The 56247-nt window shown below is 66.1% G+C and carries 50 protein-coding genes and 1 pseudogene (2 of these 51 only partly in view); 15 read left to right on the top strand and 36 right to left on the bottom strand.

Annotated elements, in window-relative coordinates; translation table 11 throughout:
* Nucleotides 1–262 carry the beginning of a DUF72 domain-containing protein gene (locus tag AC5P7R_RS00510; RefSeq protein WP_021203650.1) on the bottom strand. Its footprint begins 614 nt before the window's first position, so only the first 262 of its 876 coding nucleotides appear in the window; the start codon lies at nt 260–262; the stop codon falls past the left edge of the window.
* Complete coding sequence (locus AC5P7R_RS00505) at nt 259–702, bottom strand: VOC family protein (RefSeq protein ID WP_180832689.1); 444 nt, start codon at nt 700–702, stop codon at nt 259–261. The genes AC5P7R_RS00510 and AC5P7R_RS00505 overlap by 4 nt, the downstream gene beginning before the upstream one ends.
* Nucleotides 703–812: 110 nt before the next feature.
* Between AC5P7R_RS00505 and AC5P7R_RS00500 the strand changes: the two genes are divergently transcribed.
* A complete protein-coding gene (locus tag AC5P7R_RS00500; protein ID WP_021203652.1) occupies nt 813–2375 on the top strand; it encodes a serine hydrolase in 1563 nt (520 codons plus the stop codon).
* A gap of 155 nt (nt 2376–2530) precedes the next feature.
* On the top strand, nt 2531–4363 hold the full coding sequence (gene smrA / locus AC5P7R_RS00495; protein ID WP_111102003.1) for a multidrug efflux ABC transporter SmrA: 1833 nt from the start codon (nt 2531–2533) through the stop codon (nt 4361–4363).
* A 39-nt stretch (nt 4364–4402) separates the two neighbouring features.
* On the opposite strand, the gene AC5P7R_RS00490 is transcribed toward smrA, so the two are convergent.
* The 4 genes from AC5P7R_RS00490 to AC5P7R_RS00475 form a co-directional block, all read right to left on the bottom strand.
* Complete coding sequence (locus AC5P7R_RS00490) at nt 4403–5479, bottom strand: TraB/GumN family protein (RefSeq protein WP_288038001.1); 1077 nt, start codon at nt 5477–5479, stop codon at nt 4403–4405.
* Between the two features lie 2 nt (nt 5480–5481).
* Nucleotides 5482–6459 (bottom strand): LpxL/LpxP family acyltransferase, encoded by a 978-nt coding sequence (locus AC5P7R_RS00485; RefSeq protein WP_478436294.1) that lies wholly within the window; start codon nt 6457–6459, stop codon nt 5482–5484.
* Nucleotides 6437–7159, bottom strand: coding sequence for a hypothetical protein (locus tag AC5P7R_RS00480; protein ID WP_478436295.1), 723 nt, complete (start codon nt 7157–7159; stop codon nt 6437–6439). The genes AC5P7R_RS00485 and AC5P7R_RS00480 overlap by 23 nt, the downstream gene beginning before the upstream one ends.
* A gap of 68 nt (nt 7160–7227) precedes the next feature.
* Nucleotides 7228–7398: a hypothetical protein gene (locus AC5P7R_RS00475; RefSeq protein WP_157999904.1), complete on the bottom strand. Its 171-nt coding sequence runs from the start codon at nt 7396–7398 to the stop codon at nt 7228–7230.
* A gap of 601 nt (nt 7399–7999) precedes the next feature.
* On the opposite strand from AC5P7R_RS00475, the gene agp reads away from it, so the two are divergent.
* Nucleotides 8000–9169, top strand: a complete 1170-nt coding sequence (agp, locus tag AC5P7R_RS00470) for a bifunctional glucose-1-phosphatase/inositol phosphatase (protein ID WP_478436550.1) — start codon at nt 8000–8002, stop codon at nt 9167–9169.
* A 474-nt stretch (nt 9170–9643) separates the two neighbouring features.
* Here the strand turns inward: agp and AC5P7R_RS00465 are convergent, their stop codons facing one another.
* Nucleotides 9644–11452: a DUF885 domain-containing protein gene (locus tag AC5P7R_RS00465; RefSeq protein ID WP_134729416.1), complete on the bottom strand. Its 1809-nt coding sequence runs from the start codon at nt 11450–11452 to the stop codon at nt 9644–9646.
* A gap of 112 nt (nt 11453–11564) precedes the next feature.
* Between AC5P7R_RS00465 and AC5P7R_RS00460 the strand changes: the two genes are divergently transcribed.
* Complete coding sequence (locus AC5P7R_RS00460) at nt 11565–11921, top strand: GFA family protein (RefSeq protein WP_134729418.1); 357 nt, start codon at nt 11565–11567, stop codon at nt 11919–11921.
* A 32-nt stretch (nt 11922–11953) separates the two neighbouring features.
* Nucleotides 11954–12733, top strand: a complete 780-nt coding sequence (locus AC5P7R_RS00455) for a DUF4349 domain-containing protein (RefSeq protein ID WP_111099023.1) — start codon at nt 11954–11956, stop codon at nt 12731–12733.
* A 31-nt stretch (nt 12734–12764) separates the two neighbouring features.
* Here the strand turns inward: AC5P7R_RS00455 and AC5P7R_RS00450 are convergent, their stop codons facing one another.
* Together AC5P7R_RS00450 and AC5P7R_RS00445 are read right to left on the bottom strand one after the other, a co-directional pair.
* Nucleotides 12765–13058 carry a hypothetical protein gene (locus AC5P7R_RS00450; RefSeq protein ID WP_021203661.1) on the bottom strand — a complete coding sequence of 98 codons (294 nt, stop codon included), beginning with the start codon at nt 13056–13058 and terminating at the stop codon, nt 12765–12767.
* Nucleotides 13059–13126: 68 nt separating this feature from the next.
* Nucleotides 13127–14071 carry a LysR substrate-binding domain-containing protein gene (locus AC5P7R_RS00445; protein WP_478436298.1) on the bottom strand — a complete coding sequence of 315 codons (945 nt, stop codon included), beginning with the start codon at nt 14069–14071 and terminating at the stop codon, nt 13127–13129.
* Nucleotides 14072–14186: 115 nt separating this feature from the next.
* Here AC5P7R_RS00445 and AC5P7R_RS00440 point away from each other — a divergent pair, with 115 nt between their 5' ends.
* Nucleotides 14187–15059: a DMT family transporter gene (locus tag AC5P7R_RS00440; RefSeq protein WP_032128339.1), complete on the top strand. Its 873-nt coding sequence runs from the start codon at nt 14187–14189 to the stop codon at nt 15057–15059.
* 593 nt (nt 15060–15652) lie between these two features.
* Here the strand turns inward: AC5P7R_RS00440 and AC5P7R_RS00435 are convergent.
* Nucleotides 15653–16555, bottom strand: coding sequence for a peptidylprolyl isomerase (locus AC5P7R_RS00435; RefSeq protein ID WP_227854137.1), 903 nt, complete (start codon nt 16553–16555; stop codon nt 15653–15655).
* A gap of 136 nt (nt 16556–16691) precedes the next feature.
* On the opposite strand from AC5P7R_RS00435, the gene AC5P7R_RS00430 reads away from it, so the two are divergent.
* Both AC5P7R_RS00430 and AC5P7R_RS00425 read left to right on the top strand, forming a co-directional pair.
* Nucleotides 16692–17057, top strand: coding sequence for a PadR family transcriptional regulator (locus AC5P7R_RS00430; protein ID WP_069138000.1), 366 nt, complete (start codon nt 16692–16694; stop codon nt 17055–17057).
* Nucleotides 17054–18043, top strand: coding sequence for a sensor domain-containing protein (locus AC5P7R_RS00425; RefSeq protein ID WP_021203666.1), 990 nt, complete (start codon nt 17054–17056; stop codon nt 18041–18043). The genes AC5P7R_RS00430 and AC5P7R_RS00425 overlap by 4 nt, the downstream gene beginning before the upstream one ends.
* 183 nt (nt 18044–18226) lie before the next feature.
* On the opposite strand, the pseudogene AC5P7R_RS00420 reads toward AC5P7R_RS00425, so the two are convergent.
* Nucleotides 18227–19457: pseudogene (locus AC5P7R_RS00420) on the bottom strand (polyhydroxyalkanoate depolymerase); the annotation flags it as partial.
* Nucleotides 19458–19550: 93 nt separating this feature from the next.
* Nucleotides 19551–20141 (bottom strand): class I SAM-dependent DNA methyltransferase, encoded by a 591-nt coding sequence (locus tag AC5P7R_RS00415; RefSeq protein WP_019659136.1) that lies wholly within the window; start codon nt 20139–20141, stop codon nt 19551–19553.
* Nucleotides 20142–20290: 149 nt separating this feature from the next.
* Between AC5P7R_RS00415 and AC5P7R_RS00410 the strand changes: the two genes are divergently transcribed.
* Nucleotides 20291–20746 carry a CopD family protein gene (locus AC5P7R_RS00410; RefSeq protein WP_021203668.1) on the top strand — a complete coding sequence of 152 codons (456 nt, stop codon included), beginning with the start codon at nt 20291–20293 and terminating at the stop codon, nt 20744–20746.
* 284 nt (nt 20747–21030) lie between these two features.
* Here AC5P7R_RS00410 and AC5P7R_RS00405 read toward each other — a convergent pair whose 3' ends face one another.
* The 24 genes from AC5P7R_RS00405 to AC5P7R_RS00290 form a co-directional block, all read right to left on the bottom strand.
* Nucleotides 21031–21990: an acetyl-CoA carboxylase carboxyltransferase subunit alpha gene (locus AC5P7R_RS00405; protein ID WP_019659134.1), complete on the bottom strand. Its 960-nt coding sequence runs from the start codon at nt 21988–21990 to the stop codon at nt 21031–21033.
* Between the two features lie 113 nt (nt 21991–22103).
* Nucleotides 22104–22973, bottom strand: coding sequence for a hypothetical protein (locus AC5P7R_RS00400; protein ID WP_495213692.1), 870 nt, complete (start codon nt 22971–22973; stop codon nt 22104–22106).
* A 55-nt stretch (nt 22974–23028) separates the two neighbouring features.
* Nucleotides 23029–26619 carry a DNA polymerase III subunit alpha gene (gene dnaE / locus AC5P7R_RS00395; RefSeq protein ID WP_164145401.1) on the bottom strand — a complete coding sequence of 1197 codons (3591 nt, stop codon included), beginning with the start codon at nt 26617–26619 and terminating at the stop codon, nt 23029–23031.
* Between the two features lie 236 nt (nt 26620–26855).
* Complete coding sequence (rnhB, locus tag AC5P7R_RS00390; protein ID WP_021203671.1) at nt 26856–27515, bottom strand: ribonuclease HII; 660 nt, start codon at nt 27513–27515, stop codon at nt 26856–26858.
* Nucleotides 27512–28714 carry a lipid-A-disaccharide synthase gene (gene lpxB / locus AC5P7R_RS00385; protein WP_495213764.1) on the bottom strand — a complete coding sequence of 401 codons (1203 nt, stop codon included), beginning with the start codon at nt 28712–28714 and terminating at the stop codon, nt 27512–27514. Before lpxB ends, rnhB begins: the two co-directional genes overlap by 4 nt.
* A gap of 53 nt (nt 28715–28767) precedes the next feature.
* Entirely contained in the window at nt 28768–29559 is a 792-nt protein-coding gene (gene lpxA, locus AC5P7R_RS00380; protein WP_005415844.1) for an acyl-ACP--UDP-N-acetylglucosamine O-acyltransferase, read from the bottom strand.
* A gap of 16 nt (nt 29560–29575) precedes the next feature.
* A complete protein-coding gene (gene fabZ, locus AC5P7R_RS00375) occupies nt 29576–30034 on the bottom strand; it encodes a 3-hydroxyacyl-ACP dehydratase FabZ (RefSeq protein WP_005415845.1) in 459 nt (152 codons plus the stop codon).
* The gene (gene lpxD / locus AC5P7R_RS00370) at nt 30031–31053 is read right to left on the bottom strand and encodes a UDP-3-O-(3-hydroxymyristoyl)glucosamine N-acyltransferase (protein WP_021203673.1); all 1023 of its coding nucleotides are present in this window, start codon (nt 31051–31053) and stop codon (nt 30031–30033) included. The genes fabZ and lpxD overlap by 4 nt, the downstream gene beginning before the upstream one ends.
* A gap of 452 nt (nt 31054–31505) precedes the next feature.
* Nucleotides 31506–33869 (bottom strand): outer membrane protein assembly factor BamA, encoded by a 2364-nt coding sequence (gene bamA / locus AC5P7R_RS00365; protein WP_495213691.1) that lies wholly within the window; start codon nt 33867–33869, stop codon nt 31506–31508.
* Nucleotides 33870–33943: 74 nt separating this feature from the next.
* A complete protein-coding gene (rseP, locus tag AC5P7R_RS00360) occupies nt 33944–35302 on the bottom strand; it encodes an RIP metalloprotease RseP (protein ID WP_021204146.1) in 1359 nt (452 codons plus the stop codon).
* 55 nt (nt 35303–35357) lie between these two features.
* Nucleotides 35358–36548: a 1-deoxy-D-xylulose-5-phosphate reductoisomerase gene (locus AC5P7R_RS00355; RefSeq protein WP_021204145.1), complete on the bottom strand. Its 1191-nt coding sequence runs from the start codon at nt 36546–36548 to the stop codon at nt 35358–35360.
* A 2-nt stretch (nt 36549–36550) separates the two neighbouring features.
* Entirely contained in the window at nt 36551–37387 is an 837-nt protein-coding gene (locus AC5P7R_RS00350; protein ID WP_019659125.1) for a phosphatidate cytidylyltransferase, read from the bottom strand.
* Nucleotides 37384–38151 carry a polyprenyl diphosphate synthase gene (uppS, locus tag AC5P7R_RS00345; RefSeq protein WP_019659124.1) on the bottom strand — a complete coding sequence of 256 codons (768 nt, stop codon included), beginning with the start codon at nt 38149–38151 and terminating at the stop codon, nt 37384–37386. The genes AC5P7R_RS00350 and uppS overlap by 4 nt, the downstream gene beginning before the upstream one ends.
* A gap of 5 nt (nt 38152–38156) precedes the next feature.
* Complete coding sequence (gene frr / locus AC5P7R_RS00340) at nt 38157–38711, bottom strand: ribosome recycling factor (RefSeq protein ID WP_019659123.1); 555 nt, start codon at nt 38709–38711, stop codon at nt 38157–38159.
* Nucleotides 38712–38807: 96 nt separating this feature from the next.
* Nucleotides 38808–39536, bottom strand: coding sequence for a UMP kinase (gene pyrH, locus AC5P7R_RS00335; protein ID WP_019659122.1), 729 nt, complete (start codon nt 39534–39536; stop codon nt 38808–38810).
* Between the two features lie 121 nt (nt 39537–39657).
* Complete coding sequence (locus tag AC5P7R_RS00330) at nt 39658–41196, bottom strand: sensor domain-containing diguanylate cyclase (RefSeq protein ID WP_021204144.1); 1539 nt, start codon at nt 41194–41196, stop codon at nt 39658–39660.
* Nucleotides 41197–41457: 261 nt separating this feature from the next.
* Nucleotides 41458–42333, bottom strand: a complete 876-nt coding sequence (tsf, locus tag AC5P7R_RS00325; protein WP_019659120.1) for a translation elongation factor Ts — start codon at nt 42331–42333, stop codon at nt 41458–41460.
* A gap of 125 nt (nt 42334–42458) precedes the next feature.
* Nucleotides 42459–43265 carry a 30S ribosomal protein S2 gene (gene rpsB / locus AC5P7R_RS00320; protein ID WP_005408748.1) on the bottom strand — a complete coding sequence of 269 codons (807 nt, stop codon included), beginning with the start codon at nt 43263–43265 and terminating at the stop codon, nt 42459–42461.
* A 220-nt stretch (nt 43266–43485) separates the two neighbouring features.
* Complete coding sequence (locus tag AC5P7R_RS00315; protein WP_111097795.1) at nt 43486–44181, bottom strand: fimbrial biogenesis chaperone; 696 nt, start codon at nt 44179–44181, stop codon at nt 43486–43488.
* A complete protein-coding gene (locus tag AC5P7R_RS00310) occupies nt 44181–44423 on the bottom strand; it encodes a hypothetical protein (protein ID WP_478419398.1) in 243 nt (80 codons plus the stop codon). Before AC5P7R_RS00310 ends, AC5P7R_RS00315 begins: the two co-directional genes overlap by 1 nt.
* 125 nt (nt 44424–44548) lie before the next feature.
* A complete protein-coding gene (locus tag AC5P7R_RS00305) occupies nt 44549–45586 on the bottom strand; it encodes a Csu type fimbrial protein (RefSeq protein ID WP_227854340.1) in 1038 nt (345 codons plus the stop codon).
* Entirely contained in the window at nt 45583–47949 is a 2367-nt protein-coding gene (locus tag AC5P7R_RS00300; RefSeq protein WP_021204140.1) for a fimbria/pilus outer membrane usher protein, read from the bottom strand. The genes AC5P7R_RS00305 and AC5P7R_RS00300 overlap by 4 nt, the downstream gene beginning before the upstream one ends.
* Before the next feature lie 7 nt (nt 47950–47956).
* On the bottom strand, nt 47957–48706 hold the full coding sequence (locus AC5P7R_RS00295) for a fimbrial biogenesis chaperone (protein WP_188250076.1): 750 nt from the start codon (nt 48704–48706) through the stop codon (nt 47957–47959).
* Nucleotides 48706–49236, bottom strand: a complete 531-nt coding sequence (locus AC5P7R_RS00290; RefSeq protein WP_019659113.1) for a Csu type fimbrial protein — start codon at nt 49234–49236, stop codon at nt 48706–48708. Before AC5P7R_RS00290 ends, AC5P7R_RS00295 begins: the two co-directional genes overlap by 1 nt.
* A 242-nt stretch (nt 49237–49478) precedes the next feature.
* On the opposite strand from AC5P7R_RS00290, the gene map reads away from it, so the two are divergent.
* From map to asnB, 6 genes are all read left to right on the top strand, one after another.
* Nucleotides 49479–50264, top strand: coding sequence for a type I methionyl aminopeptidase (map, locus tag AC5P7R_RS00285; RefSeq protein WP_032955117.1), 786 nt, complete (start codon nt 49479–49481; stop codon nt 50262–50264).
* A gap of 20 nt (nt 50265–50284) precedes the next feature.
* On the top strand, nt 50285–52894 hold the full coding sequence (locus tag AC5P7R_RS00280; protein WP_026346923.1) for a [protein-PII] uridylyltransferase: 2610 nt from the start codon (nt 50285–50287) through the stop codon (nt 52892–52894).
* Nucleotides 52894–53955, top strand: a complete 1062-nt coding sequence (dapD, locus tag AC5P7R_RS00275) for a 2,3,4,5-tetrahydropyridine-2,6-dicarboxylate N-succinyltransferase (protein WP_019659110.1) — start codon at nt 52894–52896, stop codon at nt 53953–53955. The genes AC5P7R_RS00280 and dapD overlap by 1 nt, the downstream gene beginning before the upstream one ends.
* A gap of 191 nt (nt 53956–54146) precedes the next feature.
* On the top strand, nt 54147–54518 hold the full coding sequence (locus AC5P7R_RS00270; protein WP_021204138.1) for an arsenate reductase: 372 nt from the start codon (nt 54147–54149) through the stop codon (nt 54516–54518).
* On the top strand, nt 54515–55642 hold the full coding sequence (gene dapE / locus AC5P7R_RS00265; RefSeq protein ID WP_206621627.1) for a succinyl-diaminopimelate desuccinylase: 1128 nt from the start codon (nt 54515–54517) through the stop codon (nt 55640–55642). Before AC5P7R_RS00270 ends, dapE begins: the two co-directional genes overlap by 4 nt.
* A 379-nt stretch (nt 55643–56021) precedes the next feature.
* On the top strand, nt 56022–56247 hold the 5' end (the start) of the coding sequence (gene asnB, locus AC5P7R_RS00260; protein WP_478436302.1) for an asparagine synthase B. The gene runs 1466 nt beyond the window's last position; 226 of the gene's 1692 nt are visible here — the first part of the coding sequence; its start codon is at nt 56022–56024; its stop codon lies beyond the right edge, outside the window.

The raw sequence follows: 56247 nt of genomic DNA, 5'->3' as shown, positions 1-56247 counted from the left end.
GGCGCTGCACCAGGTAGCGTGGTGCCTTCATCGCAAAGCGGAAGCCTTCCGGCGTCTGCGCGGCCCACTGCGCACACTGTGCGGCGGTGGGCGTGCGGTAGAAGGTGCCGTTGATTTCGATGCAGCGCAGGGCGCGGCTGGCATGGGCCAGCTCTTCACGCTGCGGCAGGCCCACGGGGTAGAAAACGCCGCCGCGCCATTCGGGAAACACCCAGCCACCGATGCCGCAGCGGATCTCCGCCTGCCGGGCGGTCGCGGTCACTGGCCGTGGTCCGTGCGCCACGGGTCGTAGCTGCCGAACCACCACAGATAGCCTTCCGGGTCGGCGCAGGCATAGCCACGGCCGCCGTAGTCCTGGTCGGCGATGTCGATGACGATGCGGGCACCGGCGGCCTTGGCCCGGGCGTAGTGCGCGTCGGCATCGGTGACGATCACGCAGGCACTCTGCGTCTGGCGGCCGCCGACCTCATCAGGCAACGCCGCATGCTCGCTCCACGCGCTCTGGTTGCTGGCCGAGCCCAGCATGATCATGCCGGTGCCGAAGGTCAGCTGCGCATGGAACACCGTGTCGCCGTCGGCATACACGGCCTGGGCATGGAAGCCGAAGGCGCGCTGCAGCCAGTCGATGGCGCCCTGCGCGTCGCGATAGCGCAGGCACGGAATGATGGTGGAGCCGTTGCTCGGTTGGCCGTTTCCGCCCATGACACCCCTCCAATGGCACAGGGCAGGGTGCGCCGCAGACCGTTACCATCCCGCGAAACCCCGGTGACGGCCTGCACATGGCCGCTACCCCTGTTCGGAGATCGTGCTGGATGAAACCCTGGATTGGAGGAGCCGTGCTGCTGGCGTGCACGACCATGGCGAGCGCTGCCACCCCGGCGCAGCTGCAGGAGCTGGATGCGACCGTCGAGCGCGTGCGCGCGCAGTTCGACGTGCCCGGTATTGCGGTGGCGGTGGTCAAGGATGGCGAGGTGGTGCTGGAGCGCGGCTGGGGCGTGCGCGAGCAGGGCAAGCCGGAACCGGTGCAGGCCGATACGCTGTTTGCCATTGCGTCCAACACCAAGGCGTTCACCGCCACTTCGCTGAACCTGCTGGCCGAGGACGGCAAGCTGAAGATGGATGACAAGGTGATCGACCACCTGCCGTCGTTCCGCATGTCCGATCCGTTCGTGACCGGGCAGATGACGATCCGCGACCTGCTGTCGCACCGCAGCGGGCTGAGCCTGGGTGCCGGCGACCTGCTGTTCTGGCCGGCCACCTCCTACAGCAATGCCGAAGTAGTCGAACGGCTGGGCAGGGTGCCGCTGAAGGGCGGTTTCCGCGAGAGCTACGCGTACGACAACATCCTGTACGCGGTTGCCCAGCAGGTGATCGAGCATGTCTCGGGCATGAGTTACCAGCAGTTCCTGCAGACGCGCATCTTCGACAAGGTGGGCATGACCGGCACGCGCTACAACGCCGATCACCTGAAGCCGGGCGACAAGGCCGCGGTCGGCCACGCCAAGTACGATTTCAAGGACCTGCGCACCGTTGCGCCGCTGACCTGGTCGAACAATGCCGGCGCCGGCGGCATCTATTCCAGCGCGCACGACATGGCGCGCTGGATGCAGGTGCAGCTGGCCGAAGGCAAGCTGGCCGACGGCACGCCGTTGTTCAGCGAGAAGAGCCAGCAGCAGATGTGGCGGATGATCACGCCGCAGTCGATCCCGGCGCCGAGCGTGCCGGAGCTGGCACCTGCGCGGGCCAACTTCGCCGGCTATGGCGAAGGCTGGAGCCTGAGCGACTACCGTGGGCAGAAGCTGGTCTGGCATACCGGTGGCTGGCCGGGCATGGTTTCGCGGCTGACCCTGGTACCGGGCGAGAAACTGGGCGTGGTGGTGCTGACCAATCAGGAAGTGGGCGCGGCGTTCAATGCGATCACCCTGAGCGTGCTCGATGCCTACCTGGGCGGTGAAAAGCATGACTGGGTGGACGCCTATGCCAAGGCCGTGGCCAAGGGACAGGACAAGGCCGACGAGGCCTGGGCCAAGCACCAGAGCGCACGCGACAAGGGCAGCAGGCCATCGCTGGCGCTGGCCGGCTACACCGGCAGCTTCCGTGACCGCTGGTATGGCGACATGCAGATCAGCGCCGAAGGCAAGGGCCTGCGCCTGCGCTTCGCGAAGACCGCGCAGCTGAGCGGGCGCCTGGAGCACTGGCAGCACGACACCTTCATCGTGCGCTGGGACGACCGTTCGCTCAACGCCGACGCGTTCGTGAACTTCAGCCTGGACCCGGATGGCAAGGTGCGCGAGGTGCGCATGCAGCCGATTTCCGACCTGACCGATTTCAGTTTCGATTTCCAGGACCTGCTGTTCACCCCGGTCAAAGAATGAGGGTAGTGCCGGCCGCTGGCCGGCAACCTCATGATCTCTGGAAACGTAGCGAGGTTGCCGGCCAGCGGCCGGCACGACCGCAGCCGCAGCGATCGTCGGCCGGCGTACACATGCGGCGTGGGATACTCCGCCGGCTAAGATGGCGAGGGAATGCGATGTTCCGTTGGTTTGAATCCCTGATTCCGGTGTTCCCGCCCGTGGATGGGCGCATGCCACCGCGCAAGGTGCTGCCGTTCTACCTGCACTACCTGCGCCCGGTGTGGCCGGTGCTGCTGGCCACGCTGATCGCCGGCCTGCTCCTGGCGCTGGTGGAAGTGGCCATGTTCGATTACCTGGGCCGCATCGTCGACATGGTCGCCGAGCAACCCGGTGCCGATTTCTTCAAGCGCCATGCCAATGAACTGGGCTGGATGCTGTTCATCACGGTCATCGCGCGGCCGATCCTGGTCGGCCTGCACAACCTGCTGGTCAACCAGGCCATCGTGCCCGGCCTGAGCAACCGCTCGCGCTGGCTGATGCACAACTACGTGGTTCGGCAGAGCCTGAGCTTCTTCCAGAACGACTTCGCCGGCAGCGTTGCCAACCGGGTGATGCAGACCGGTACCTCGCTGCGCGAGTCAGCGGTGCAGATGGTCGACTCGCTCTGGTACATCGTGGTCTATACCGGCACCGCGCTGTACCTGTTCGCGCAGGCCGACTGGCGGCTGATGGTGCCGCTGATCCTGTGGCTGCTGGCCTACGTGGTGATCATGGTCTACTTCGTGCCGCGCGCGAAGGAGCGGGCCTGGATCGCCTCGGAAGCACGTTCGAAGGCAATGGGCCGCATCGTCGACGGCTACACCAACATTCCCACGCTGAAACTGTTCGCCCATGGCGGGCGCGAGCAGGCCTACGTGGCCGAGTCGATCCAGGAGCTGGCAGTCAAGCACCGCGCGCAGACCCGGGTGACCACCGGCATGGACCTGACCATCGCCATCGTCAACGGTTTCCTGATTGCCGGTACCTGTGGCCTGGCCCTGTGGCTGTGGAATGGCGGCCACATCACTGTCGGCGCGATCACGCTCGCGACCGGCCTGGTGATCCGCATCCACAACATGTCCGGCTGGATCATGTGGACCATCAACGGCATCTTCGAGGACATCGGTACGGTACAGGATGGCATCACCACCATTGCCCAGCCGCTGACCGTGCAGGACCGCGAGGACGCGGTGCCGTTGCAGGTGACCCGCGGTGGCGTGCACTTCCAGGACATCCACTTCCACTACGGCAAGAAGGGCGGCGTGATCGCAGGCCTCGACCTGGTGGTGAAGCCGGGCGAGAAGATCGGCCTGGTGGGTCCTTCCGGTGCCGGCAAGTCGACCCTGGTCAACGTGCTGCTGCGCCTGTACGACCTGGAAAGCGGCCGCATCCTGATCGACGACCAGGACATTGCCTACGTCACTCAGGAAAGCCTGCGCCAGCAGATCGGCGTGGTCACCCAGGATACCTCGCTCCTGCATCGCTCGATCCGCGACAACCTGCTGTACGGCCGGCCGGACGCGACCGATGAGCAGTTGCGCGCTGCGGTGGCCAAAGCACGTGCCGAGGCCTTCATCGATACGCTGGTGGACGGGCAGGGGCGTCGTGGCTACGACGCGCATGTCGGCGAGCGCGGCGTGAAGCTTTCCGGCGGCCAGCGCCAACGCATCGCCATTGCCCGCGTGCTGCTGAAGGACGCACCGATCCTGGTGCTGGACGAAGCAACCTCGGCACTGGACTCGGAAGTGGAAGCGGCGATCCAGGACAGCCTGGATGAGCTGATGGGCGGCAAGACGGTGATCGCGATCGCGCACCGGCTGTCGACCATCGCGCGCATGGACCGGCTGGTGGTGATGGACCAGGGCCGCATCGTCGAGACCGGCACCCATGCCGAGCTGATTGCTGCCGGTGGCCTGTATGCGCGCTTGTGGGCGCGGCAGACCGGTGGCTTTGTGGCTGCCGATCAGTGACTTCGATGTGACCGCGTTGCAAGGTGCCAAGTTACATCGTCACCCGTCCGGATGATTTGAGGTTTCACTTGCTCCGATGTTTGGAGGTCGCGGCTGATCGCCAAAGAACACCCTGGCATCGGGGATGTATCCCTCGTCCACGAGTACCGCGGCCATGCCTTTTGAATGCAGAAGATCATCCAAGGGCAGAGTGGTGAAAACCGTACTGTGCCGCGAAGTAGTTGAGCGGAGCACTGCAACCCAGTGAGTTCGTCTCTGGATATCAAGGTCAATATTCATCGTAGTGGCGATCGCGTCGTTGGTCAGACGAGCCCAGCACCGGGAGGGCGATGGAGGGGCATGCAGGAGCGCGCCCGATTCAATATCTCCCTCTGCCCACGCATGACCTAGCTCATCTAGGTTATCGAGCCAGGGCCGCAGGCTTGATGTGGCATCCGAGAAGCATTTGCGGTCTTTCACGGAGTCAATGTGAAAATTCTGGATAGTTTCCCTGGCGCCTCTCACCAGCATCGGGAAGCGGGCGTTGATCATCGGGATCCCATGATCGCGGGCCATGCGGTCAATGGCTCGAGAAAGTGGCTCACCGGCTCGGGCTCCACTGAATTGCAGTGCAGCATCATGAATTTTCCAAGCCGCGTACATTGGGCGCATCCTCTCAATACTCGCGTCATGCAGGCCATAGAGAATCTTGAGATCGCTCAATCGCGTGTACTCTTCTTCGGTGAGCTCGTCACGAAGCGTTCTTCTACCTGAAAGGAACTTGAGCTTGCGGATGGCGGGCCACAGAATGAGGCTGCGAAATACCCCGCCATCGTGCTCCACGGTCACGCCCGGAGGGCTCAGAATTGCATCAGACGTCGAGATTGCTGCTTCAACGCTGCGAGTATCGATGGATAGGCTCTTTCTTAGTGGTTGAATCGTGCCCAGTACAAGCAGCGTTGAAGAGCCTTTTCTGAACTGCCAGATGCGCGGGCCGGGGGCTGAGTGGACCGCGTGGATCGCAGGAAGATGAGTTGCATCGGCATTCTCTTGATCCGTTGCGTATCCATTGATGGGCGCCATCGCCATCAGGGCGATGGCCGCCAAGGTAATGGAAGGATAATGAAATTGATCCATGTTCAATCCAGGCATGCCGTATAACGCGTGTGTGGCTTGGTTCGCGGGTCATTGGAGAACATGTGCCAAGCTTCATCGATTGTTTCGGGGTGGAACATCGGGAACTTGGAGGATTTCATGAAGTGTTGCCTGATGTAATGCCAATAGATGGCCTGAGGTCCGATTGCACGCTCAAGGAAACGATAGACTTCAGCCATCGTCCAGTAGTCAGCTACTTCAGATGGAAGCGATGCTCGCGTCTGTATAGGCTCGATGGCATCTCCGAAAGTAATAGTTGCTCGAAGATCCCGGTCAACGACGGAGATGGCTGACAATATGCAACTTCCGGTTTTGCGCGCCATTGCGGCGGTTCCCAGCATGATGTCCAAGGGGCGCCCCAAAAATGGAATGCAATAGGCTTCTTCGCGAAAGCGGTGGACATCGGGCATCATGATGACTGCAGCTCTATTTTTCAGTGCGCGAAGCGCTATGCCTATCCCTCTGGCATTCGAGTGGATGATGCTCGCGCGGCATCCGGCGTGATTGAAGAGCCGGTGGTACAGGTCGTCGAACAATTCGTTGCCTGCATGGTTCTTTGGGTCGCCATAGAAGATGTAGATGTCACGCAGATGGCGAATGTGCTCCATCAGACGGACCGCAGACAGGATATAGTGGCCGTGATGCGGCAGTGCGATCACAACTCCCCTGTCGGCAGGGAGCTTTCCATCGATTGAGGAGTAGTCGGAACGGTCGATGCAGTGGACCGCCTCCAACAGTGACGGGCGGCAAAGGTCAGCCAACTGGGAGCTGATGGAGGCTTTCGATTGATACCAGCTGTAGTAGGAATCCATATCGAGTCCGCTGACTTCGCATGCGGAGAGGATGGCTTTCCTTTCCCTATCGGAAAGGGTCAATCCAAGCTGTTGCTCTGTCTGGACGCTGTGCCGAAAGGTGGCCTCCGGGGCAGGCTGACGACTCTCATGTGCTTGACTTTCGTGCATCCTGGACCTCCTTTGCTGGCTGCGATGCGCGGTAGAGGTTCTTGAGTTGTCCATGGAGCCAATCGAAATGCTTGGGATTGAAGTCAGGATGCTTCCAGTACATGTGCATCAGAGCTGAGTGAAAGACACGCTGACGGAATCTGCTCTCGGCTAGCCGTGTAGCAGGCCATCGCTTTGTCTGAACTGGTTGCGCGAGCCAGTCTCCTCCAAGCTTCTGGTTGGAATCCAGATGGTTCGAAATAGTGCGCAGAACGGAAGTGATGGGTGAGCAGGGTGGCAATTTGATCGTGTCATCGCATGTGCCTGTCATGATTTGAAATTCGTGGATGCTGTTGAGGACTCCTTCCACCAGAGGCAGGTAGCGCTGCTGCCCGTGGTGGGACGTCAAGACAGGAGCGTCAAGGCTGGATGTAAGCTGGTCACTGAACACGATAATGGTGTGAATTCCCGCATCACCCTCCAGTTTGCGAAGCGCGTCGGATGGCGTTGTCGAGTAAGCGGGATCTGTGCCAATTATCTCGGTGATCAATCCCCTTCTGCGGAGTTCGATAGCGCGATTAATATTGGATCGAGTCGTCGCGGCAATGATTGCGGTCGATGATGATGTGTCGTTTGGTAAGGGGAATGTTCCATCGCATCGCATGCGGCTTTGTTCTGGGCTTTGTGCTATTCGGCTCATGCCGTCATGACCGCGAGTCATCGTGATTCTGATCCTGTTTGATAGTGTTGATGGCACGCATCCACGCCGCGTGCCATCAACGGAGTCTGTCAGCGCTCTTCGTAATTGTTCGATCCGCAGCAGTCACTGCTGAATGCGGCTACTTTGATTTCGTCCGCCTCGGTTTCAAACACTGCGTCGAGGGATCTTGCATTTGCGCTGGATGATTTCATCCATGCGGCGACGGCGTTTGGATCTGAAATGGTTGCGGATGCGTGCATGACGTAATTCCTTTTATAGGTGTGTGTTGATGACCAGGGCACATCCCTTGGTCGGCATCAAGAATGCGCCGTCCGTATGGCTACTTGCTGTCAGTGGTAGCGGGTTCGTTGCGTAGGACTTCTCTTTTAATTTCTGCATCAGTCTCGTAGTCGAGCAAGCTGCTCTGCGCGTTGTGTCCGTGGCTTGTTCTGATGCCTGGAGCTTCTCTTGAATGTCGGGGCCGGGGATGTAGCGCAGGGCGGCGTCGAGATCCTGGATCGGTTCGGCGCTCGCGTGTATCAATCAGACGAGGACGTGACTCAGGGAGCATCCTCGAGTGGGAGGCGATCACTGGATATTTCACGACTGGATGCGTTTGCATCGCGTGTCGGGGAGGTCATGGGTTGACGGTGCTACCATCCCCATTCGGTAGCTCGGAGAACGGTCTGTTCACCGTTTGACATTGCCGTGCCGACCGTTGATCAGCAGACATGGGCTCGAGACTCTATCTGCACTATAGGAGCAGTGATGCAGGTTCAATCGTGCTCAAAGACTCGGATGCACTTCCGTATCTTTCGTTGCCTATCGCTGGTGACGAGCCTTGTGACCGCTGTTCCAGCCATGGCGGACAATGGCGAGGTGAGCGGAACACGTGAGGGCTCACTTGAGCAGGTCATCCTGCTCAGCCGCCACAACCTGCGCGCGCCGGTGGTGGCGTCGGGCGCGCTGGCCAATGCCACTCCGGAGCGCTGGCCAGGCTGGGACGTGGGCGCAGGCGAGCTCACCACCAAAGGCGGCGTGCTGGAGGTCTATATGGGCCGTTACATGGGCCAGTGGCTGCGTCAGGCGCAGCTGTTGCCGGCTTCGGGTTACCCGCAGTTGGCTGACTTCCACGCCCATGCCAACAGCCTTCAGCGCACCCAGGCCACCACGCAGTTCTTCGTTGCCGGTGCCTTCCCGGGCTGTCATGTCGCGGTCGAGCAGCGCATGGCGCTGGGCACGATGGATCCGATGTTCAATCCGGTGATCCACAACAGAGACACGGTCTTCCGCGAGCGCGCTATGTCGGCAATGCAGCGAGCGCTGGCCGCATCGGAACTGGCACCGGCACTGTCCGTGGTGGAGCAGATCACCCGCTACCCGCAGTCGGCGGCCTGTGCGGGGCACAGCGAGTGCCATCTGATGCTGGCCGACACGATCTTCAATGCGGAACCGGGCAAGGAACCACGCGCGTCCGGTTCGCTGGCCCTGGCCAGCGGGTTGGTCGATGCCTTGTTGATGGAGCACTACCAGGGCAGTGGCATCCCCCGCGAAGGCTGGGGCCGGTTGACCACCGAGACGCAATGGCAGGCGCTGGCGCAGATCCGCAACCGCTACCAGGACATCCTGTTCGGAACGCCCGAAGTGGCGCGCGATGTGGCCGCCCCGCTGCTGGCAAGAGTGAATGCGTTGTTCGAGGACCCGGCATCGCCAAAGGTGAGCCTGCTGGTCGGCCACGATTCCAACATTGGTTCGGTGCTGGTGGCGTTGGGAATCACGGACTACAGCCTGCCGGGGCAGTACGAGAAGACGCCGATCGGCGGCCTGCTGCAGTTCGAGCGCTGGCGTGATCGTGGGGCCGGTGAAGTGCGTTACCGGTTGGTGTATGTCTATCCCACGCGCGAGCAGCTACGTGGTGCGATCCCGTTGACCGACGCACAGCCGCCGGGCCGGGTGGAGCTGATGCTGCCGGGCTGCGCGCAGTCGGGTTGCAGTGAAGCGCAGTTCAACAACCTGTTGCATTCACCTTGAATCCGGGATGGATGGCGGCGTCGCAGTGTGATGAGACGGAAGCAGCTTCGCGCCCCTTATGCTCGGATTCGAGTAGTCTCCAGCAATCAACCAAGCGATCCCGGTGAATCATGAACATCACGGACTTTCTTGTAATGGACGGTGATGGAGATGAAATATGGGCCGACCCCCATGGCAGCAACATTGCCTTTACGTGTTTTGATTGTGGATATCCGGTGGTGGCTGATGCCTCGGAGAACCAACGTGGGAGCGATGAGGATTGTCCCGCTGCCTGCCGCGGGTGTGGTGTGGAGTACTTCCTCGATTTGAGACTGGACTCGAGGAAGCTGTATATCCACATCGTCTGATTGAGTGGCGGCAGAAGCGGTGCGAACCAAGGTTCGCACCCACCAGGATGGCAGTTCGCAATCGCCAGAACAGAAAACGGCCCGGGTTTTTCCCCGGGCCGTTATCATTCAGCTCACACCGGCGCGATCACTCGATCGGCTGGTCCAGCATCAGCTGGCGTGCGAAACGCACCGGCGGTGCGCCGTAGGACAGTACCTGGTCGTGGTACGCCTTCAGGTTGAACTTGTCGCCCAGCTTCTCCTGCACCGCCTTGCGGGTGTCGAAGTGTTCCTGCGCACCGACGAAGTAGGTCGGCAGCTGCGCCGAGGTCAGCTGCGCGCGCACCCACTTGCCGGCCGCTTCGCTTTCCTGCTGGAACGCGTCGTGGGTCATCAGGTGCATCGCCTTCTCGCGATCCCAGTTGTCCACGTGCACGCCCTGGTCGAGGATCGCGTTGGAGATCGTGCGCAGGTAGAACTTCAGCTGCACCAGGTGGAACAGCGGGTCGTTGTTGAGGTAACCCTGCTCCTGCATCATGCGCTCGGTGTAGACCGCCCAGCCTTCGGCGAACAGGCCCGAACGCAGCACCGCACGCAGGGTGGAAGGGAACTTGGCCGAATGCCAGCCCTCCAGGTAATGGCCCGGGGTGCCTTCGTGGATGCTCAGCAGGTGGATCATGCGCGAGTTGTACTCACGCAGGAACGAGTCGACCTGCTTGTCGTTCCAGTCGTCCGGAATCGGCGACACGGCGTAGAAGGTCTTCAGGTTCTTGTCCAGCGGACCCGGCGAATCGCAGTAGGCCACGGCCACGCCACGTTGGAATTCCGGCATCAGGATGATGTCCACCGGCGCATCGGGCAGCGTCATCAGGTCGTGCTCGCGCACGAATGCGGTGGACTGCTCCAGCGCGGCCTTGGCATCGTCGACGACCTTGTCGCGTGCCGGCTTGTCGGCGTAGGCCAGTTCCAGCGCAGCTTCGATCGCCTTCTGCTGCTGCTCGTCGGTCGGCTGGGCCGGCATCTCCGGCGCACCCGGCTTGTCCTTCAGCACGGTCTGCGCGATGCCGTACATGTCCTCGCGCACACGCTTGAGTTCGGCGCGCGCACGGTCACCGATCTCCTGGCGCGACAGCGAGGAGCTGAGCGCGAACTTCAGCTTCTGGTCGTACTTTTCCGCACCGATGCGGAAGTCGCCCTTGGCGTTCGGCACCAGGGTCTTGTCCAGCCAGGTCTGCTGCTCGTCCACCGCCTTCTTCAGGCCGTCGATGGCCGCTTGCAGACGCTGCTGGTCGGCCTGCGGCAGTTCACCGATGTGCGGGGTGATGAAGGTATCGACGATGCTGAGGATGCCCTTGTTCTGCTTGGCCACCGTCTCGGCGTGGATCTTCGGCACGCGCGCCGGATCCAGGTTCTCGCGGGCCTGGGCGAAGATCGCCGGCAGCTTTTCCATGCGCGCGGTGGCCGACTTCAGGCGCTCCGGCAGTGGCGCGAACTCGCGCGCCATCAGGCCGTAGATCGCGCTGCCGGCGATGCCGTTGTACAGCTGCGGGTCCCACTTGCCGGACTGCAGCACTTCGGCGTTCCAGATTTCCGACTGCAGCTGGTTGCGCAGGATCGCCGCGTCCACCTGGTTCTCGCGGCCCAGCTTGGCCACGTCGATCTTGTCCAGCTCGCCCAGCAGCGCCTTGTAGGCGGCCACGGTCTTCTGCTGGCCGGCGGCACTGAGGTCGTCCAGTTCGCTGTCGTAGCGGTGGTCACCGATCTGGGTGGCGCTGACCGGCGACAGCTGCATCCAGGTATCCAGCGCGCGCTTGGAGAGATCGGCGAAGGCGGCATCGACCGCCGCATCACCGGCCTGCTGGCTGGCGACCGGGGTGGAAGCGTTGGTCGGGGCGTCGGCCGGCTGGCAACCGGCCAGCGCAGCGACCAGGGCGAGGGCAAGAAGATGCGGGCGCATCGGCATTCCTGTACGGGGTCAAACCCTGAGCATAGGGCCCCGTCGCTGCTTTGTCCCCGTGCCATAGGATTACCATGGGCGGATTCAAGGACCCTCCAAAGGAGCGCAGGACATGGAATACCAGGGAAGCTGCCATTGCGGCAGGATCGCATTCAACGTACAGGCCGAGGCGCCGATCAGCGACGTCATCGACTGCAACTGTTCGATGTGCCGGCGTCGCGGCAGCCTGCTGTGGTTCGCCCCGCGTGCGGCGTTCCAGCTGACCACCGATCCGGCTGACGTGGCCACCTACCACTTCAACAAGGCCCACATCGACCATCACCACTGCCGCGAATGTGGCGTCGCCCCCTACAGCGAAGCGGTCGATCCGCGTAGCGGCACACCGATGGTGGCGGTGAACGTGCGCTGCGTGCCGCAGGTCGATCTGGCTGGCCTTTCGGTGACCTCCTACGACGGAGCCGCGCTGTGACGGGCGCGCGCGCCTGGACGCGCAGCCTGGCGATGCCGGTGGTGCTGCTGGCATTGGCGGGCTGCGCCAAGCAGGGCGACATGGCCGCGGATGCGGGCGCCCCGGCCGCCGAAGCGGCCGTCGCGTCGCCAGAAGGTGCGTTCCTCGCCTATGAACATGACGTGCAGGTGCAGCTGGAGGCGGCAAAGATCGCGCCGCGCATCCAGCAGATCGCCCAAGCCTGCCAGAGCGCGAAGTTCGGCGACTGCGCGGTATTGCAGGTCGACCAGCGCAGTGGCGAGCAACCCAGCGGTGAGGTCAAGGTGCGCATCGCGCCGAAGGGCGCCGAGCCGCTGATCGCGATGGCCGGTGAAGGCGGCAAGCTGCAGTCCCGCAATACGCGCGCCGAGGATCTCGCGCAGGCGGTGGCCGACACGGCATTGACCAAAGCGCGGCTTGAAAAGGAGCACGCCCGCCTGCTGTCCTACCAGGACCGCAAGGACCTGAAGATCGAAGATCTGATGGCGATCACCACGCGCCTGTCAGAGATCGAGGCGGGTGTCGAGCAGGCCAACAAGGACGCCGCGCAGCAGCGCCGGCGCATCGATACCCAGCTGGTGACGCTGCACTTCGAGACCACTTCGGGCCAACGCAGCCGAAGTGAGATCGGCGAGGCGCTGAGCGAGTCGGGCAGCATTCTCAGCACCAGCGTGGCGTTCCTGATTCGTGCTGTTGCCGCGCTGCTGCCGGTGGCGGTGCTGGCCCTGGTCGCAGCCTGGGGCGTGCGCGCATGGTGGCGTCGCCACCGTCGCAAGCTGCCGCCCAACCGCTGAGGTCAAGGCTGATGCCGGCAGCCCGCCGGCATCAGCCCTCGTCGGTTTCGTACTCGACGAACACATCCAGTTCCAGCGCCAGATCCTGCACGGCGTCGCGCACCTTCTGCGCGGTGCTTTCATTGCCCACTTCCACTTCCAGCTCGTGGATGCCCGGGCCGATGTCATCGGACAGCCCGGCCGAGCTGGAGTCGTCGTCGTCCATGTGCGGCATCAGGTCGTCGGTTTCCTCGACATGCTCGATGCCATCCAGGCCGAGCAGCAGGTCGCTGATGGCACGGGCGTCGTCTTCAGTTCCGGTAATGCGCAGTCGCAGCATGGCCATGGCGTAGGTACGTTGTGGAGTTGCCTGCAGCCTAGCCAGCATCGGGCAAAGAATGGGTGAGGGCGAAGTCAGGTGGGCGTGGCCGAGCGCCCGAGCAGGCTGTCCGGCAATGCCGGAATCGGTGTGCGTTCGTCCTGCGCCTGCTCCAGCAGCCAGTCGATGAACAGGCGTGCGGCCGGGCTGGGCGGTTGTCCTTCGGCATGCACTACGTGATACGCATAGCGCGCCTTCAGCGCCGGGCCGGGCAGGCGCACCACCTCGTAGCGCTGCAGGTAGGGCTGGGCGATGTGGGTGCGCGCCAGCACCGCGCCCATGCCATACACCGCTGCACGCATCGCGTCGGTGCTGTCGGCGAAGGTGTGCATCGGCGGCAGCGGCGACGGCGTGCGCACGCCGGCGTGGCGGAACCAGTCGCGCCAGCCCTGCGGCGACAGGTCGGTCAGCAGCGGCAGGTCGGCGATGCGCGCCGGATCGACCAGCGTTTCGACGCCGGCCAGTGCCGGTGAGGCGACCGGGAACAGGTAGTCATCCATCAGGTGCTGCGCACGCAGGCCGGGCCATTGGCCCAGGCCGTAGCGGATGCCCACTTCCGGGCCGTTGTCGTCATAGCGATCCAGCCCGCTGCCGGTATGCAGCTCGATGCGGATGTGCGGGTAGGCCTGGGTGAAGCGCGGCAGCCGTGGCAGCAGCCAGCAGTAGGACAGCGAGCGCAGCGTGGTGATGCGCAGCGGCACGCTGTCGGCATCCGGCTGCAGGTGATGGGCGACGGCCGCGACATCGGTGAAGGCGGCGCTGGCGGCGTCGGCCAGTTGCCGGCCCTCGGCAGTCAGGCGCACGCCGCGGGCGTGGCGTAGGAACAGCCGTACTTCCAGCACTTCTTCCAGGCGGCGGACGTGGTGGCTGACCGCGCTGGCGGTCAGGTGCAGCTCCTGCGCGGCCTGGGCGAAGTTCTGGTGGCGCCCCGCGACCGCGAACACGGCCAGTGCGGGTAGCAGGGAAGGGCGTAGCAGCATGTCGAGCCTCAAACCATATTTGTGGCTGGCAGCGATACTACGCGCTTGTGCCGCGGGCGTCTGCGCATGATCCTGTCCGCCTTGGCGAAGAATTGACGATGTACGGAGGCAAGGCATGAATGCGGTCCCACAGGCGGCCGAGCGCGATTGGCGCACGCCGCTGGAATTGACCCTGCTGGGCGCCATCTGGGGCTGCTCGTTCCTGTTCATGCGGGTGGCGGTGCCGTCGTTCGGCCCGTTCGCGCTGGTCGAGGTGCGGCTGGTGCTGGGTGCGCTGGTGCTGCTGCCGTTCCTGTGGCGCGCCCGCGCGCAGTTCCCGCCGCGGCGCTGGCTGTGGCTGGCGCCGATCGGCCTGATCAATTCGGCGCTGCCGTTCGTGCTGTTTGCCTATGCCGCCGAGCAGGCGCCGGCTGCGATCGGTGCGATCTGCAATGCGATGACGGTGCTGTTCGCCGCGCTGATCGCGTTCCTGTTCTTCGGCGAGAAGATCGGCATGCGCCGTGCCGGGGCGCTGCTGGTCGGCTTCGCCGGCGTGGTGGTGCTGGCCACGGCCAAGGTTTCCGGCCTGAGTATCGGCACCGCAGTGCTGGCCGGTGCGGCGGCATCGCTGCTGTACGGCCTGGGCGTGAACCTGGTGAAGCGGCACATGACCGGGTTGCCGTCGGCCGCCGCTGCGGCGGCAACGCTGTCCTGCGCCTCGCTGTGGATGCTGCCGATGGCGGTCAGCCACTGGCCGCAGGCGGCGATTCCGGCCAAGGCCTGGGGCGCGGCGATCGCCCTCGGCGTGGCCTGCACTGGCTTGGCGTTCCTGATGTTCTATCGCCTGATCGGTCGTATCGGCCCGTCGCGGGCGTCGACGGTGACCTACCTGATTCCGCTGTTCGGCGCGGCGTTCGCGTGGTTGTTCCTGGGCGAGCCGGTGACGCTGCAGATGTTGATTGCCGGTGCGTTGATTCTGGGGAGCGTGGCGGTGAGTCAGAAGGGCTGAGGCGTTGGCGTTTTGCGCGTGGCGCGTGCTGAAGGTACTTCGCTGTTCATGGGCGTCACTTTTCTTTTCGCGCGAAAAGAAAAGTAACCAAAAGAAACGCGCCGCCAGGTCGCGAGCCGCCGCGCTTCGCACGTCGGTCCCCTGCGCTTCTCGGTGAATCAGGGGACGGTGTGCAGAGGTCAGCCGACTAACAGTCGGCTCTACAAGACATCGGCACCTCTTCGCCCCTGATTCCCCGGCGATGCTCGGCTTGCTCAAGGCGGATTCAAGATCAAGAGCCACAGCTGCACGACGATGCTTGGTAGTGCCGGGCCGGGCCCGGCGGGCGAAGCGAGCGCTTCTGCCTTTGATCTTGGATCCGCCTTGAGCGAGCCGAGCACCGCAGGTCCGGCGAGGGCGAAGAGGCGCGGGTGTCTGAGCGCAGCGAGTTCCCGCGCCGTCCCTCGACGGGCCGAGGAGCGCAGGGCACCGGTGCGCAGCACCGGCTCGCGGCCGGCGGAACGTTTCTTTTGGTTACTTTTCTTTGCGTACAAAGAAAAGTAACGCCCATGAACAGTGAAGCACCTTCAGCACGCGTCACGCGCAGGAAACCATCAGCGCACCGGCACCGGAATATTGCACAGATCGATATGCCCGGCCGGGCGCTTGTAGAAATCATCCACGCGATTGCGCCGCGCCTCCACCGTATCGGCGAAGGTCTTCGAATCGGTGCGCAGCACCTGGATCGGCGTGCGCTCGGCCACCGGCACGTCGCTAGCACGGCGGATCGACACGATCGGCGTACGCAGCTTCGGGTCGGTGTAGAAGCCCATCGGCGCCGGTCCGCGCGGCGTCGCGCTGAGCAGTTCCATGCCCTTCAGCACGCGACCCACCAGCGTGATGTTGCGGTCCAGCTGACGCGGTGACTGGCCGGTCACCACGTACAGTTCGGCGCCGATGCTGCTGTCTTCCTCGTTGCTGCGGCCGGCGCCGAGCATCCCGTAGCAGTGCGCCAGCCAAGCCTTGCCGGCTTGCGGATCCTGGCCGACCGGGAAGCCGTCGACGAAACCGGTCTGCGCGGCCCAGCCGTCGCGGTCCGGCAGCACGCTGACCTTCAGGCCGGCGCTGGCGCGCTCGAACTCGGCCGGCAGCTTGCGCGTGGCACTGCCGAACGGCTTGGCCTTGGCTGCGTCATCGGCGTCGGCATCGCCGAACTGCACCACGAAGTTGTCCTGCGAGCGGTAGATGCTGGTGCCGTCCCAGAAGTGCTCGTGGGCGAAGGTCTGGATGTTGGCGACATGGCGGGGGGCGAACTGCGGCGCCAGCTCGATGATCACCCGCCCCGCCGGCAGGTCCATGTACAGCAGGTTGGCGGGGTCCGGGGTGCGCCAGTCGCTGGCCGCCGAGGCGTCGAGGACCTGCTGCGGGCTGCGGTACGGGGCGGCAGCGCTGGCCAGCGAGGGCAGCAGGCAGGCCAGGGCGAGGGCGGTCAGGGCAAGGCGACGACGGTGCGGCATGGGAACCCCGGAACATGAACGAGGGTTCGATTCTGCGCGAGCCGCGCAGTCGCGCCAACCGGCAGAGTGACTAACGACACATTCGCTATACCGAACTTCGCACTACTGTGGACTTCAACGTAGTGGAGGGCCGGCCATGTCCGAGGACGATGTCCACCTGAAGAAGTTCCAGAAGGAGCTCAGCGCCGGAACGGTGTCGCTGGCCCTGCTGGCGGTGCTGGCCCAGGCCGGGGAGCCGCTGTACGGCTATCTCATTGCCAAGGAGCTGGAGCGGGTGGGCGAGGGCGTGCTGAGCGGCAAGCAGAGCGCGCTGTACCCGGTGCTGCGCAACCTGGAGGGCGCCGGGCTGCTGGAAAGCCATGTGGAGCCATCCAGCAGTGGTCCGCCCCGGCGCTACTACCGCATCAATGAACGTGGCCGCGAGGTTCTGGCGCAATGGCGCCAGGCCTGGCAGGCCACCCGCGATTCCGTCGATTCCGTGTTGGAGGGGGTACCGCAATGAACGACCCGAGCCTGGCAGGCCGCGCCCTGCCGACCACCATCCCGCAATACCTGGCGCAGCTGCGCGCGGCGCTGGAAGGTGCCGATCCGGCGATGGTGCAGGACGCGCTGTACGACGCCGAGGAGTACCTGCGCTCGGAGCTGGCCGCGCAGCCCGGCCGCAGCGAGGCCGAGGTCATCGCCGACGTTGCCGGCAGCTATGGCGCGCCGGACGAAGTGGCCGAGATCTACCGCGAGACCGAAGTGACGGTGAACCGCGCGCTGCGTACGCCGCGTGCGGATACCGCACCGGTGCTGCGTGCGGCGGCCGAAGCCAGTGGCGTCGAGCCGGCCTCACCGCCGCCGGCGCCGGTGCAGCGTTCGCTGCTGGCGCGTGTCTTCGGCGTGGTGACCGATCCGCACACCTACGGTGCGCTGTTCTACATGCTGCTGTCGCTGGCCACCGGCATCTTCTTCTTCACCTGGGTGGTGACCGGCCTGTCGCTGTCGCTGGGCCTGCTGATCCTGATCGTGGGCATTCCGCTGACCGTGCTGTTCTTCGGCTCGGTGCGCGGGCTGGCGCTGCTGGAAGGACGGCTGGTGGAAGCGCTGCTGGGAGAACGCATGCCGCGCCGCCCGCGTTACACCGACCGCAGCCGCACCTGGCTGCAGCGCATCGGCGACATGTTCACCGATGGCCGCACCTGGCTGACCCTGCTGTACTTCGTGCTGATGCTGCCGCTGGGCGTGGTCTACTTCACCATCGCGGTGACGTTGCTGTCGCTGTCCCTGGGGTTCATCTGGGCACCGGTGGCCGCACTGTTCAGCGGTGACATTCCGGGCGTGTACGTCGATGGCGTGAACGTGTTGCCGATGGCCGCTTCGCCGCTGGTGGGCATCGTGATCGCCGCCGTGGGCGTACTGCTGCTGTTGTTGACCATGCACCTGGCACGCGGCATCGGCAAACTGCATGGTCTGATCGCCAAGAACCTGCTGGTGCGGTTGTAAGCGGGAGCCCAGGCTTCGGTAGGTGCCAACCTTGGTTGGCACGATCGATCGGATGCCGGGATCCATGGTAGAGCGCCAACCAAGGTTGGCATCTACCAGGGCCTGGTTACCCCGCCTTTCGCCGCAACAGGGTGACGTTGCTCTTCTTCTTCGTAGCCTTCGCCGCCGGGGTTTCAGCATGCGCGGCGAAGAAGTCGCGTACCTTCGGGTACACCACTTCGCGCCAGCGACGGCCGCTGAAGATGCCGTAGTGGCCGGCGCCTTCGACGATGAAATGCTCGCGGCGGTCAGCAGCAATGCCGGTGCACAGCGCCTGCGCTGCTTCGGTCTGGCCGAGGCCGGCGATGTCGTCCAGTTCGCCCTCGATGCTCAGCAGCGCGGTATCGCGGATCGCCGACGGGTCGACCTTCTCGCCATTGACCACCCACTCGCCACGCGGCAGCAGGAAGTCCTGGAACACCACGCGGATGGTGTCCAGGTAGTACTTGGCCGGCATGTCCAGCACCGCGTTGTACTCGTCGTAGAAGCGACGGTGCGCGTCGGCGTCTTCCAGGTCGCCCTTGACCAGGTCGGTGTAGAAATCCCAGTGCGAGCTGAAGTGGCGGCTCGGGTTCATCGACAGGAAGCCGGCGTGCTGCAGGAAGCCCGGATACACGCGGCGGCCGGCGCCGGGGTAACTGGCCGGCACGGTGTGGATGACGTTGTTCTCGAACCACGACAGCGGGTTCTGCGTGGCCAGGTTGTTCACTGCGGTCGGGCTGCAGCGCGCATCGATCGGGCCGCCCATCATCACCAGCGTGCGCGGCGTCGGCTCGCCACGGCTGGCCATCAGTGAAACCGCGGCCAGCACCGGCACGGTGGGCTGGCACACGCTGACCACGTGCAGGCGCTCGACACCCAGGTGGCGGATGAACTCCTGGATGTAGGCGATGTAGTCGTCCAGGCCGAACTCGCCTTCGCTGGCCGGTACCATGCGCGCGTCAACCCAGTCGGTGACGTACACGCGGTGGTCGCGCAGCAGCGTGCGCACGGTATCGCGCAGCAGCGTGGCATGGTGGCCGGACAGCGGTGCCACCACCAGCACGAACGGCTGGTTGAGCATGGTGTGCAGCTGGTCGGCTTCATTGCTGTGGCGCTTGAAGCGCAGCAGCTTGCAGAACGGCTTGCTTACTTCCTCGTGCACGACGATCGGCACGCGCTCGCCTTCGACCTCGATTTCGTTGATGCCCCACTCGGGCTTCTCGTAATCCTTGCCGATGCGATGGAACAACTCGTTGACCGCCGCCAGGCGATCGGCACCCGGCATCTGCGACCACCAGTGGCCCGGGTTGGCGAAGAACTTGGCGTTGGCCTGGGCCTGGTGCACCCAGGGGGCAAGCAGGTTGCGGGTCAGTTCGTGCAGTTGATAGAGCATGACGACCGAATATGTATGGTCATATGTTGCCGCGCAGCATATCCCATCCGGACGTCCCGCAGGTTAAGTTGCCTGAAAATAATGAATCCGGATTCACATCCGTTCCAGCGCGGCGGCATCGCCTGCCAGGGCGGGGCCGAGCCAGCAGTGCGACCCCACCGGCTGCAGGCCGTGCCGGGCCAGCGTGCGGCGGTACCAGCGCGCCGGGCGGGCGTGGAAGCCCTCGTGGTCGCCGTCGAATTCATCCTCGGCGGCGAAGGTCTCCAGGAAGGCCACGCCACCGGTCAGCTCGGCCACCCCGGCCAGGCCGGCGCGCAGTTCACGGTCGGGCACGTAGTGCATCACGTCCGAGCACACCAGCAGGTCGACCGGGGCGCAGGGCCGCAGCCAGGCGAAATCACCGAAGGCGGCCAGGTGCAGGTTGCGGGTCCTGCCGTAGCGGCGCACAGCGTACTCGCTGCTGTCGAAGCCGAGATATTCGACCTTCGGACGCAGCTTCAGCAGCGGCGCGCGCCAGGCGCCTTCACCGCAGCCGATATCCAGCACGCTGCGGATCGGCCGCTCCAGGTAGTACTCGGCGCTGGCCACGGCCAACGCAACCTTGCGCGCCAGGCGGGCGCTGCCGCCGATGTCGGCACGGCGGTACCAGCGTTGGAAGTAGGCGGCGTCGTAGGTCTTGTCCATGGGGCGGTGCGCGATCGGGGAAAACGGCGCCTATCGTACGGTGTTGCGGCGCGCCATGCGTCGATGTGTCGCGGCGGGCGTGCCTGCGGCGGCTTCGCCACGGCATGCGAGAATGGCCGCCAACCTACGCCAGCCGCCGGAGCGAGCGCATGCAGAGCTACTACTGGGTCAAGACCTTCCACATCGTGTTCGTGGTGGCGTGGATGGCCACGGTGTTCTACCTGCCGCGCATCCTGGTGAACCTGGCCGAGACCGCGGGCCAGCCGGCGGTGAGCGAGCGCCTGCAGCTGATGGGCCTGCGCCTGTACCGCTTCGGCCACTCGATGTTCGGCCTGGCGTTCCTGCTCGGCCTGGTGCTGTGGCTGGGCTACAAGGTCATCCCCGATTTCCCGACCATGGTGGCTCCGGGAGCTGCCGGCTGGCTGCACGCCAAGCTGGGGCTGGTGGTGGTGCTGCTGGTGTACTTCGGCTGGATCGGCCGCCTGCTCAAGGGCGTGGCCAAGGGCCGGGCGCTGCCGTCGTCGCGCGCGCTGCGCTGGATCAACGAGATCCCGCTGCTGGCGTTCATTCCGATCGTGTGGCTGGTGCTGGCCAAGCCGTTCTGAACGGGGCGCGCTGCGCGCGCGGCGCATCGCACAGATGCATCCACGCATGGCGTGGATCTACTGGGTGCAGCTGTGGCTTTTGATGTCCAGATCCGCCATGAGAGAGCCGAGCATCGCAGGTGAAACAGGGGCGAAGAGGCGCCGATGTCTGAGCGCAGCGAGTTCGGCGCCGTCCCCTGATTCACCGACAAGCGCAGGGAACCGGTGCACAGCACCGGTTCGCGTTCGGCGGCGTGTTCTTTGGTTACTTTCTTGCACGAGCAAGAAATTAACAAGCCGATGAATCAGGCTGCCTCGTACGTGCCGTAACTGCGCAGGCGCGTGTAGCGCTGTTCCAGCAGCTGTTCGGTGGACAGCTTGTCCAGCGCGTCCAGCTCGTTCAGCAGCACGGCCTTCAGGCGCTTGGCCATCTGGGTCGGGTTGCGGTGGGCGCCACCGGTCGGCTCGCGCACGACCTTGTCGACCAGGCCCAGGCTCTTCAGGCGCGGGGCAGTCAGGCCCAGTTGTTCGGCCGCTTCCTTGGCCTTGCCGGCGTCCTTCCACAGGATCGAGGCGCAGCCTTCCGGCGTGATGGTCGAGTACACCGCGTATTCCAGCATCACGGTGCGGTCGCCCACACCCAGTGCCAACGCACCGCCGGAGCCGCCTTCACCGATCACGGTGCAGATGATCGGCACCTTCAGCTCGGCCATCTCGATCAGGTTGCGCGCGATCGCTTCGGACTGGCCGCGCGACTCGGCGTCGATGCCCGGCCAGGCGCCGGCGGTGTCGATCAGGGTCAGCACCGGCAGGCCGAAGCGCTCTGCCATCTTCATCAGGCGCAGTGCCTTGCGATAGCCCTCCGGCTTGGGCATGCCGAAGTTGCGCTTGATCTTTTCCTTGGTGTCGCGGCCCTTCTGGTGGCCGATCACCATTACCGCGCGGCCATTGATGCGGGCCAGGCCGCCCATGATCGCCTTGTCGTCAGCGAAGGCGCGGTCACCGGCCAGCTCCTGGAACTCATCGAACATGACGCGGATGTAGTCGGCGGTGTACGGACGCGATGGGTGCCGGGCCAACTGCAGCACCTGCCACGAGGTCAGGTTGCGGAAGATCTGCGCGGTGCGCATGCGCAGCTTGTCCTGCAGCGCGTGCACTTCCGCCTCGACATTGACCGCCGGCCCGGCACTGGCGTTGCGCAGTTCCTGGATCTTGGCTTCCAGGTCGGCGATGGGTTGCTCGAAGTCGAGGTAGTTCGGATTCATCGGAAGCCGTCGTGTAAAGAAGGGGGCAATTCTAGCCGAATGCGTGCAAACCACCCGTACGCCTTCGTCTGGAAGGCGACGGTAACGCAGCCGGGCAGGCGGCGCCAGTCAGCTCAGGGCACCACCAGGGCGCTGCGGCCCATCAACTGGCTGCGCTGGGAAACGAAGTCGTTGTAGGCCTCGTTGGCCTCCCGGCCCAGGCCGCTGCCCAGGGTGGCGGTGGCCGAGGTGAAGGCCATCTGCGCGTCGAAGTCCTGCTTGCGCAGGGCCTTCTGCTCATCGGCGGTGGTGGCCTTCAGCCAGCGCGCATAGACCTCGCGCAGCGGCGCGGCGTGCGCCTCGAAGGCGGGGTCCAGTGCCGGCAGGCTGGCCGGGGCCGGTTCCAGGCTGAATGCCGGGGCCACGTAGCCGGCCGGCTGTTGGCGCTTGAATGCACCGGGTTCGCCCATGCCTTCTTCGACGTAGGCGATGAAATCCGGGGCCGTGAACACCTTGGCCACGATCTGGCCGCCGCTGGAATCGACGTGGGCGACCACCTTTTCCTTGGGGAAGGGTTCGCGCACGCCGTAGGTCCAGGTCTTGTCGATGAACAGGTCGTGGCGCTTCTCGAAGGGGCCTTCGAAGTTGACCCCGCCCAGTTCGATCCCGTTGTTGCCGACGCCGAAATTCTTCAGCTTGCTCTCGTCGGTGACATAGACCTCGCGAGCAATCACGTACTCGCTCAGGGTCGGGTTGATCAGGCCGCCACGACCGTCGACGTAGACGATGAAGCGCACGTCGCCAAGCGCGTCTGTGTGCAGGCGATGTTCGCCAATGGCGAGCGAGATCGGGCGCGAGCCGTGCGCGGCCACTGGCACGTCCTGGCCGTCGATGCTCAGCGCCAGCGGCGCCTCGGTCGGGTTGTCGATCTGGAACTCGATCTTCGACGGCGAGCAGGCGGCCAGTGCCAGTGCGGCAACGAACGGAAACAGCAGGGTCTTCATGGGCGATCGTCCTTGATGGTTGGAACGGGAAAACAGGAACACGAAGGAGCCAGCCTCAGCTGGCCCACGGCGGGCTGTAGCGCACCTTCAGCGTGCGTACGGCCGGGTCGGCGCGCAGCGCCTCCATCAGCTTGGAATCGATGCGTACCGCGCTCTGCCCGGAGACATCGAGCATGCCGGCGACACCGCCGTGCGGGCCCTTCAGCAGCAGGTCCAGGCGCAGCGGCGTGCGCCCCGGGCGATGGCGGTCGAGCAGGGCATTGATGCGCTCCCAGACCGGGCGCTGCTGGCGCAGGTCCAGGCGCAGCGACAGCCGCGTGGCGTAGTTGGCGCAGACTTCGTCGAAGTCCCAGCACTGGCGGATGCGCAGCGCGTAGCCACCGTTGAACTCGTCCTCGCGCAGGCCGCCCTTGACCACCAGGATGCGGTCCTTGGTCATCAGGTGGCCGAACTCGGCCATTGCATCGGAGAACGCACTGCACTCGACGCGGCCGCGGCCATCCTCCAGCTGGATGAAGATCTGGCTTTCGCCCTTGCGGCGCACGCCGACCACCTGGCCTGCCAGCACGGTCTGCACCTCCGGGCGCCAGCGCTTCTCGCCGCCACCGCCGCCACCGCTGTTGGCGCTCCAGATTTTCTCCACCGAACCCAGGTCGTTGCCTACCAGATCGCGCACATCGTCGCGCCAGGGATCGAACGGGTGGCCGCTGAGGTAGAAGCCCAGCGTGTCGCGCTCGCCGTTGAGGCGCTGCAGCAACGGCCATTCTTCGGCTTCTGGCAGGTCCAGCTGGATCGAAACGGTGCTCGGGTCGGGCCCGCCAAACAGCGAGTTCTGTCCGGACGCACGCTCGCGTGCCATCTGATCAGTGGCCTTGATCACTTCCGGCAACTGCAGCATCAGCGAGGCACGGTTGCGGCCGAGCTCATCGAGCGCACCGCAGTTGATCATCGCTTCCAGCGTGCGCCGGTTGAGCTTGGCCGAGCCGACGCGGGTGCAGAAGTCCAGCAGGTCCTTGAACGGGCCGCCCTTCAGTCGTTCCTCGACCACCGCTTCGCAGGCGCCCTGGCCCACGCCCTTGATCGCGCCCAGGCCGTACTGGATCGTGTCCGGGGTGACCGCTTCGAACATGAAGGCCGACTGGTTCACCTTCGGCGGCAGCACGGTCAGGCCGAGGTTGCGCACCTCGTCGAGGAAGCCGACCACCTTGTCGGTGTTGTCCAGGTCCGAAGACAGCGTGGCCGCCATGAATTCGGCCGGATAATGGCGCTTCAGCCACGCGGTCTGGTAGCTGACCAGTGCGTATGCAGCGGCGTGTGACTTGTTGAAGCCATAGCCGGCGAACTTCTCCATCAGGTCGAAGATCTCGTCGGCCTTGGGGCCATCGACGCCGCCCTTGGCCGCACCTTCGCGGAAGATCTCACGGTGCTTGGCCATTTCCGCCGGCACCTTCTTGCCCATCGCGCGGCGCAGCAGGTCGGCGCCGCCCAGCGAGTAGCCGCCGACGATCTGCGCCATCTGCATCACCTGCTCCTGGTACACCATGATGCCGTAGGTGTCCTTCAGGATCGCTTCGGTGCGCGGATCGGGATAGATGATTTCTTCCTGGCCGTGCTTGCGCGCGTTGAACGAAGGAATCAGGTCCATCGGGCCAGGGCGGTACAGCGACACCAGCGCGATCAGGTCTTCGAAACGGTCGGGGCGCGCGTCCTTCAGCAGGCGGCGCATGCCCGAGGATTCGAACTGGAACACCGCGCCGGTGTTGCCGTTGGCGAAGATGTCCTTGTAGGTGGGCGCATCGTCGAGCGGGATCGCGGCAATGTCGACCGGCGGAATGCCCGCGCGTTCGTGGCGCTTGTTGATCGCCTTCACCGCCCAGTCGATGATGGTCAGCGTGCGCAGGCCGAGGAAGTCGAACTTCACCAGGCCCACTTCTTCCACGTCGTTCTTGTCGAACTGGGTGACCGGGTTCTTGCCGAGCCCATTTTCGTCGTGTTCCGCATACAGCGGGCAGAACTCGCTCAGCGGCTCGGGCCCGATCACCACGCCGCCGGCGTGCTTGCCGGCGTTGCGGGTCAGGTCTTCCAGCTGCAGCGCCAGGTCGATCAGGTCGCGGACATCGTCCTCTGTCTCGTAGCGCTGGATCAGTTCCGGCGACGCCATTTCCGAGCTCGGGCCTTCCTTGCCCCTGCCCAGCGCATCCTTCAGGTGGATACCCAGGATGTTCGGGATCAACTTGGAAACGCCGTCGACCAGGCCGTACGGGAACCCGAGCACGCGGCCGGAGTCGCGCACCACCGCCTTGGCGGCCATGGTGCCGTAGGTGATGATCTGGCTGACGCGCTCGCGCCCATACTTGCGCGCGACGTAGTCGATCACCTCGTCGCGGCGGTCCATGCAGAAGTCGATGTCGAAGTCGGGCATCGACACGCGTTCCGGATTGAGGAAGCGCTCGAACAGCAGGTTGTACGGCAGCGGATCCAGGTCGGTGATCTTCAGCGCCCACGCCACCAGTGAACCGGCACCCGAGCCGCGGCCGGGGCCGATCGGAATGCCCTGGTTCTTGCCCCATTGGATGAAGTCGGCCACGATCAGGAAGTAGCCGGGGAAGCCCATCTTGATGATGGTGTTGAGCTCGAACTCCAGGCGCTCGAAGTACTCCTCACGGGTCTTGCCCGGCGCCAGCGGATTCTTCTCCAGGCGCTCTTCCAGGCCCTCGCGCGACATCTTCTGGATCCAGGTATCCAACGTTTCGTCGTCGGGCACCGGGTAGTTGGGCAGGAAGTAGGTGCCCAGCCGCATCTCGATGTTGCAGCGCTCGGCCAGCGCCAGCGTGTTGTCGATCGCGTCGGGGATGTCGGCGAACAGCGCGCACATCTCCTCGGCCGACTTCAGGTACTGCTGGTCGCTGTACTCGCGCGGACGCTTGGGATCGTCCAGCACGCGGCCGGTGGAAATGCACACGCGCGCCTCATGCGCGCTGAAATCGGAGGGCGACAGGAAGCGCACGTCATTGCTGGCCACCACCGGCAGGCCACGCTGGCCCGCAGCCATCAGCGCGAACTGGTTGAAGGTTTCCTCGCCCTCGCGGCCGGTGCGGGTCAGCTCCAGGTGCAGGCCATCGCCGAACACCCGTTGCCAGTCGGCCAGCTGCTGCTCGGCCAGCTCATGCTTGCCGTCCAGCGCCAGGCGTCCGGCCAGGCTCTGCCGGCCGGCCAGCGCGAACAGGTTGGCGTTGCCGGCCTTCAGCCAGTCCGGGTGGATGGCTACGCCGCCTTCGGGGCGATGGCCTTCCATCCAGGCGCGGGTCAGCAGCCGCGACAGGCTCAGGTAGCCTTCGCGATCACGGCACAGCAGGGTCATCCGCCACGGGTCCTGGCCTTCCTCGGCGATCAGCACGTCGGCACCGGCGATCGGCTTGATGCCCACGCCTTCGGCGGCCTTGTAGAACTTGACCAGGGCGAACAGGTTGTTGAGGTCGGTCACCGCCAGCGCCGGCAGGCCGAGCTCGACCGAGCGCGACAGCAGGTTGGCCTGCTTGGCCTTCTTCGGGTCCGCCTGGTCCGGCTTGGCCGGCACACGGATGGTGGAGTCCGCCAGCGAGAACTCGGTGTGGACGTGGAGATGTACGAAGCGGGAGTTGGACATGCCGGACCAGGTTGGAGCGCGCGGGCCCCGGGTGCTGACGGAGGTTCGTCGCCGGGGTCGGGAAGCGCTGGAATGCCCGGTCAGGGTAGCGAGGGCAGGGGGTTGCCACAAGGCTTGACAGGGGCACGGCGTGGCGCCGGATTCAGGCGTGCGGGAGGCCGCCTTCTTAGAGCCGAGCCCGTGCTCGGCTGTCCACAGCAGCCGAGCATGGGCTCGGCACTACAACTCCAGCTGGCTCAGGCGATGGCCGCCGCCTGCGTCAGGTCCAGACACTCACGCACCGGAGCGAAGCTGCGGCGGTGCTCCATGCAGGGGCCGTGCTCGCGCAGGGCGGCCAGGTGGGCCGGGGTGCCGTAGCCCTTGTGCTGTTCGAAGCCGTACTTCGGATGGCGGGCATGCACCTCCTGCATGTAGCGGTCGCGCGAGACCTTGGCCAGGATCGAGGCGGCCATGATCGCGCGGTCGATGCCATCGCCGCCGACCAGCGCCTGCGCCGGCAGTGCCAGGCCCTTGGGCACCACGTTGCCGTCGATGCGCGCGAAGCCGGCCACATGGGCGACCGCTGCAACGACGTCACGCATGCCCTGCAGGGTGGCCTGGTAGATGTTCAGGCGGTCGATGGTGTCCACGTCCACCAGCACCACATGCCAGGCCAGGGCGCGCTCGATGATGCGGTCATGCAGCTGCTCGCGGCGGGCCGCGGTCAGCTGCTTGGAGTCATCCAGGCCGTTGATCCGTGGTCGCGACGGGTCGAACACCACCGCTGCCACCGCGACCGGCCCGGCCAGTGGGCCACGGCCTGCCTCGTCGACGCCAGCGACCAGGCGCTCCGGCTCGACCACGGGCGCACCGTCGAACAGGGTCAGGCTGGCTGCGGCGGCGTGACGGCGGCTCATGCCTGTGCCTGGTCGCGCATCAGCAGTTCGCCAACGGCGTCGGCGGCACGCGCCGAGGCGTTGCGGCGCAGCCGCTCGTGCAGGCGCACGTAGGCATCCTGCAGATCGGTCACCCGCTGCGGGTGGTCGAACCACTGCTGGATGGCCGCGGCCAGCTTGTCCGGCGTGCAGTCGTGCTGCATCAGTTCCGGTGCCAGGTCCTGCCCGGCCAGGATGTTGGGCAGGGCGAAGCGGTCGACCTTGATCAGGCCGAGCGCCTTCACCAGTCGATAGGTCAGTTCGTTGACGCGGTAACCGACCACCATCGGCCGCTTCACCAGCATGGCCTCCAGGGTCGCGGTACCGGAGGCCAGCACCACCACGTCGGCGGCGATCATCGCGTTGCGCGCCTGGCCATCCAGCACATGCGAATAGGCCACCGGCAGCGCCGAGCGCGACAGCTGTTCCTCGATCAGTTCCCTGCAGGCCGGGTTGGCGGCAGGCACCACCACATGCAGGCCCGGAATGCGTTCGGAGACCTGCCAGGCGGCTTCGAAGAACGGTTCGCCCAGGCGCGAGATCTCGCCCAGGCGGCTGCCCGGCAACACTGCCAGCACCTTGGCCGAGGCCGGCAGTCCGAGCGCGGCGCGTGCTTCCTCGCGATTGCCCTGCAGCGGAATGTCATCGGCCATCGGGTGGCCGACGAAGCGCGCGTCGATGCCGTGCCTGGCATAGATCGGTGGCTCCATCGGGAACAGGCACAGCACCAGGTCGGCGCTGCTGCCGATCTTCTCGGCGCGCTTTTCGCGCCAGGCCCAGACCGAGGGACTGACGTAATGCACGGTGCTCACGCCACGCTGCTTCAGCCAACGCTCGATACCCAGGTTGAAGTCGGGGGCGTCGATGCCGATGAACACGTCCGGCTGCCAGTCAAGCGCACGCTGGCGGAACGCCGAACGCAGCTTGAGCAGGCGCGGCAGGTGGCGCAGCACTTCGGTCAGGCCCATCACCGCCAGCTCGCTGGCATCGTGCCATTTCTGGCAGCCCGCGCTGCGCATGGCGTCGCCACCGATGCCGGCGAACTCGGCATTCGGGAAGCGCGCTTTCAGTTCGCGGACCAGGCCCGCACCGAGCAGATCGCCGGAGGCCTCGCCGGCCACCAGCGCGATCCGCAACGGGCGCTCGCTGAGCACCCGTTGCGCCGGGACGCTGCCGGTCATCGAGGCCAGCGGGATCACTGCGGCGCCGGCCGGCGCCTGGCCGGTCGTGCTGCTCATCGCAGCAGGGGCCTCTCGGCGTGCTCGATGAAGTCCAGCATCGCCTTTACGTCGTCGCTGTCACGCGCCTGCTCGGTCAGCTGCACCTTGGCCTCTGCCAGCGGCAGGCCCGCCACGTACAGCGTGCGGTAGGCACGCTTGATGGCCGAAATGCGGTCAGCGTCGAAGCCACGTCGCTTCAGGCCTTCGCTGTTGATGCCGCGCGGGCGTCCCAGCGAATCAGTACCGACCATGGTGAACGGCGGTACGTCACCATTGGTCAGCGCGCCCATGCCGAGGAAGGCATGCGCGCCGATCCGGCAGAACTGGTGGGCACCGGCGAAGCCGCTGATGATCACGTAGTCGCCCACGGTCACATGGCCGGCCAGGGTGGTGTTGTTGGAGAACACGCAGAAATTGCCGACATGGCAGTCGTGCGCCACGTGCGTGTAGGCCAGCATCCAGTTGTCGTTGCCGATGGTGGTGATGCCGCCGCCGCCGCCGGTGCCACGGTTCAGGGTGACGAACTCGCGGAACACGTTGCGGTCGCCGATCACCAGTTCGGTGCGCTCGCCGCCGAACTTCTTGTCCTGCGGCTCGCCACCGATCGCGGCATGACCGACGAAGCGGTTGTCGCGGCCGATCCGGGTCGGGCCGTGGATGCTGCAATGGGGGCCCACCACCGTACCGGCACCGATTTCAACGTCGGGGCCGATCAGGGTGAAGGCGCCCACCTGGACATCGTCGGCCAGGCGTGCGGCCGGGTCGATGACGGCGGTGGGGTGGATCCGCGGTGCGTTGTCAGTCATTGCTGCCTCCAGTGGATCAGCCCTTGGCGCCGGCACACATGACCTCGGCCGACGCGACGACTTCACCGTTGACCTTGGCTTCGCCGTAGTACCAGCCCATGTTGCGGATCAGGCGCTTCATCTGCACGTCCAGCATCAGCACGTCGCCGGGGACGACCTGCTTGTTGAAGCGGGCGTTTTCCACCTTGACCATGTAGAACAGCTTGGACTGCGCATCGCGGCCAAGCGTGAGCTGGGTCATCACGCCGCCGGCCTGCGCCAGCGCTTCGATGATCAGTACGCCGGGCATGATCGGGCGGCCCGGGAAGTGGCCCTGGAAGAACGGCTCGTTGATGCTGACGTTCTTCTGCGCCAGGATCCGCTTGGCCTCGACGTCGAGTTCAAGCACCCGGTCCACCAGCAGGAACGGGTAGCGGTGTGGAAGCAGTTCCTGGATCTGGCAGACGTCGATCGGAAGCTGCAGCGAATCGTTCATTCTTTCTCCTTGCCAGCAGCCAGGACGCGGCGAGCCAATGCGTCCAGCTGCTTGAAACGCGCGGCGTTCTTGCGCCACGTACGGTTGTCGGTCAACGGGGTGCCGGATGAGTACTCGCCCGGCTCATGGATGGAATTGCGGACCACCGACTTGCCGGTGATCACGACCTTGTCGCAGATCTCCAGGTGGCCGACAACGCCGACGTGGCCGCCGAGCAGGCAATAGCGGCCGATCTTGGCGCTGCCGGCGATGCCGGTGCAACCGGCGATGGCCGAATGCGCACCGATCTGCACGTTGTGCGCGATCTGCACCAGGTTGTCCAGGCGTACGTCTTCGTCCAGCACGGTGTCTTCCAGCGCGCCACGGTCGACGCAGGTGTTGGCGCCGATTTCGCAATCGTCGCCGATGCGCACGCCGCCGAGCTGCGGCACCTTGATCCACTTGCCGGCGTCCATCGCCAGGCCAAAGCCGTCGGCGCCGAGCACGGCACCGGGATGCACGCGCACGCGCTTGCCCAGCCGGACCCGGGTGACCAGGGTGACCCGGGCGATCAGCTCACAGCCGGAATCCAGGCTGCAGTCCTCGCCGATCACGCTGCCGGCGCCGATGATGCAGTTCTCGCCGACCACGCTGCGCGCACCGACCGAGACGAACGGACCGATGTGCGCGCTGGCCGCAACCTGGGCACTGGGGTCGATCACCGCGCTGGGGTGGATGCCCGGCGGACGGGTCGGCGCGATGTCGAACAGCGCGGCGATCTTGGCGAAGGTGGTGTACGGGTCCTTGGCGACGAGCGCGGCGCCGGGAGCGGACTCGGCGTCTTCGGCACGCAGCACCACCAGCGAGGCTTGGCTGTCGGCCAGCTGGGCGCGGTAGCGCGGGTTGGCAAGGAAGGTCAGCTGGCCAGGACCGGCATGGGCGAGGGTGGCCACGCCATGGATGGCGGTGGCGGGGTCGCCATGGACCTGCAGGCCGAACTGCTCGGCGAGTTGCTGGGCGGTGTAGGTGGGAGTATTCACGGCGGGAGTTTAACGTGTGACGCCATTGCGGTCATGCGGGGGGGGGCAGGGCTTGGCGCCTGCCGGGTACGGTGGGAGGCGGCGGGTGGCCCTGGCCAGGACACGCAAAAGCCCCTCCATGGTGCTCGATGGCGCCTTGCTCGTGTGCGCTGTCCTGCGCACACGGCAAGACCGGGGTTGGGCGTCCTGCCCAACCCGCCCGAGGCATGCCTCGGGCCCATGGCGCCAACGGTCCTGGTCAGCCCCCTGCGCCATCACCAGATGATTTCACGCGAGCGCGGGAAGTAAGGGCGGCGAGCAAGTAAAACGAAAACGCCGGGCAATGCCCGGCGCTTCGCGCCCCGTCTGGTGGAGAGCCCCCCTTTGTTGAAGGGGGCGCCAGCGGCGCGGGGGATAGGTGAAATGCGCGGGCAATTCACCGGAGGTGGATCAGTTCTGAGGAACAGAGTTCCTCAGAACTGGCCACCGAACGTGAATTGCAGGCGCTCGATCTTGTCATCGTCTTCCTTCTTCAGCGGGAAGGCGTAGCTGATCGAGATCGGGCCGACCGGGGCGCGCCACAGCAGGGCCACACCGGTGGATACGCGCAGCTCGTTGGCCTTGAAGTTGTCCACGCCGGTATACACGTTGCCGAAGTCGACGAAGGCGGACACGCGCGCCGACGGGCTGTCGAACAGGCGCGGGAAGTAGGCCTCCACCGAGCCGACGGTCTTCAGCGAGCCACCCAGCGGCTGGCCTTCTGGGTAGCCGCGGGTAACTTCGCGCGGGCCGAGTGTGTTGTCCTCGAAGCCGCGTACCGAGTTGGTACCACCGGCGTAGAAGTTCTCGAAGAACGGCAGGCCGCTGGCGGTGACGGTGCGGGTGGTGCCATCCGGATTGGTCAGCGTACGGGTGTAGTCCTTGCCGTAGGCATCACCGTAGCCGATTTCGGCGCGGGTGTTGATCACCAGCGACGGCATGATCGGCCAGTACTTGCTGATCTGGTAGTTCAGCTTGTAGTACTCGATGGTCGAACCCGGCAGCGTGGTTTCCAGGCCCACGCGCTGGTAGGTACCGCGGGTCGGCATGAAGTAGTCGTTGCGCGAGTCGCGCGCCCAGCCCAGCTCGGTGCGCCAGGCATGGAAGGTGCGCTTACCGACGGCGTTGATGTAGTCGATGATCGACTGCGGGGTCGAGCCTTCGTAGGTGGTGATCTGGTTGCTGTCGATGCCGAACATCAGCGAGACGGTGTCGGTCTCGGTCAGCGGCACGCCGAACACCACCTGCGCGGCACCGTTGGTGCTGTTGTACTGCGCGGTGTTGAAGTCGGAGTAATCCAGTTCGCGCCAGGACAGGTTGTAGCCCAGCGACACGCCGTCATCGGTGAAGTACGGGTTGGTGTAGCTGAAACCGTAGCGCTGCAGGTAGCTGCTGCGCGAGGCTTCGACCGACACGCGGTTGCCGCCGCCGAGGAAGTTGTTCTGCGACAGCTGCACCGACGTGGTCATGCCGTAGGACTGCGAGTAACCCAGGCCGAACACGAAGCTGCCCGAGGTGGTTTCCTTGACGTTGTAGACGACGTCGACCTGGTCGTTGCTGCCGCTGACGGCCGGGGTCTCGACGTCCACCGATTCGAAGTAGCCCAAGCGCTGCAGGCGGATCTTGGAACGATCGATCGCGGCCTGCGAGTACCAGCTGTTCTCGAACTGGCGCATTTCGCGACGCATCACTTCGTCGGACGTACGCGTGTTCCCGCGGAACAGGATGCGACGCACCGACACGCGCGGGCCGGGCACGACCTGCATGTTGATCGCCACGGTCTGCTCGGCGCGGTTGGTGGTCGGGATCGGGTTCACCTTGGCGAACGCGTAGCCGATGTTGGACAGCGAATTGGTGATGGTGTCCGAGCTGAACTCCAGCAGCGCACGCGAGAACGTATCGCCGGACTTCTGGATCACCATGCGCTCGACGTCCTCCTGCGGGAGGATGGTGTCGCCGCTGACCTTGATCTCGGAGATCTTGTACTGCGCACCTTCGGCCACGCCGGCGGTGAGGAACATGTCGCGCTTGTCGGGGCTGATCGACACCTGGGTCGAATCGATGCTGAAGTCGACATAGCCGCGGTCCAGGTACCAGGAATTGAGCTTTTCCAGGTCGCCGGACAGCTTTTCCTTGGAGTACTGGTCGTCACGGCGGTACCAGGACGCCCAGTTGTGCTCCTTGGACTCCCAGGTTTCCAGGATGTCCTTGCTCTCGAACTTTTCGGTGCCCACCAGGTTGACGTGGCGGATCTTGGCCGCCTTGCCTTCCTTGATGGCGATGGCGATGTCCACGCGGTTGCGGTCCAGCGGGCTCACCGTGGGGGTGATCTCGACGTTGTACTTGCCGCGGTCGTTGTACTGGCGGCGAAGTTCCTGGGTCACGCGGTCCAGGCTCAGCCGATCAAAGGTGCCGCCCTCGGTCAGGCCGATGTCGGACAGGCCCTTGAGCAGCTGCTCGGACTTGATGTCCTTGTTGCCGGTCACGGTCAGCTTGTTGATCGCCGGGCGTTCCTTGACGGTCACTACCAGGATGCTGCCCTGTCGGTCCAGCTGCACATCCTCGAAGAAGCCGGTCTTGTACAGGGCGCGGATCGTCTCGCCGACCTTGCTGTCGGTGACCGTCTCGCCACGTTCCACCGGCAGGTAGGTGAACACCGTGCCCGAGCTGATGCGCTGCAGGCCGTCGACGCGGATGTCGCTGACAGTGAAGGGCTCGGCTGCCTGGGCCAGGGCGGGGGCGCCGGTGACGGCGGCAAGGGCGAGGGCCAGCAGGCGGCGATTGGGGAGTCGCGTCATGTCACGTCCGGTAGGAAGGTCGATTTCATTGGTGCGGGATGCCGACGCTGTAGACGGCAACAACGTGGAAAAGTTCATCGCGGGACCAGGCCGAGGATGTCGTTGTAGAACGCCAACCCCATCAGCCCGGCCAGCAACGCCAGGCCGATGTACTGGCCGGCGGCGATGGCACGCTCGCTCAGCGGGCTGCCCTTGACCAACTCGATAAGGTAATACAGCAGGTGGCCGCCGTCCAAGATCGGGATCGGCAGCAGGTTGATGATGCACAGGCTGAGCGACAGCAGGGCAAGGAACTGCAGGAACCAGTCGAGGCCGCGCTTGGCCGAGACATTGGCCACCCGGGCGATGGTGACTGGCCCGGACACGTTCTGCAGCGAGGCCTTGCCGGTGACGATTCGGCCCATCATGCCCAGCGAATCTGCCGCCAGGCGGCCGGTTTCGCGCACAGCCACGGTGACCGCGTCGAGCGGGCCATAGCGAAGCAGGGTGTCGTAGGGAGGGCTGAACGAAGTCGGGAACTGCACGCCGATCTGCCAGGTCGGTTCACCCCTGGAATCCTTGCCCTGGCGCGGGGTGACTTCCAGCGCCAGGCGTTCACCGCCGCGCAGGACCTCGATCATGCCAGGGCCGCCGGCGCGGCCCAGCGTCTGGATCTCGCCGATGACCTGATCGGCACCATCGATGCGCTGGCCATCAATGGCCACGATCAGGTCCCCCGGCTGCAGCTGCCCGGCCACCACCGAATCCGGCGTCAGCGAGTCGACCAGCGCCGGCTGCAGCCACGACTGCCAGTACAGGCCGGCCAGGATCGGCACCCGCCGCTCATCGAAACCTGCCGGCAGCTGCGACAGCGGCAGAGTGCGCATGCGTACCTGGTCAGCCGTATCCAGCACCTCCAGCCTCACGTCGCGGCGGTCCATCGCGGCCGCGGTCAGCGCCATGCTGGCTTCACCGAGGGTAACGACCGGGCGCTCGTCCACGCGCAGCACGCGGTCACCGCTGGCCAGCCCGGCACTGGCAGCGATGCCGCTGACACGGCCGATCGTCGGCGAATAATCCTGCTTGCCGATCACGAACATCGCCCACAGCAGCAGGATGCACAGCAGCAGGTTGGCGATCGGGCCGGCGGCAACGATGGCAATGCGCTGCCAGACGCTCTTGTGGTTGAAGGCCTGGCCGCGCTCGTGGGGGTGGACTTCAACCTCGCGTTCGTCGAGGAACTTCACGTAGCCGCCCAGCGGGATGGCGGCAATGGCGAACTCGGTGCCGTGCCTGTCCCGGCGAGACCACAGCGGCCGGCCGAAGCCGACCGAGAAGCGCAGGATCTTGACCCCGCACAGGCGCCCGACCCAGTAATGCCCGAACTCGTGGAACGTGACCAGCAGCCCGAGGCTGACAATCATCCACCAGACCGATCCGATGAAGTCAGTCATGCAGGCTCACAATGGCGGGCAGGGGCGGCGGCGTCATGCTGGGCGAGGCAGTCGTTCAGGCGGCGTCGATGGCGTTCAGGGTGAGCTGGCGTGCCCGCTGGTCGGCGCACAACAGGACCTCCAGTGTATCGGCTGGCTGGGTCGGCAGTGTTGAAAGAGCGTTAGCAACCAGCTTCGGGATGGTCAGGAAACCGATCCGGCCCTGAAGAAACGCTGAAACCGCCTCTTCATTGGCGGCGTTCAGCACCGCCGGTGCGGTGCCGCCGGCCTGCATGGCCTGCCAGGCCAGCGCCAGACAGGGGAACGCGTCCGTGTCCGGGGCCTCGAAATCCAGCCGGCCCTGGGCCAGCAGATCCAGCCCGGCCACGCCCGATTCGATGCGTTGCGGCCAGCCCAGGCCAACGGCGAGGGTGGTGCGCATGTCCGGCAGGCCCATCTGTGCCAGGGTCGAACCGTCAACGAACTCGACCAGCGAATGGACCAGGCTCTGCGGGTGCACCAGTACCTCGATGCGTTCGCCGGGTACGCCGAACAGGTGGTGGGCCTCGATGACTTCCAGACCCTTGTTCATCAACGTCGCCGAATCGACCGAGATCTTCGGCCCCATCGACCATTTCGGGTGGGCAACGGCCTGGGCCGGGGTGACCTGGGCCAGTTCGTCGCGGCTGCGGCCACGGAATGGGCCGCCGGAGGCGGTCAGCAGGATCCGGCGCACGCCGGCGCCATCAACGCTGGCATCGCGTGAGCGCAGGCACTGGAAGATTGCGCTGTGTTCGCTGTCGATCGGGATGATCTCGGCGCCCGCGCGTTCAGCAGTGCGGGTCAGCAGCTCACCGGCCAGTACCAGTGATTCCTTGTTGGCCAGCAGGATGCGCTTGCCCGCGGCGGCTGCGGCCAGGGTGGAAGACAGCCCGGCCGCGCCAACGATCGCGGCGACCACGGTGTCGCAGGCGTCACTGGCGGCCAACTGGTCCAGCGCGGCATGGCCGGCATGCGCCTCGGTGGACAGCCCCGCATCGCGGAGGCCGTCGCGCAGTTCGGTGAACAGCGCTTCGTCGGCGATGACCGCGTGCGCTGGCCTGTGCTGGCGGCACAGTGCCAGCAGCGCCTGCACCTGGCGGCCGGCAGCGAGCACCGTGGCCTGGTAGCGGTGTGGGTGGCGGGCGATCACGTCCAGCGTGGAAGCACCGATCGAGCCGGTGGCGCCGAACACGGCGACCCGGCGCAGGTCTGCGACAGCATTCATGGTCAGAATCCGAAGATTTCCTTGCCGAGTGCGAACACCGGCACGGCAGCCAGGACACCGTCGACACGATCGAGCACACCACCATGGCCCGGAATCAGGTTTCCGGAGTCCTTGGCGCCGGCGTGGCGCTTGATCAGGCTTTCGAACAGGTCACCCAGCACCGAGGCGAACACGGCCACCACCGAGGTGATCAGCAGGCCTGGCAGGTGCCCGGCGTCGATGCCGGCCAGCCAGCCCAGGCCGAGGGCCACGGCGACACCGGCCAGCAGGCCGCCGAACAGGCCTTCCCAGGTCTTGTTGGGGCTGATCCGTGGGGCCAGCTTGTGCTTGCCGAAGTGACGACCGGCGAAATAGGCGCCCGAATCGGCCGCCCAGACCAGTGCCAGCGCAGCCAGCAGCCACAGGTGGCCCTGCCTGCCCGGCGGATCGCCGCCGGCATGGATCAGCACCAGCGCAGCCCAGGCCGGAACGATGGCCAGCGTACCGGCCAGCATCTTCACGATGCGCGAGGGTGCCGACGGCTGCGCACCGAAGTTGAAGAAGCGCAACCAGACCAGCGCGGCCAGCCACCAGGCCACGCCGGCCAGGGTGGTGATCTGGAACAGCACCAGCGTGCTGCCATCGGCCCAGACCAGCAGCACCATCAGCAGCAGGTTCAGTACCAGCAGCACGGTACGCGCCAGGGTGTCTTCGATGCCGGCCAGCTTCAGCCATTCCCACAGGCCGATCAGCAGCACCGCAGCGGCCGCCGCTGCCAGCCACTGGGTCGGCAGCAGCAGGATCGCGGCAATGGCGACCGGCGCCATGATCAGCGCGGCAAGGACTCGGATCTTGGTCATGGGCTGGAAGTCTCGGTGGCCAGTGCGGCGATCTGGGCGCTGGTCAGGCCGAAACGACGCTCACGTCTGCCATAGGCGTCCAGCGCCTGCTGCAGCTGCCCGGCATCGAAGTCCGGCCACAGGGCATCGGTGAACCACAGCTCGGTATAGGCCAGCTGCCACAGCAGGAAGTTGCTAATGCGGGTGTCGCCACCGGTGCGGATGAACAGGTCCGGCGGTGGCAGGTCGGCCAGGGCCACCTGGCTGCCCAGCAGCGATTCATCGATCTGCTCGGGCAGAAGGCGACCGGCCGCCACTTCGACGGCCAGGGCGCGCGCGGCGCGGGCGATGTCCTGGCGGCCACCGTAGCTGGCGGCGATCGACAGGGTCAGGGTGGTGTTGTCGGCGGTGCGCTGCTCGGCCAGCTGCATGCGGCTGACCAGCCCTGCACCGAAGCGCTCGCGTTCGCCGATGAAGCGAACGCGCACGCCACGCCGATGCAGCTCGTCCACTTCACGGTCGAGCGCGCCGAGGAACAGCTTCATCAGGGCATCGACTTCTTCCTGCGGCCGGCCCCAATTCTCGCTGGAAAACGCGAACAGGGTCAGCGCCGGTATGCCCAGTTCAAGGCAGCGCTCGATGGTGCGGTTGACCGCGCGCGCGCCGGCCCGGTGGCCGATCACGCGCGGACGACGGCGCTGCTGTGCCCAGCGCCCATTGCCATCCATGATGATGGCGATGTGGCGGGGCAGGGCGGCCGGCAACGGAGGTGGGACTGAAGGCATCGACTTCAGACCGACAGCAGTTCTTTTTCCTTGTCGGCAACGACCTTGTCGACGTCCTTGATGTTGGTGTCGGTCAACTTCTGGATGTCGTCTTCACCGCGCTTCTTCTCGTCTTCGCTGATCGCCTTGTCCTTGACCAGCTTGGCGATTTCCTTGTTCGCGTCCTGGCGGATGTTGCGGATCGCGATCTTCGCGCCTTCGCCTTCCTTCTGCACCTGCTTGACCAGCTCCTTGCGGCGCTCTTCGGTCGGCGGCGGCATGTTGATGCGGATCGCAGTGCCCAGCGTGTTCGGGGTGAATTCGGCGTTGTAGAGACCCTTTTCGATCTCCTTGATCATGCCCTTGTCGAACGGCGTGACCAGCAGCGAGTGCGCGTCGGCGTTGGAGATCGACGCGACCTGGTTCAGTGGGGTGCTGGCGTTGCCATAGGCGCTGACCGTGACACGGTCCAGCAGGGCCGGGGTGGCGCGGCCGGTGCGGATCGAGGTGAGGGTGTGCTTCAGAGCGTCGATGCTCTTGGCCATGCGCGTCTGCGCGTTGTTCTTGATGTCGTTGAGCATCCCCGGGTCCTGGGTGTAACTGGAATCGGGCGATTATAGGCGAATACGGGACGCTGCCGGGCCTGAATCGGCCCGGAGCTCGCCTGGCGCTCAGGCTCAGGCCGGGTCGCGGCCCTGGACCAGGGTGCCGATGTTCGCGCCGCTGAGGATCTTCAGCAGCTCACCCGGCTGGCCCATGTCGAACACGCGCATCGGCAGGTCGCTGTCGCGGGCCAGCGCGAAGGCCGCCGTATCCATCACTTCCAGGCCGCGGCGGATGACTTCGTCGTAGCTCAGGCTGTCGAAGCGGACCGCGTCGCTGTGCTTGTTCGGGTCCTTGTCGTACACGCCATCGACCTTGGTGGCCTTCAGCAGCAGGTCGGCGCCGATCTCGATCGCGCGCAGCGCGGCGCCGGAGTCGGTGGTGAAGAACGGGCTGCCGACGCCAGCGGCGAAAATCACCAGGCGGCCCTTTTCCAGGTGGCGGATGGCGCGGCGGCGGATGTAGTCCTCGCACACGTCGTTGATCTTGATCGCGCTCATCACGCGGGCCTTGGCGCCCAGTTTCTCGAGGGCGTCCTGCATGGCCAGGGCGTTGATGACCGTGGCCAGCATGCCCATCTGGTCGCCGGTGACCCGGTCCATGCCGCCAGCGGCCAGGCCGGCGCCGCGGAAGATGTTGCCGCCGCCGATCACCAGTGCCACTTCGGCACCGGCCTGCTGGGCTTCGATGACCTCACGGGCCAGGCGGTTGATGACCTTCGGGTCGATGCCGTAGTCCTCATCTCCCATCAGCGCCTCCCCGGACAGTTTCAGGAGGATGCGGCGATAGGCAAGCTTGGACATGGGGACCTCGGGTGCGTGGAAATCGCGGGGGATTCTACGCGCATGCGGCGTAGGGCCAAAGTGTTTTGTGCACTGCGGCGCGAAATCCTGCCATCCGCCCCGGTCATGCAGGGCGTCCCGTTCAGCCCAGCTCGGCGCCGGCGGTGGCTGAAAGCTCGTCGTGGCCGAGCGCACCGGGGGAGCGGGCGATCACCCGGTTACGGCCCAGGTTCTTCGAGCGGTACAGCACGTCGTCGGCGGCGCGCAGCAGGTCCTGCACGTCGGCAAAGCGCTCGTAGCCGCCCTGGGTAGCCACGCCGGCGGAGAAGGTGACGAACAGCGGCCCTCCCTCCAGTTCGGCCATCGGCGTGGCGACGATGTTGGCCAGTACGCGCCGGATTACGTCAAGGGCCACGGACTCACTGGTATTGGGCAGCAGCGCGACGAATTCCTCGCCGCCGAAGCGGGCCACGGTATCGCTATGGCGCAGCTGGCCCTGCAGCTTGCCGGCAAAGGCGCGCAGCACCTCGTCGCCGGTCAGGTGGCCGTGGGCGTCGTTGATCTTCTTGAAGTCATCCAGGTCGATGAAGGCCACCGACAGCGGCCAGCCCTGACGCCCGGCGCGCAGGAACTCCTGCTCGAGCACCGCCTCCAGCTGGCGCCGGTTGAGCACGCCGGTCAGGGCGTCGCGGTGGGCCTGGTCAGCCAGGCGCTTGGCCCGCGCCTCGAATTCGTCGGCGCGGCGGCGTGCCTGCTCGGCATCCTGCAGCTCGCGCAGGTTGCGCAGGGTGGCCAGCTCCTGCGCGTGGTCGATCAGCTCGCGGACCCGCGAGGGCGAGTTCAGGCCGGCCTCGAACAGGCTGGCGATATCCGGCAGGGCCTCGCTGATGCGGGTCAGCACTTGGTCGAAACGGGCGCTGTCGAGTTCCAGCCGTTCATGCACCTGGTGCAGGGCGCGCTCGCGGGCGGCATCGGCGTCATCGTCCAGCCAGATGTCGGCAACGGCGCCGGACAGCTGCACGCAGGCCTGGAACGGCGAATCGGCGGCGTCGTCGTCCTCGCTGTGGCTGATGCTCTCAACCAGATAGCGTGGCAGGCCCCATTGCTCGGCCACCCAGGCGCCGACATCGGCGTGGCTGCAGCCGAGCGCGTCGCGTTCGCGGGCGACCAGGTCCGTGTTGTCACGGGCTTCGCGCAGCAGCGGCAGGTAACGCTCCGATTCGGCCTGGGCCAGGCACAGCACGCCCAGGTCCTGCAGCAGCCCGGCCAGCATCAGTTCCTCCAGCCGGCGCAGGCCGCGGGCCTGGCCCAGCTGGCTGGCGGCCAGTGCACTGAGAATGCTGCGCTTCCACGCGCGCTGGCGCAGGTCGTGGTCGGCGCCTGCGCCGCCGGTCAGGCCCTGGGTGACGGTGAAACCCAGGGCAAGGCTGATTGTGGCGTTAAGGCCGAGCATGGTCAGTGCCTGGCCAAGGTTCTCGATGCGGCGGCGGCTGGCGTACAGCGGCGAATTGGCGATGCGCAGCATGCGAGCGCTCAGCGCCATGTCGATGGCGATGATGTCGGCGGCGGTGGCGATATCCGCTTCCGGGTCCTGTGCCAGCTCGATGATGCGCAGGGCAATACCGGGTGGCGAGGGCAGGTTGCGGCAGAGCGCCAGGGCAGCTGTCAGCTCGGGAGGCATGTCGGGTCGTTCAATTCCATTAGGACAAGAATACCTAGGAATGCATCACAGTCTGCGATTTTCCTTCCTGCTACGCGACTGTGGATTCCCTGCGCCGAGTATCGGCTTGATTCGCGCGCAACGCAAAGAGCCCTGATATCGGGCTGTGACTGGCGTCAGTGCGCGCACCAACGGTGCCCACCCGCCGATGCAGTGGGTACAAAAAAAGAGCCGCGGTTTCCCGCGGCTCCTTCTGGTCGCTTCACAGCCGGAGGGCTGGAATCAGACCTGCATCGCCTTGGCAACTTCGGCGGCGTAGTCTTCCACCACCTTCTCGATGCCTTCGCCGACGATCAGCAGCTTGAACCCAGCCACATCGGCGCCAGCGGCCTTGACCACCTGCTCGACGGTGGTGTCGCCCAGCACGTAGGTCTGGCCGTACAGGGTCACGTCGCTGACGATCTTGTTGATCTTGCCGCTGATGATCTTTTCCAGGATCTCGGCCGGCTTGGCCTTGTCCTTCTCGGACATCTTGGCCAGCTCGATTTCCTTTTCCTTTTCGACGAAGTCGGCCGGAACGTCCGCAGCCTTGTTGTGCGGCGGCTTCAGCGCGGCCACGTGCATGGCCAGGCCGCGGGCCAGCTCGACGTCGCCGCCGATCAGGTCAACCAGCACGCCGACCTTGCCGTTGGTGTGGACGTAGGCGCCGATGTTGCCGGTGGTGTCGACCTTGACCATGCGGCGGATCTGGATGTTCTCACCCAGGGTCTGCACGGCGGTGGCGCGGGCTTCTTCAACGGTGCGGCCATCGGCCAGCGTGGCAGCCTTCACGGCTTCCACGTCGTTGGCGCCCGATGCCAGGGCGGCAGCGGCGACGGCGTTGACGAAGGTCTTGAAGTTGTCGTCGTTGGCGACGAAGTCGGTTTCCGAGTTGACTTCGACCAGCACGGCCTTGCCGCCATCCTGGGCCAGGCCCAGGCGGCCTTCGGCGGCCACGCGGTCAGCCTTCTTGTCGGCCTTGGCAGCGCCGGACTTGCGCATGGCTTCAGCAGCGGCGTTGATGTCGCCGTTGGCTTCGGTAAGCGCCTTCTTGCATTCCATCATGCCGGCGCCGGTGCGCTCGCGCAGTTCCTTGACCAGGGAAGCAGTGATTTCCACGGGATTACCTCACGAAAGAAAGGGGTTGGGCCGGCATGGTGGCCGGCCCGTGTGACACGGTCCTGTCACGCGCCAAGGGCTGCGTGCAGGAGGGTGGACGCCGGGCGTCCACCCTGTGGCCTGGATCAGGCCTGGGCGTCGTCGCCCTTCTTGGCAGCCTTCTTGGCCGGAGCGCGGCGGGCCGGCTTCTCTTCGCCTTCGGCAGCGGCTTCAGCGAACTCTTCCTCACGCACCGAAGCGGCGTGCGGAGCAGCAGCCTTGCCTTCCAGCACGGCGTCGGCAGCGGCGCGGGCGTACAGCTGCACAGCGCGGATGGCGTCGTCGTTGCCCGGGATGGCGTAATCAACCAGTTCCGGGTTGTAGTTGGTGTCGACCACGGCGATGACCGGGATGCCCAGCTTCTTGGCTTCCTTGATCGCGATGTCTTCGTGGCCGATGTCGATCACGAAGATCGCGTCCGGCAGGCGGTTCATGTCCTTGATGCCGCCCAGCGAGGCTTCCAGCTTGTCGCGCTCGCGACGCAGGCCCAGCACTTCGTGCTTGACCAGCTTCTCGAAGGTGCCGTCGGTTTCACCGGCTTCCAGTTCCTTCAGGCGGGCAACCGACTGCTTGACGGTACGGAAGTTGGTCAGGGTGCCGCCCAGCCAGCGCTGGTTCATGAACGGCATGCCGCAACGCTCGGCTTCTTCCTTGATGGTTTCGCGGGCGCTGCGCTTGGTGCCCAGGAACAGGACGGTGCCGCGCTTCTGGGCAACCGACGAGATGAAGTTCATCGCGTCATTGAACAGCGGGACGGTCTTTTCCAGGTTGATGATGTGGATCTTGCCGCGGGCGCCGAAGATGTACGGAGCCATCTTGGGGTTCCAGTAGCGGGTCTGGTGGCCGAAGTGGACGCCGGCTTCCAGCATCTGACGCATGGTGACCTGGGGCATTGCAATACTCCTGATATGGAACCAGCGATTCCGCCCGCGGGAATAGGTATGCGGGACGCGTGGAAGCGCGATCGGTTCCGGGGTTGGGCTTCCCTGTTGCCTCCGTGGCCGAACTCCTTGCGGAGCACCCCGGCACGGATGGGGGCAGCAGGTGTGGATTCACCGGTGACGTCCGGTGTGGACGGGTTCCCGCGCACGCAGGCGGCAGGAATCCGGACGATTATAGCCCGCTGCGGGCGCTCGCTGCAATTGCGGGGTCAGATGCGGCCAGATCGACCTCGCGGCCGTCCTGCAGGCGTGCCCGGAAGCGGCCACCTGCGTAACTGTCCGCGCGGGCGGGCAGGGGCCAGCGTCGTTCATGGCCGGCGAGGATGTAGCCGGCCAGCCCGCCCACCAGCACTGTCGATTGGCCGTCCGCCGCGATGAAGCGCAGGTCGTGCAGGCGGCCGTGCAGCGTACCGCAGTTGCTGAGTCGCAACACAGGCTGCGACCCCAGGGCCTCGATCCGACCCTGCAGGCGGGCGTGCAGCACTGGCGCCGCGGCGCCCCGGAACAGCGGTAGCGAGTAGCGCGGCAGCCCTGCCAGCGCCGGCGTCAGCACGATCCTGTAGGCCTGTTCACCCATTGCCGCGGCCGGATCGCGTGGCAGCAGCCAGACGCGCTGCGTACCGCCCGGGGCGAGATCCAGCCGCGTCGGGCTGACCCGGATCTGGTCGCTGGGCTGCAGTCGTTCGGCGTCCAGCTGCTGATCCCAGGCCAGCACCTGCACGTGGCCCTGCCAGCGGCCGGGCCCGGGATTGCGTAGCCACAGCTCGGCGCGGCCGCCTTCGGCCGGCAGCTGCAGGGTGGTAGGCAACACCTCAAGCGCCGCAGCCGGCTGCGCGAGCAGTGCAAGCAGGATCAGCAGCGCGCGCATCAGTAGATGCGGGTCACGGCGGGTGTTGCGTTCTCGTCCGTCGCCGGTGGTGCGAGCTCGCGCACCTGGGATGGCAGCTGGGGTGTATCGCTGCGCTGGTGCGGCGCCGTACAGCGCGCGCCACCGGTGTCGTCGCTGCAGGAGTCGACCACGGTCAGCCGGATCTGCAGGGAGCTGCTGGGTTCGGCCAAGGCCGGCGTACTGGCGACCAGCATCGCCGCGATCGAAAATGTGCGAACCACCTGCCATCCACCATGCTGAAAGACTTGCTGCGCGGTATCGGCGGGATGTGCCGGAACTGTAGCGCCGAGCCGGCGCTCGGCACGGCCTTCGTCCGGTGGGTGCCGACCGTTGGTCGGCACGCCGGTCAATAGGTGATCGTCACCGTCACCAGGTCGTTGTAGGTACCAGCCGGGGGCTGGCCGGTGACCGGTGGCACCCGGCCGTAGATGGTCAGCTGCTGTGCGCTGCCGGTGCCGGTGCCGCTGGCCGTGTCGACAGTCAACGTATTGCCCCAGCGCAGGCTCCGAGCCGAGTCCCTGTACAGCTCGTAGGGAAGGTAGTAGGTACTGCCGCCGATGGTGGTGGCCATGCGCCGGATGCTGGTCGCGGCAGGGTTGTTCCGGCCGTTGTTGAGTCCGACCTGGAAGGCGGTGTTCTTCAGGCAGGTCAGTGTCAGCGTGGCGGTCCGGTCGATGTTGGCGGGAATGCCGCCGGTGACGTTGCCGAAGTTCATGTCGGTGGTGACGTAGCTGCCGCACTGCGGCAGCACATTGGCGGTGGCGGTGAAACTGAAGGCTGCGCTTGCGCTGTTGGTGCCGGTGGCGCCGCCGTTGCAGGTGGCGGGCACTGTGGCATTGCCGAGCAGGACCTCGTTCCAGGCCCAGGTCAACACCACGTCGGCGCCGCTGAAGGTGCTGCTGTAGGCGCCGGAGGCCAGGATCTGGTTGGCCGGAATCTGCCCGAACAGCTGCACGGACTGCGCACCGCTGCCGCCGGCGACCAGCGGCACGCTGTAGGTCATGGTCAGTTCCTGTGCCGGGGGCGTGCCGCGCGGGACCAACCCCGTCACCTGGCTGAAGTCCGAGGAGTTGTAGAGCTGGAAGTTCATGCTGTCGCTGCTGCTGGTCTTCATCGTCCGCCAGCTTGAACTGCTGCCGCCACCACTGCCTGCGCCGATGCCGACGCAGACGCGCACACCGGTTGTGGCCAGCGCGCTCAGCGCGGCGGTGGTGCATGTCACCGTGATGTTGAGGTTGGCCGTGCTCGGGCCAGGCGCATTGCTGTTGATGTTGCCGAACGGCAGCGTTGGATTGGCGACCGCGGTGCAGACCGCGACGGCGCGGGCCGGTGCTGCCGCCAGCAGGCCAGCGAACAGCAGCAGGCCGAGCAGCAATGTCCTCATGGCGCCACCTCCGGAATGCACTGCAGCGGCGCCGGTTTCGGCCGCGCGCCGGTCGCCACCACCCTGGGCGGGTCGGGGACCTTCACCCGGCAGGGGCCGCGGCTGGTGGTGACGTACAGCACGCTGCCGGCGGCAACGTCTTCCAGGTACAGCAGGCCGTCATAGCCGACCGTGGCCTGGCGGCCATCGGGCAGCTGCACCTCGCTGCCCACCTCCAGCGGCTGCCCGTCCATTGCCAGCAGGGTCAGGCTCAGCGACGGTCGCGAGCGCAGCTCGAAGGCAATCCGGGTGCCGGCGCGCTGGCGCGGGGTCACCCAATTCTCGATGCGGTCGGCACGCATGTCCTCGGGCAGGTCCAGGGTGTCGATCGAGACCCGGTTGCGCTGCCAGGACAGCAACGGGCTGACCAGCAGCAGGCCGCGATCATCGGTGACGCCGATCAGGCGGTTTTCCAGCCGCACCGGCACGCCGCCGACGCCACTGGTGCTGATCACCGCGAACGCGTCCGACACTTCGCGCGTGGCGAAGGTGTGGCCACCCATCCACACCACGCTGCCGCTGGCGCTGGCGTAGGCATAGTTCAGCCCGCCCTGGCGCGAGGCGCCGAACGAATAGCGGCCGGTATCGTTGAGGATGCCGACCTCGGCCAGGCCGCCATTGCCGTCCTCGCCATGGCGCAGCTGTGCGCGCCAGCCGACGCCGCCGGCACTGCCATCGCCGGGCACCGGCTGGGTCACGTCCGCGACCCAGCTCTGGCTGTCGCCGTTGCGTTGGCTCGAGAGGCTGGCCTGGCGGTTGTTGCCCAGACTGGCGGTCAGCGACAGGTAGATGCTGCGGTCGTCGCTCTGGTCCAGGTTCTGGTTCATCGACAGGTAGGCCGACCAGCGCTGGCTCCAGCTGCGCGACCAGAACAGGCTGGCGTAGCGGTTGTCGTCGCCGTCGGGGTAGCGCAGGCGCAGGTAGCTTGCGCTGAGCGTGCCCAGCCGCAGCAGGTCCAGGCCGAGGGTGGCCTGCTCGCTGATGCTCGGTGGCAGGTTGCCCTGCAGTGCGCCCAGGTCGCGGTAGTCGCCGTGGCTGCGCACGCTGCGCAGATTGACGTTGAAGCGGCGGTTGTTCCAGCTGTAGCCCAGCGCCCATTGCCCGCCCCGCAGGCCGTGGTAATCACTGCGTGCATAGGCCGCATTGAACACGCCGGCAGCGCCGAGCAGCCACCAGCCGCCGATGCCGGCCTGGGCCAGGCCGCCGCCGCCTTCGGCATGCGCCTCGCCAGTGAAGGCATCGCTGATGCCGCCGCGCCAGCTGGCACTGGCCACCGAGCGATCGTCGTAGCCGAAGGAGCGCTGGCCGAAGTCCTCGCGCAGCTGGCCGACGCCGACCGACCAGTCCGAAAGGCCCTTGGCCAGCAGTTGCTGGGTGCCATAGAAACTGAAATCCAGTGTCTGCATGCGGCCGAACGCATCGGTTACCACCACCTGCGCATTGCCGGTGCCGCTGATACCAGGCTGTGCCGCCAGCTGGAAGGGACCGACCGGGACCTGTCCGCTGTACTGGCGCAGGCCATCCACGTACAGCTCGACCGTGGAGGGCACCACGGCCTGGCCGAGGAAGCTCGGCGTGGGCGTCAGTACGCGATAGGGCTGCAGCCCGTAGTTGCGACCGATCTGCACGCCACCCAGGCGCACTGGCCGGGTCCAGTCGACGAAGCCGCTGTAGAAGTCGCCGACCTCCAGCGTCGTTGCGCTGTCGGGGAAGTCCAGGCTCCAGCGGGTGTCCAGGCGCACGCTTTCGCCGCGCCAACGGCGATCACCGGGTTGCTGGTAGCGGCGGCTGATGGCGGTGTTCTCAAAAGTCCCGTTGCCGATGCCGAACACGCGCAGCTCCGAGCTCAGGCTGAGGTTGCCGAGCGTGTCCACCCGGCTGCCGTATACGTCGTAGTTGAGCAGCACGCCCGGCGAGGCAGTGCCAGTCGGCGCACGCGCCTGCGGCCGGCTGAGCACCGTGGTCGGCAGGGTCAGCTGGTCCAGCGGCACATCCAGCGCCAGGGTCTGCATGTGCGCGTCGTAGCGCACCACCGCGCCACTGATCTGGTCCAGGTAGACCGGTACCTCGCCGCTGGCATTGAAGCCGAGCTGGCGCAACACCTCGGGGCTGGCCTGAAGCCGGCCGCGGTTCTCGATGAACGGCAGCAGGCCGCGTGGCGTGCTGTTGAGCGACACATCCAGGTACAGCGTCTGGCTGGCGGTCAATGGGGTCGGGGGCGGCAGGGTGGCATCGGCCGACACGCCGGAGACATCAACGGCCGCGCCGGACGCATCGGCGGCCTCGGTCGCCGCGGGAGCCAGGGCAGCCAGCAACGCGCCCATCAAGGCCTCAGCGAGCCGGTGGGGGCGACAGTGGCGTCTGTTCCGACTCGCCATTGAGCTTGGCCGTGATCTGGTCGTTGTCGCGGTCGATCGCCACGCGCTCGATCGGCCAGCGCATCACCTGGCCCGGCAGCACGTAGCCCAGCAATCCGGGATGGACGATGCGCGGACGCGTGGCGCTGCCCAGCGCAAGATCGGCGATCTGCGCGTAGCTGTCACCCGTATTGGCCACCTCCACGCCATTGCGGCCATCCGCCAGTGTCACCAGGCGGGCCTGCAACTGTGGGGCGAGGGCGCCGGCCGAAGGCTGCACGAACACGGGGATCGAATAGCGCAGGACGAACTGCATGCCCTCGGCACGCGTGGCCAGGTCCGGGATCTGGTCGACGATCAACCGGTAGTGCCGTTGTGCAGGCGGTGGCTCGATGTCCGGACGCATCACCCGCACCAGTTGCTGCTGGCCCGCGGCCAGTTCCTGCATGGGCGGTGTGGCCATCAGCTCATCGGTGGGCAGCAGCCGTTCCTGGCCGTCCTGCTGCACCCAGCGGAACACGCGCACCTGCAGCTTTACCGGCGCGGTGCCGCTGTTGGTCAGCCATAGCTCAGCCGCACGCTGGCGCGCCTCCAGCTGCAGGCTGGTCGGCGCGACCTGCAGGCTGGTGGCGCCGGCGGTGGCGGTGGCCAGCAGGCACAGGGCGAGCAGCGCCACGCCGATGGCGCGCCACGGGCGGGGTCCGGCCATGCGGGCGTGCTCCATCAATAGGTGATCGTGGCGGTAACCGTATCCAGGTAGCTGCCGGTGGCCGGGTTGTTGGTGCTCAGGTTCAGGATCTGGCCGTAGACGACGTACGGCACGGCCAGGCCGGTGCCGATGCCGGCCTGGGTATTGGTGCCGGTTGTGGATCCCCAGACCAGGGTATGCGCGGCATCCTGGTAGAGCTGGTAGCCGACATAGTTGTTGGCGGTCACGGCGGCATTGGTGTTCTTCATGCGCCGCGTGGTGACGTCGTTGGCGGTGCCCGCGTTGGCGCCCGCATTCAGCGCGATCGTGTACGGCGTCAGCGCCGAGCACTGCGCGGTGACCGTGCCCTGGCCGAGGGTGGGCGTGGCGGTGGTCGACGCCGCCGTGCCGAAGTCGACGTTGGTAGCGGCCGCGGCCGTGATGGTGCAGGCCTTGGTGACCACCAGCGTGACGTTGAAGGTGGTGGTATCTGCGGCCAGGGCCGGGCTGGACAGCAGGAGGCCGGCGAAGGCCCAGGCAAGCGGAGAACGAAGCGCGGATCGCATGGACAACCTCCCTGACCCGAAGGTCCGTTGAACAAGGCGAAGGCGGCACGATCGGCACCGCTTCGGCGACGGTGACCCCAGCTTAGGTGGCGTAAGTGTCTGTAATCCGTGATAAACAGGCGGGCGAAAGGGTGGAGGGCATCACGCTTTCATTTTCCTTGCCGAAAGCGTGCATGGCCCGGTGCATGGCCCGGAATGCCAGTTGGGTGGCGTTCGTTCAGATTGCGGCCGGATCGGCGATAATGGGTGCCATGAGCGTGAATCTGAAAACCCCGCAGGAAATCGAGATGATGCGCATCGCCGGCCGCCTGGCCAGCGAAGTGCTGGACATCGTCACCCCCCACGTCAAGCCCGGTGTCACCACCGAGGAGCTGGACCGCATCTGCCACGACCACATCGTCAACGTGCAGGGCGCCATTCCGGCCAACGTCGGCTACCGCGGCTTCCCGAAGACCGTGTGCACCTCGGTCAACAATGTCATCTGCCACGGCATCCCCAGTGAAGGGAAGGTGCTCAAGGATGGCGACATCATCAATATCGATGTCACCGTCATCAAGGACGGTTGGCACGGCGACACCAGCCGCATGTACTTCGTCGGCACGCCGTCGGTGATGGCCCGCCGCCTGGTGGAAACCACCTACGAAGCCATGTGGCGCGGTATCCGCGCCGTGCGTCCGGGCGCCACCCTGGGCGACATCGGCCATGCCATCCAGAGCTATGCCGAAGGCGAGCGTTTCAGCGTGGTGCGCGAGTACTGCGGCCACGGCATCGGCAAGGTCTACCACGATGAGCCGCAGGTGGTGCATTACGGCCGCCCGGGCCAGGGCCTGGTGCTGCAGCCGGGCATGACCTTCACCATCGAACCGATGATCAACGAGGGCACCCGCTACAACAAGGTGCTGCCGGATGGCTGGACCGTGGTGACCAAGGACCGCAAGCTGTCGGCGCAGTGGGAGCACATGGTCGCGGTCACCGAGACCGGCGTCGACGTGCTGACCCTGTCGCCGGGCGAGTCGCAGGTTTCCTGACGATGCTGCCGGCGAGTTCGCTGCTGGACACGCCGGCCGCGTCGCTCAACGACCCGGACTGGGCTGCTGCGGCGCGGCAGGCGCTGCAGCAGGCCGACGCACGCCTGTACCGCCGTTTCGACCAGGGCGACAACATCGAGCGCCTGCTGGCGTTGCGTGCGCGCGCTGCCGATCACTTGATCCGCCTGGCGTGGCAGCGTTGCCTGCCGGCCGGCAGCGGCCTGTCGCTGTTCGCGGTGGGCGGCTATGGCCGCGGTGAACTGTTCCCGCGATCGGACATCGACCTGCTGGTGTTCGGCGATCCGCCGGCGCAACTGGCGCACGAAGCGGCCCTGGCGCGGCTGTTCGCGCTGCTGTGGGACTGCGGGTTGGCGGTCAGCCATGCGGTGCGTTCTGCATTGCAGTGCCGCGAGGCGGCGGCTGACCAGACCGTGCTGACCGCGCTGATCGAGGCGCGTCCGATCCTGGCCGATGACGCCGCCCGCCGCGCGCTGCGCGAGGCCATCGACGATCGCGAACTGTGGCCGGCACGCACTTTCTTCCTGGCCAAGCTGGAAGAGCTGCGCAACCGTCACCAGCGCTTCGGTGATACCGCCGACAACCTGGAGCCGGACCTGAAGGATGGCCCCGGTGGCCTGCGCGATCTCAACACGCTGGGCTGGATGGCACTGCGCGCGTTCGGCGTGCGCGACCTGGAAGCCCTGGTCGGGCTCGGCCATCTGGGTGCCGACGAAGCCGCGGCGCTCAAGCGCGAACGTGCCGTGCTGGCGCGACTGAGGTTTGGCCTGCACCTGGTAGCACGTCGCCCGGAAGAGCGCCTGCGTTTCGATTACCAGAAGACCCTCGCCGCGCGCCTGGGCTTCGAAGACGACGCCGAGAGCCTCGGTGTCGAGAAAATGATGCAGGGCTTCTACCGCGCCGCGCTGGTGGTGCGGCGGATCAGCGACCGCCTGCTGCAGCGCTTCGAGGAGCAGTTCGACGGCGAGGCGCAGCCGGAGCCGCTGACCGTGGGCTTTTCCCTGCGTCGTGGCTACCTGGCCGCCAACGAGGCCGACTGGCCGCAGGGCGACATTGGCCAAGTGTTCGCGCTGTTTTCCAGCTGGGCCAACAACCCGCAGGTGCGCGGCCTGCACTCGCTGACCGCGCGTGCACTGGCCGAGTCGCTGCCGCTGCTGCCGGCCTATGACCAGGCCGACGCCGACGCACGCGAGCACTTCCTTGCCCTGCTGCGTGGCCAGCGCCCGGTCGACACGCTTTCGCGCATGGCGCGGCTGGGCGTGCTTGGCCAGTGGATTCCCGCGTTCGCCCAAGTCAGCGGGCGCATGCAGTTCGACCTGTTCCATGTCTACACCGTCGACCAGCACACGCTGATGGTCCTGCGCAACATCGGCCTGTTCGCCAGCAGCCGTGCCGACGAGCGCTTCTCGATCGCGCACGAAGTGTGGCCGCGCCTGCGCAAGCCGGAGCTGCTGCTGCTGGCCGGCCTGTTCCATGACATTGCCAAGGGCCGCGGCGGCGACCACTCCGAGCTGGGTGCGGTGGACGCGCGCGCGTTCTGCCAGGCACATGCGCTCAGTGGCACCGATACCGAACTGGTCGCCTGGCTGGTCGAACAGCACCTGCGCATGTCGGTGACCGCGCAGAAGCAGGACATTGCCGACCCGGTGGTGATCCATCGCTTCGCCACCCTGGTCGGCAGCCGCGACCGCCTGGACTACCTGTATCTGCTGACCTGTGCCGATATTGCCGGCACCAGCCCGAAACTGTGGAACGCCTGGAAGGATCGCCTGCTGGCCGACCTTTACTTCGCCACCCGGCGCGCGTTGCGCGAAGGGCTGGAGCATCCGGTGCCCGCCGCCGAGCGTGTGGCCGAGGCGCGTGACAGCGTGCGCGCACTGGTGCGCGAGCAGGGTTACGACGATGCCACCATCGACCGCCAGTTCGCGGTGATGCCCGATGAGGGCTTCATCCGCCTGCGCCCCGAGCAGCTGGCCTGGCAGGCCGCTGCGCTGGTGCCGGTGAAGCAGGGCCAGACCCTGGTCAAGGTCCGCCGGATCAGTGTCGACGACCCCGCGCTGGAAGTGTTCGTGCACTCGCCCGACCGCGACGGCCTGTTCGCCGCGATCGTGATGACCCTGGACCGCAAGGGCTACGGGATCCACCGTGCACGCGTGCTGGACGGCCCGGCCGACACCATCTTCGATACCTTCGAAGTGAACCCGGCCGACACGTTTGCCGATGGCAACAGTGCCAATCTGGAAGCGGCGCTGCGCGAGGCCCTGAGTGGCGACCTTGCGCGGCTTCGGCCGTCACGCCGGGTGGTGCCGCGGCAGCTGCGTCATTTCCGTTTTGCGCCGCGCATCGAATTCCGCGATGAACCGGGCGCAACCCGTTTTGCCCTGGTCGCCCCCGACCGCCCCGGCCTGCTGGCCGATGTGGCGTTCGTGCTGCGCAACCAGGGCCTGCGCGTGCATGATGCGCGCATTGCGACATTCGGCGAACGCGCCGAAGACACCTTCGTGATCAGTGACGAACACGACCTCCCCCTGACTGAACCTGCCCGGCAGCAGCTGCATGACGCGATGCTGGCCTGCCTGGACCCTGATCGAAACGCCGGAGACCCCGCCTGATGGCCACCAAGCCTGTTAAGAAGACTGCTGCCACCGCCAAGAGCGCAGCGGCCAAGAAAACTGCCGCCGTGCCGGCCGCGAAGAAGGCTGCCGCGCCGAAGAAAGCCGCGGTGGTGAAGGCGCCGGCGAAGAAGGTGGCGGCACCGAAGAAGGCCCCGGCCAAGAGCGCAGAAGCCGCACGCGCCGAAACCATCGCCCGCAAGTCGCTGCGCAAGCCGGCCGCGCCGGGCGTGGAAGAACTGAAGTTCGGCATCGAAAGTGCCTTCGAACGCCGCGCCACGCTGACCCTGCACGAACTGGAAGGCTCGACCAGGCCGCTGGTCAACCGTGTGATCGACGGCCTGGAGAGCGGTGAATTCCGCGTCGCCGAGCCGGACGGCCAGGGCGGCTGGAAGGTCAACGAGTGGCTGAAGAAGGCGGTGCTGCTGTATTTCCGTGTCAACGACATGGCGGTGGTCGATGCACGCCCGGCACCGTTCTGGGACAAGGTCGAATCGCGCTTCGCCGGCTATGACGAAGCGAAGTTCCGCCGAGGCGGCGTGCGCGTGGTGCCGGGCGCGATTGCTCGCCGTGGCACGTATTTCGGCAAGGATGTGGTGCTGATGCCGAGCTTCACCAACATCGGCGCCTATGTCGGCGAAGGCACCATGGTGGACACCTGGGCCACCGTCGGTTCCTGCGCGCAGATCGGCCAGCACTGTCATCTGTCCGGCGGTGCCGGCATCGGCGGCGTGCTGGAGCCGCTGCAGGCCAGCCCGACCATCATCGAGGACCATTGCTTCATCGGTGCCCGCTCGGAAGTGGTTGAGGGTGTGGTGGTCGGCCACCACAGCGTGATCGGCATGGGCGTGTTCCTCAGCCAGAGCACCCGCATCTACAACCGCGCCACCGGTGAGATCAGCTACGGCTACATCCCGCCGTACAGCGTGGTGGTGTCCGGCTCGCTGCCGAGCAAGGACGGTACCCATTCGCTGTACTGCGCGGTGATCGTCAAGCAGGTCGATGCCAGGACCCGCAGCAAGACCAGCGTCAACGACCTGCTGCGCGGCCTGGCCGACTGAAGGTGACTGCGCCGGAGGATCCGGCGCAGTACGCGAGCTACCGGCATCCCTCCGACGTCCTGTTCGGGCGGATGCTGCCGCGCCTGCCGCGTGCGCCGCGCTGTGGCAGGCGACCCACCGTGCCGTGCCGTTCAGGGTCGTGCCCGAACGCCTGTTGTGAGATTCTGCCGCTCTGTTTTCCAGCATCACAGATGGCCATGAGCACCACTGTCTACGGTTTGAAGAACTGCGATACCTGCAAGAAGGCGACCAAGTGGCTGGACCGCTTCGGCGTGCCGTACACCTTCGTCGACTACCGCGACAACAAGCCCAGCCCGGAAACGCTGCTGGAATGGGCCGCGCAGCTGGGGGGGCTGGCGGCGATGGTGAACAAGTCCTCCACCACCTGGCGGCAGCTGCCGGACAACCGCAAGGCCGCGGACTCCGAGGCCGAATGGAAGCTGCTGCTGCGCGAGTACCCGCAGCTGATCAAGCGCCCGCTGGTGGTCACGGCCGACGGCAAGGCCAGCCAGGGTTTCAGTGACAACGGCTTCAAGGCCCGCTTCGGCGTGGGCCAGTCATGAGTGCCGTCCTCGACCTGGCCTGCGAGCTGATCGCGCGCCCCTCGGTTACCCCGGACGACGCCGGCTGCCAGGCACTGCTGGCGGCGCGGTTGAAGCAGGCAGGGTTCCACTGTGACCAGCTGCGTCTGGGTGAGGTCGACAACCTGTGGGCGACCCACGGCCAGGGTGCGCCGGTGCTGGTGCTGCTGGGCCATACCGACGTGGTGCCCACCGGCCCGCGCGAGGCCTGGACCAGCGATCCGTTCACGCCGCAGATCCGCGATGGCGTGCTGTATGGCCGTGGCGCCGCCGACATGAAGGGCAGCGTGGCCGCGTTCGTGGTGGCCGCCGAGCAGTTCGTCGCCGCGCATCCCGATCACCCCGGCACGCTGGCGGTGCTGCTGACCAGCGACGAGGAAGGCGACGCGATCGATGGCGTGCGCCACGTCGCGCGCCTGTTCGCCGAGCGCGGCCAGCGCATCGACTGGTGCATTACCGGCGAGCCATCATCGACAGCGGCGCTGGGCGACCTGCTGCGCGTCGGGCGTCGCGGCAGCCTGTCGGCCAAGCTGCGCGTGCAGGGCGTGCAGGGCCACGTGGCGTATCCGGAGAAGGCACGCAACCCGATCCACCTGGCGGCGCCGGCCCTGGCCGAGCTGACGGCGCGACGCTGGGACGAGGGGTACGAGAGTTTCCCGCCGACCAGCCTGCAGATCTCCAACATCCGTGCCGGCACCGGCGCCAACAACGTGATTCCCGGGGAGCTGGAGGTCGATTTCAACATCCGCTACAACCCGCACTGGGATGCACCGAAGCTGGAAACGGAGATCACCGCGCTGCTGGACCGGCACGGGCTGCAGTACGCGCTGAAGTGGCATCGCAGTGGCGAGCCGTTCTACACCCCGGAAGGCACGCTGCGCGCCACCGCACGCGCGGTGCTGGCCGAGCACATCGGTCGTGCCCCTGAGGAAAGCACCGGTGGCGGCACCTCCGATGCACGCTTCATCGCGCCGCTGGGTGCGCAGTGCATCGAAGTGGGGCCAGTCAACGCCAGCATCCACCAGGTGGATGAGAACGTGCGCGTGGATGATCTGGAAGCGTTGCCGGGGCTTTACCAGCGCCTGGTGGAACGGCTGCTGGCGTGAGGCATGGCGCCGGGCACGGCCCGGCGCTCCCCCTGTGAGTGCCGACTGCTGGGTGCCGACCGTTGGTCGGCACACCTTCACCTGGTTGCCAATGCAACGGTTGCGCAGCGCCGGAATCCGGGGTAGGGTCGATGCCATGTCGATCCGCCTGGCCACCGCCGTCAATAGCAACAACCGCAATAATCTGCGCGCGAATAATCGTGCGCGGCCGATGCGGGACTGCGCCCTGGGTAGATAGACAGCAACACACGCCCGGACACCAGAAAACCCGCATCGGTCGATGCGGGTTTTTTTGTGCCCGGGCGCAGCCCCACCCGGGCCTGGATGGCCGGTCGAACACCCTCCCACCCGTGAAATTCCCCCAACAGGAGCTCCCCCCATGTGTTCGATATTCGGAATCTTCGGCCTGCAGGCCGGTGACGATCTTCCGGCTCTGCGCCGCCATGCGCTGGAACTGTCGCAGCGCCAGCGCCACCGCGGCCCGGACTGGAGCGGCGTGTATCTTGACGAAGGTGCGCTGCTGGTCCACGAGCGGCTGGCCATCGTCGACCCGGCCGGTGGCTCGCAGCCGCTGCTGTCGGCCGATGGCCAGCTGGCGCTGGCGG

The sequence above is a fragment of the Stenotrophomonas sp. YJH_SMC_27 genome, assembly GCF_059369815.1.
The sequence above is the reverse complement of the archived record's forward strand: the minus strand, read 5'-3'. Positions and strand labels throughout refer to the sequence as shown.

Excerpts from the sequence above, each read along its gene's own strand:
- agp (WP_478436550.1), top strand. The coding sequence starts at position 8,000 with ATGGCGGACAATGGCGAGGTGAGCGGAACACGTGAGGGCTCACTTGAG.
- rnhB (WP_021203671.1), bottom strand. The coding sequence starts at position 27,515 with ATGAGCCGCCGTCACGCCGCCGCAGCCAGCCTGACCCTGTTCGACGGT.
- AC5P7R_RS00450 (WP_021203661.1), bottom strand. The coding sequence starts at position 13,058 with ATGGCCATGCTGCGACTGCGCATTACCGGAACTGAAGACGACGCCCGT.
- AC5P7R_RS00425 (WP_021203666.1), top strand. The coding sequence starts at position 17,054 with ATGAACGACCCGAGCCTGGCAGGCCGCGCCCTGCCGACCACCATCCCG.
- dnaE (WP_164145401.1), bottom strand. The coding sequence starts at position 26,619 with ATGTCCAACTCCCGCTTCGTACATCTCCACGTCCACACCGAGTTCTCG.
- AC5P7R_RS00490 (WP_288038001.1), bottom strand. The coding sequence starts at position 5,479 with ATGGATCAATTTCATTATCCTTCCATTACCTTGGCGGCCATCGCCCTG.
- AC5P7R_RS00300 (WP_021204140.1), bottom strand. The coding sequence starts at position 47,949 with ATGGGCGCGTTGCTGGCTGCCCTGGCTCCCGCGGCGACCGAGGCCGCC.
- lpxB (WP_495213764.1), bottom strand. The coding sequence starts at position 28,714 with ATGACCGGCAGCGTCCCGGCGCAACGGGTGCTCAGCGAGCGCCCGTTG.
- AC5P7R_RS00475 (WP_157999904.1), bottom strand. The coding sequence starts at position 7,398 with ATGCACGCATCCGCAACCATTTCAGATCCAAACGCCGTCGCCGCATGG.
- AC5P7R_RS00440 (WP_032128339.1), top strand. The coding sequence starts at position 14,187 with ATGAATGCGGTCCCACAGGCGGCCGAGCGCGATTGGCGCACGCCGCTG.
- AC5P7R_RS00480 (WP_478436295.1), bottom strand. The coding sequence starts at position 7,159 with ATGACTCGCGGTCATGACGGCATGAGCCGAATAGCACAAAGCCCAGAA.
- AC5P7R_RS00400 (WP_495213692.1), bottom strand. The coding sequence starts at position 22,973 with ATGAAGACCCTGCTGTTTCCGTTCGTTGCCGCACTGGCACTGGCCGCC.
- AC5P7R_RS00315 (WP_111097795.1), bottom strand. The coding sequence starts at position 44,181 with ATGCGCGCGCTGCTGATCCTGCTTGCACTGCTCGCGCAGCCGGCTGCG.
- AC5P7R_RS00330 (WP_021204144.1), bottom strand. The coding sequence starts at position 41,196 with ATGCCTCCCGAGCTGACAGCTGCCCTGGCGCTCTGCCGCAACCTGCCC.
- AC5P7R_RS00465 (WP_134729416.1), bottom strand. The coding sequence starts at position 11,452 with ATGCGCCCGCATCTTCTTGCCCTCGCCCTGGTCGCTGCGCTGGCCGGT.
- AC5P7R_RS00455 (WP_111099023.1), top strand. The coding sequence starts at position 11,954 with ATGCCGGTGGTGCTGCTGGCATTGGCGGGCTGCGCCAAGCAGGGCGAC.
- AC5P7R_RS00355 (WP_021204145.1), bottom strand. The coding sequence starts at position 36,548 with ATGAATGCTGTCGCAGACCTGCGCCGGGTCGCCGTGTTCGGCGCCACC.
- bamA (WP_495213691.1), bottom strand. The coding sequence starts at position 33,869 with ATGACGCGACTCCCCAATCGCCGCCTGCTGGCCCTCGCCCTTGCCGCC.
- AC5P7R_RS00460 (WP_134729418.1), top strand. The coding sequence starts at position 11,565 with ATGGAATACCAGGGAAGCTGCCATTGCGGCAGGATCGCATTCAACGTA.
- AC5P7R_RS00295 (WP_188250076.1), bottom strand. The coding sequence starts at position 48,706 with ATGGAGCACGCCCGCATGGCCGGACCCCGCCCGTGGCGCGCCATCGGC.
- frr (WP_019659123.1), bottom strand. The coding sequence starts at position 38,711 with ATGCTCAACGACATCAAGAACAACGCGCAGACGCGCATGGCCAAGAGC.
- rpsB (WP_005408748.1), bottom strand. The coding sequence starts at position 43,265 with ATGCCCCAGGTCACCATGCGTCAGATGCTGGAAGCCGGCGTCCACTTC.
- pyrH (WP_019659122.1), bottom strand. The coding sequence starts at position 39,536 with ATGTCCAAGCTTGCCTATCGCCGCATCCTCCTGAAACTGTCCGGGGAG.
- AC5P7R_RS00290 (WP_019659113.1), bottom strand. The coding sequence starts at position 49,236 with ATGCGATCCGCGCTTCGTTCTCCGCTTGCCTGGGCCTTCGCCGGCCTC.
- AC5P7R_RS00305 (WP_227854340.1), bottom strand. The coding sequence starts at position 45,586 with ATGAGGACATTGCTGCTCGGCCTGCTGCTGTTCGCTGGCCTGCTGGCG.
- AC5P7R_RS00350 (WP_019659125.1), bottom strand. The coding sequence starts at position 37,387 with ATGACCAAGATCCGAGTCCTTGCCGCGCTGATCATGGCGCCGGTCGCC.
- AC5P7R_RS00445 (WP_478436298.1), bottom strand. The coding sequence starts at position 14,071 with ATGCTGCTACGCCCTTCCCTGCTACCCGCACTGGCCGTGTTCGCGGTC.
- dapD (WP_019659110.1), top strand. The coding sequence starts at position 52,894 with ATGGCCACCAAGCCTGTTAAGAAGACTGCTGCCACCGCCAAGAGCGCA.
- AC5P7R_RS00405 (WP_019659134.1), bottom strand. The coding sequence starts at position 21,990 with ATGAATCCGAACTACCTCGACTTCGAGCAACCCATCGCCGACCTGGAA.
- smrA (WP_111102003.1), top strand. The coding sequence starts at position 2,531 with ATGTTCCGTTGGTTTGAATCCCTGATTCCGGTGTTCCCGCCCGTGGAT.
- AC5P7R_RS00485 (WP_478436294.1), bottom strand. The coding sequence starts at position 6,459 with ATGCACGAAAGTCAAGCACATGAGAGTCGTCAGCCTGCCCCGGAGGCC.
- lpxA (WP_005415844.1), bottom strand. The coding sequence starts at position 29,559 with ATGACTGACAACGCACCGCGGATCCACCCCACCGCCGTCATCGACCCG.
- AC5P7R_RS00410 (WP_021203668.1), top strand. The coding sequence starts at position 20,291 with ATGCAGAGCTACTACTGGGTCAAGACCTTCCACATCGTGTTCGTGGTG.
- dapE (WP_206621627.1), top strand. The coding sequence starts at position 54,515 with ATGAGTGCCGTCCTCGACCTGGCCTGCGAGCTGATCGCGCGCCCCTCG.
- uppS (WP_019659124.1), bottom strand. The coding sequence starts at position 38,151 with ATGCCTTCAGTCCCACCTCCGTTGCCGGCCGCCCTGCCCCGCCACATC.
- map (WP_032955117.1), top strand. The coding sequence starts at position 49,479 with ATGGGTGCCATGAGCGTGAATCTGAAAACCCCGCAGGAAATCGAGATG.
- AC5P7R_RS00435 (WP_227854137.1), bottom strand. The coding sequence starts at position 16,555 with ATGCCGCACCGTCGTCGCCTTGCCCTGACCGCCCTCGCCCTGGCCTGC.
- rseP (WP_021204146.1), bottom strand. The coding sequence starts at position 35,302 with ATGACTGACTTCATCGGATCGGTCTGGTGGATGATTGTCAGCCTCGGG.
- AC5P7R_RS00500 (WP_021203652.1), top strand. The coding sequence starts at position 813 with ATGAAACCCTGGATTGGAGGAGCCGTGCTGCTGGCGTGCACGACCATG.
- AC5P7R_RS00415 (WP_019659136.1), bottom strand. The coding sequence starts at position 20,141 with ATGGACAAGACCTACGACGCCGCCTACTTCCAACGCTGGTACCGCCGT.
- AC5P7R_RS00270 (WP_021204138.1), top strand. The coding sequence starts at position 54,147 with ATGGCCATGAGCACCACTGTCTACGGTTTGAAGAACTGCGATACCTGC.
- fabZ (WP_005415845.1), bottom strand. The coding sequence starts at position 30,034 with ATGAACGATTCGCTGCAGCTTCCGATCGACGTCTGCCAGATCCAGGAA.
- AC5P7R_RS00505 (WP_180832689.1), bottom strand. The coding sequence starts at position 702 with ATGGGCGGAAACGGCCAACCGAGCAACGGCTCCACCATCATTCCGTGC.
- AC5P7R_RS00430 (WP_069138000.1), top strand. The coding sequence starts at position 16,692 with ATGTCCGAGGACGATGTCCACCTGAAGAAGTTCCAGAAGGAGCTCAGC.